The organism is Flavobacterium sp. UBA6135 (assembly GCF_002428305.1).
GTDB lineage: Bacteria > Bacteroidota > Bacteroidia > Flavobacteriales > Flavobacteriaceae > Flavobacterium.
The window spans coordinates 1-57,671 of record NZ_DIVJ01000034.1; the positions used below are offsets into that span (position 1 = coordinate 1).

Annotated in this window: 49 protein-coding genes, 1 tRNA gene and 1 pseudogene (1 of these 51 running past the window's edge); 30 read left to right on the plus strand and 21 right to left on the minus strand. The window is 34.5% G+C overall.

What is annotated here, in order from left to right:
* Positions 1-281 precede the first annotated feature (281 nt).
* From B3L86_RS08495 to qatD, 5 genes are all read left to right on the plus strand, one after another.
* Positions 282-3,188 (plus strand): Eco57I restriction-modification methylase domain-containing protein, encoded by a 2,907-nt coding sequence (locus tag B3L86_RS08495; RefSeq protein WP_291117649.1) that lies wholly within the window; start codon positions 282-284, stop codon positions 3,186-3,188.
* 583 nt (positions 3,189-3,771) lie between these two features.
* Entirely contained in the window at positions 3,772-5,670 is a 1,899-nt protein-coding gene (locus B3L86_RS08500; protein ID WP_291117652.1) for a KAP family P-loop NTPase fold protein, read from the plus strand.
* 2 nt (positions 5,671-5,672) lie between these two features.
* Positions 5,673-6,413 (plus strand): hypothetical protein, encoded by a 741-nt coding sequence (locus B3L86_RS08505; protein ID WP_291117655.1) that lies wholly within the window; start codon positions 5,673-5,675, stop codon positions 6,411-6,413.
* A gap of 2 nt (positions 6,414-6,415) precedes the next feature.
* Positions 6,416-7,774 carry a Qat anti-phage system QueC-like protein QatC gene (gene qatC, locus B3L86_RS08510; protein WP_291117658.1) on the plus strand — a complete coding sequence of 453 codons (1,359 nt, stop codon included), beginning with the start codon at positions 6,416-6,418 and terminating at the stop codon, positions 7,772-7,774.
* Positions 7,771-8,502, plus strand: a complete 732-nt coding sequence (gene qatD / locus B3L86_RS08515) for a Qat anti-phage system TatD family nuclease QatD (protein WP_291117661.1) — start codon at positions 7,771-7,773, stop codon at positions 8,500-8,502. The genes qatC and qatD overlap by 4 nt, the downstream gene beginning before the upstream one ends.
* A gap of 122 nt (positions 8,503-8,624) precedes the next feature.
* Here qatD and B3L86_RS08520 read toward each other — a convergent pair whose 3' ends face one another.
* From B3L86_RS08520 to B3L86_RS08535, 4 genes are read right to left on the minus strand one after another with little or no spacing between them, the layout of a single operon-like run.
* Complete coding sequence (locus B3L86_RS08520; protein WP_291117663.1) at positions 8,625-8,978, minus strand: hypothetical protein; 354 nt, start codon at positions 8,976-8,978, stop codon at positions 8,625-8,627.
* The gene (locus B3L86_RS08525) at positions 8,979-9,437 is read right to left on the minus strand and encodes a Panacea domain-containing protein (protein ID WP_291117666.1); all 459 of its coding nucleotides are present in this window, start codon (positions 9,435-9,437) and stop codon (positions 8,979-8,981) included. It abuts the gene before it with no gap.
* Between the two features lie 50 nt (positions 9,438-9,487).
* Positions 9,488-10,078 (minus strand): ImmA/IrrE family metallo-endopeptidase, encoded by a 591-nt coding sequence (locus B3L86_RS08530; protein ID WP_291117669.1) that lies wholly within the window; start codon positions 10,076-10,078, stop codon positions 9,488-9,490.
* Positions 10,079-10,085: 7 nt separating this feature from the next.
* On the minus strand, positions 10,086-10,421 hold the full coding sequence (locus B3L86_RS08535) for a helix-turn-helix domain-containing protein (protein WP_291117672.1): 336 nt from the start codon (positions 10,419-10,421) through the stop codon (positions 10,086-10,088).
* Positions 10,422-10,557: 136 nt separating this feature from the next.
* On the opposite strand from B3L86_RS08535, the gene B3L86_RS08540 reads away from it, so the two are divergent.
* The 6 genes from B3L86_RS08540 (at position 10,558) to B3L86_RS08565 (ending at position 15,371) form a co-directional block, all read left to right on the plus strand.
* On the plus strand, positions 10,558-10,782 hold the full coding sequence (locus B3L86_RS08540) for a DUF2188 domain-containing protein (RefSeq protein WP_291117675.1): 225 nt from the start codon (positions 10,558-10,560) through the stop codon (positions 10,780-10,782).
* A 5-nt stretch (positions 10,783-10,787) separates the two neighbouring features.
* A complete protein-coding gene (locus tag B3L86_RS08545) occupies positions 10,788-11,594 on the plus strand; it encodes a hypothetical protein (RefSeq protein WP_291117678.1) in 807 nt (268 codons plus the stop codon).
* A complete protein-coding gene (locus B3L86_RS08550; RefSeq protein WP_291117681.1) occupies positions 11,591-12,730 on the plus strand; it encodes a nucleotidyltransferase in 1,140 nt (379 codons plus the stop codon). Before B3L86_RS08545 ends, B3L86_RS08550 begins: the two co-directional genes overlap by 4 nt.
* Complete coding sequence (locus tag B3L86_RS08555) at positions 12,714-13,133, plus strand: hypothetical protein (protein WP_291117683.1); 420 nt, start codon at positions 12,714-12,716, stop codon at positions 13,131-13,133. Before B3L86_RS08550 ends, B3L86_RS08555 begins: the two co-directional genes overlap by 17 nt.
* Positions 13,134-13,143: 10 nt before the next feature.
* Positions 13,144-14,223: a hypothetical protein gene (locus tag B3L86_RS08560; protein WP_291117686.1), complete on the plus strand. Its 1,080-nt coding sequence runs from the start codon at positions 13,144-13,146 to the stop codon at positions 14,221-14,223.
* 104 nt (positions 14,224-14,327) lie between these two features.
* Positions 14,328-15,371, plus strand: a complete 1,044-nt coding sequence (locus B3L86_RS08565; RefSeq protein ID WP_291117689.1) for a hypothetical protein — start codon at positions 14,328-14,330, stop codon at positions 15,369-15,371.
* A gap of 137 nt (positions 15,372-15,508) precedes the next feature.
* On the opposite strand, the pseudogene B3L86_RS13700 reads toward B3L86_RS08565, so the two are convergent.
* Positions 15,509-15,664 (minus strand): annotated as a pseudogene (locus tag B3L86_RS13700) (IS982 family transposase); the annotation flags it as partial.
* 296 nt (positions 15,665-15,960) lie between these two features.
* On the opposite strand from B3L86_RS13700, the gene B3L86_RS08570 reads away from it, so the two are divergent.
* The 7 genes from B3L86_RS08570 (at position 15,961) to B3L86_RS08600 (ending at position 26,541) form a co-directional block, all read left to right on the plus strand.
* A complete protein-coding gene (locus B3L86_RS08570; protein ID WP_291117692.1) occupies positions 15,961-16,518 on the plus strand; it encodes an RNA polymerase sigma-70 factor in 558 nt (185 codons plus the stop codon).
* A gap of 69 nt (positions 16,519-16,587) precedes the next feature.
* Positions 16,588-17,748 carry a FecR family protein gene (locus B3L86_RS08575; RefSeq protein WP_291117695.1) on the plus strand — a complete coding sequence of 387 codons (1,161 nt, stop codon included), beginning with the start codon at positions 16,588-16,590 and terminating at the stop codon, positions 17,746-17,748.
* Positions 17,749-17,844: 96 nt separating this feature from the next.
* Positions 17,845-21,162, plus strand: coding sequence for a SusC/RagA family TonB-linked outer membrane protein (locus B3L86_RS08580; RefSeq protein WP_291117697.1), 3,318 nt, complete (start codon positions 17,845-17,847; stop codon positions 21,160-21,162).
* A 16-nt stretch (positions 21,163-21,178) separates the two neighbouring features.
* Positions 21,179-22,579 (plus strand): RagB/SusD family nutrient uptake outer membrane protein, encoded by a 1,401-nt coding sequence (locus B3L86_RS08585; protein WP_291117700.1) that lies wholly within the window; start codon positions 21,179-21,181, stop codon positions 22,577-22,579.
* A 60-nt stretch (positions 22,580-22,639) separates the two neighbouring features.
* Positions 22,640-25,228, plus strand: coding sequence for a S9 family peptidase (locus B3L86_RS08590; RefSeq protein ID WP_291117702.1), 2,589 nt, complete (start codon positions 22,640-22,642; stop codon positions 25,226-25,228).
* Between the two features lie 7 nt (positions 25,229-25,235).
* A complete protein-coding gene (locus B3L86_RS08595; protein WP_291117705.1) occupies positions 25,236-25,793 on the plus strand; it encodes a S24 family peptidase in 558 nt (185 codons plus the stop codon).
* A gap of 172 nt (positions 25,794-25,965) precedes the next feature.
* Positions 25,966-26,541 carry a hypothetical protein gene (locus B3L86_RS08600; protein ID WP_291117707.1) on the plus strand — a complete coding sequence of 192 codons (576 nt, stop codon included), beginning with the start codon at positions 25,966-25,968 and terminating at the stop codon, positions 26,539-26,541.
* Between the two features lie 628 nt (positions 26,542-27,169).
* On the opposite strand, the gene B3L86_RS08605 is transcribed toward B3L86_RS08600, so the two are convergent.
* Together B3L86_RS08605 and B3L86_RS08610 are read right to left on the minus strand one after the other, a co-directional pair.
* Complete coding sequence (locus B3L86_RS08605; protein WP_291117709.1) at positions 27,170-27,562, minus strand: hypothetical protein; 393 nt, start codon at positions 27,560-27,562, stop codon at positions 27,170-27,172.
* Between the two features lie 11 nt (positions 27,563-27,573).
* On the minus strand, positions 27,574-28,197 hold the full coding sequence (locus B3L86_RS08610) for an SOS response-associated peptidase (protein WP_291117712.1): 624 nt from the start codon (positions 28,195-28,197) through the stop codon (positions 27,574-27,576).
* Between the two features lie 32 nt (positions 28,198-28,229).
* Here B3L86_RS08610 and B3L86_RS08615 point away from each other — a divergent pair, with 32 nt between their 5' ends.
* Positions 28,230-28,979, plus strand: a complete 750-nt coding sequence (locus B3L86_RS08615) for a hypothetical protein (RefSeq protein WP_291117715.1) — start codon at positions 28,230-28,232, stop codon at positions 28,977-28,979.
* 75 nt (positions 28,980-29,054) lie between these two features.
* Here B3L86_RS08615 and B3L86_RS08620 read toward each other — a convergent pair whose 3' ends face one another.
* Positions 29,055-29,828 carry an XRE family transcriptional regulator gene (locus B3L86_RS08620; protein WP_291117718.1) on the minus strand — a complete coding sequence of 258 codons (774 nt, stop codon included), beginning with the start codon at positions 29,826-29,828 and terminating at the stop codon, positions 29,055-29,057.
* Positions 29,829-29,926: 98 nt separating this feature from the next.
* Here B3L86_RS08620 and dinB point away from each other — a divergent pair, with 98 nt between their 5' ends.
* From dinB to B3L86_RS08635, 3 genes are read left to right on the plus strand one after another with little or no spacing between them, the layout of a single operon-like run.
* Positions 29,927-31,141 (plus strand): DNA polymerase IV, encoded by a 1,215-nt coding sequence (dinB, locus tag B3L86_RS08625; RefSeq protein ID WP_291117721.1) that lies wholly within the window; start codon positions 29,927-29,929, stop codon positions 31,139-31,141.
* Positions 31,141-34,200, plus strand: coding sequence for a DNA polymerase III subunit alpha (locus B3L86_RS08630; RefSeq protein ID WP_291117723.1), 3,060 nt, complete (start codon positions 31,141-31,143; stop codon positions 34,198-34,200). The genes dinB and B3L86_RS08630 overlap by 1 nt, the downstream gene beginning before the upstream one ends.
* A gap of 3 nt (positions 34,201-34,203) precedes the next feature.
* The gene (locus tag B3L86_RS08635; protein ID WP_291117726.1) at positions 34,204-35,586 is read left to right on the plus strand and encodes an exonuclease domain-containing protein; all 1,383 of its coding nucleotides are present in this window, start codon (positions 34,204-34,206) and stop codon (positions 35,584-35,586) included.
* A 195-nt stretch (positions 35,587-35,781) separates the two neighbouring features.
* Here the strand turns inward: B3L86_RS08635 and B3L86_RS08640 are convergent, their stop codons facing one another.
* Together B3L86_RS08640 and B3L86_RS08645 are read right to left on the minus strand one after the other, a co-directional pair.
* Positions 35,782-35,985, minus strand: a complete 204-nt coding sequence (locus B3L86_RS08640) for a hypothetical protein (protein ID WP_291117729.1) — start codon at positions 35,983-35,985, stop codon at positions 35,782-35,784.
* A 322-nt stretch (positions 35,986-36,307) separates the two neighbouring features.
* Positions 36,308-37,222 (minus strand): IS110 family transposase, encoded by a 915-nt coding sequence (locus B3L86_RS08645; RefSeq protein WP_291117732.1) that lies wholly within the window; start codon positions 37,220-37,222, stop codon positions 36,308-36,310.
* A gap of 1,003 nt (positions 37,223-38,225) precedes the next feature.
* On the opposite strand from B3L86_RS08645, the gene B3L86_RS08650 reads away from it, so the two are divergent.
* From B3L86_RS08650 to B3L86_RS08670, 5 genes are all read left to right on the plus strand, one after another.
* Positions 38,226-38,789, plus strand: coding sequence for a hypothetical protein (locus B3L86_RS08650; RefSeq protein WP_349679487.1), 564 nt, complete (start codon positions 38,226-38,228; stop codon positions 38,787-38,789).
* A gap of 3 nt (positions 38,790-38,792) precedes the next feature.
* Positions 38,793-39,188, plus strand: a complete 396-nt coding sequence (locus tag B3L86_RS08655) for a DUF5675 family protein (RefSeq protein WP_291117738.1) — start codon at positions 38,793-38,795, stop codon at positions 39,186-39,188.
* 11 nt (positions 39,189-39,199) lie between these two features.
* Positions 39,200-39,421 carry a hypothetical protein gene (locus tag B3L86_RS08660; RefSeq protein WP_291117742.1) on the plus strand — a complete coding sequence of 74 codons (222 nt, stop codon included), beginning with the start codon at positions 39,200-39,202 and terminating at the stop codon, positions 39,419-39,421.
* An 880-nt stretch (positions 39,422-40,301) separates the two neighbouring features.
* The gene (locus tag B3L86_RS08665; protein WP_291117745.1) at positions 40,302-41,924 is read left to right on the plus strand and encodes a tetratricopeptide repeat protein; all 1,623 of its coding nucleotides are present in this window, start codon (positions 40,302-40,304) and stop codon (positions 41,922-41,924) included.
* Between the two features lie 115 nt (positions 41,925-42,039).
* Entirely contained in the window at positions 42,040-42,906 is an 867-nt protein-coding gene (locus B3L86_RS08670; protein ID WP_291117748.1) for a T9SS type A sorting domain-containing protein, read from the plus strand.
* 66 nt (positions 42,907-42,972) lie between these two features.
* On the opposite strand, the gene B3L86_RS08675 is transcribed toward B3L86_RS08670, so the two are convergent.
* Genes B3L86_RS08675 through B3L86_RS08705 form a run of 7 tightly spaced genes read right to left on the minus strand, consistent with a single transcriptional unit; the run spans position 42,973 to position 52,363 of the window.
* Positions 42,973-44,634 (minus strand): sodium/sugar symporter, encoded by a 1,662-nt coding sequence (locus tag B3L86_RS08675; protein WP_291117751.1) that lies wholly within the window; start codon positions 44,632-44,634, stop codon positions 42,973-42,975.
* A 16-nt stretch (positions 44,635-44,650) separates the two neighbouring features.
* Positions 44,651-45,700, minus strand: coding sequence for a UDP-glucose--hexose-1-phosphate uridylyltransferase (locus B3L86_RS08680; RefSeq protein ID WP_291117878.1), 1,050 nt, complete (start codon positions 45,698-45,700; stop codon positions 44,651-44,653).
* A 3-nt stretch (positions 45,701-45,703) separates the two neighbouring features.
* Positions 45,704-46,867: a galactokinase gene (galK, locus tag B3L86_RS08685; protein ID WP_291117753.1), complete on the minus strand. Its 1,164-nt coding sequence runs from the start codon at positions 46,865-46,867 to the stop codon at positions 45,704-45,706.
* Positions 46,864-49,191 carry a glycoside hydrolase family 2 TIM barrel-domain containing protein gene (locus tag B3L86_RS08690; RefSeq protein ID WP_291117756.1) on the minus strand — a complete coding sequence of 776 codons (2,328 nt, stop codon included), beginning with the start codon at positions 49,189-49,191 and terminating at the stop codon, positions 46,864-46,866. The genes galK and B3L86_RS08690 overlap by 4 nt, the downstream gene beginning before the upstream one ends.
* Before the next feature lie 18 nt (positions 49,192-49,209).
* Positions 49,210-50,217, minus strand: coding sequence for a glycoside hydrolase family 53 protein (locus tag B3L86_RS08695; protein WP_291117759.1), 1,008 nt, complete (start codon positions 50,215-50,217; stop codon positions 49,210-49,212).
* Positions 50,218-50,219: 2 nt separating this feature from the next.
* Positions 50,220-51,302 carry a glycoside hydrolase family 53 protein gene (locus B3L86_RS08700; protein WP_291117762.1) on the minus strand — a complete coding sequence of 361 codons (1,083 nt, stop codon included), beginning with the start codon at positions 51,300-51,302 and terminating at the stop codon, positions 50,220-50,222.
* A 5-nt stretch (positions 51,303-51,307) separates the two neighbouring features.
* Positions 51,308-52,363: an aldose epimerase family protein gene (locus tag B3L86_RS08705; RefSeq protein WP_291117765.1), complete on the minus strand. Its 1,056-nt coding sequence runs from the start codon at positions 52,361-52,363 to the stop codon at positions 51,308-51,310.
* A 101-nt stretch (positions 52,364-52,464) separates the two neighbouring features.
* Here B3L86_RS08705 and B3L86_RS08710 point away from each other — a divergent pair, with 101 nt between their 5' ends.
* Positions 52,465-53,463 (plus strand): GntR family transcriptional regulator, encoded by a 999-nt coding sequence (locus tag B3L86_RS08710; protein WP_291117768.1) that lies wholly within the window; start codon positions 52,465-52,467, stop codon positions 53,461-53,463.
* Between the two features lie 11 nt (positions 53,464-53,474).
* Here the strand turns inward: B3L86_RS08710 and B3L86_RS08715 are convergent, their stop codons facing one another.
* From B3L86_RS08715 to B3L86_RS08725, 3 genes are all read right to left on the minus strand, one after another.
* Positions 53,475-53,927 carry a KTSC domain-containing protein gene (locus B3L86_RS08715; RefSeq protein WP_291117771.1) on the minus strand — a complete coding sequence of 151 codons (453 nt, stop codon included), beginning with the start codon at positions 53,925-53,927 and terminating at the stop codon, positions 53,475-53,477.
* An 85-nt stretch (positions 53,928-54,012) separates the two neighbouring features.
* On the minus strand, positions 54,013-54,216 hold the full coding sequence (locus tag B3L86_RS08720; protein WP_291117774.1) for a DUF3185 family protein: 204 nt from the start codon (positions 54,214-54,216) through the stop codon (positions 54,013-54,015).
* Between the two features lie 325 nt (positions 54,217-54,541).
* A tRNA-Met gene (locus tag B3L86_RS08725) sits at positions 54,542-54,614 on the minus strand.
* Positions 54,615-54,720: 106 nt separating this feature from the next.
* Here B3L86_RS08725 and B3L86_RS08730 point away from each other — a divergent pair.
* Together B3L86_RS08730 and era are read left to right on the plus strand one after the other, a co-directional pair.
* Positions 54,721-56,082, plus strand: a complete 1,362-nt coding sequence (locus B3L86_RS08730; RefSeq protein ID WP_291117777.1) for an alanine/glycine:cation symporter family protein — start codon at positions 54,721-54,723, stop codon at positions 56,080-56,082.
* Positions 56,069-56,956, plus strand: a complete 888-nt coding sequence (gene era, locus B3L86_RS08735) for a GTPase Era (RefSeq protein WP_188360605.1) — start codon at positions 56,069-56,071, stop codon at positions 56,954-56,956. Before B3L86_RS08730 ends, era begins: the two co-directional genes overlap by 14 nt.
* A gap of 305 nt (positions 56,957-57,261) precedes the next feature.
* Here the strand turns inward: era and B3L86_RS08740 are convergent, their stop codons facing one another.
* Positions 57,262-57,671, minus strand: partial view of a hypothetical protein gene (locus tag B3L86_RS08740; RefSeq protein ID WP_291117782.1) — the 3' portion only. The gene runs 88 nt beyond the window's last position; the window shows 410 of its 498 coding nt (coding positions 89-498); its start codon lies off the right edge, out of view; its stop codon occupies positions 57,262-57,264.

Consider the following 57,671-nt stretch of genomic DNA (forward strand, 5'->3'; position numbering starts at 1 on the left):
TACAAACCGAAGAAATGAGTACCAAAAATCAAAATTATTAACAAATCAAAAAAATCATTTATCTTTGAATTATTCACGAAATACTCTCTTAGATAACGTCCAATTTAGTTTGAAGATATACATATTATCCTGAAAAGGAAAAAACAATTAACACAGAGAGACACGTATCTAAGGGAAGAATTGATAGTAAAGTAGGTGCATTAGTAATAGAATTTAAGCATACTTCAAAATTAATAAAAAGTTTAGATAAGGAAAAAGCATCTTCACAGCTAATTGATTATTTGAAAGGTTTAGCCGTCAAAGATAATTTAGATTATTATGGTATTGTAACTGATGGCACTAAGTGTAAATTAATAAACGTCGAGAATGGAATAATCAATGAAGGAGCTTTTGAAAAACTAGATTCTAAACATTTAAATAGTATAATTAAAGATATTGTACTACTTGATAAAGTCGCTTTAACACCTGAAAATTTAGTAAAAGATTTTTGTGATTCAGAAAATAGTCTTTCAAAAAAATTAACATTGTGTCTTTTTAATACTTTAAAGAATGATGCAACTGGTCGTTCTCTGATGCTATTTAATGAATGGAAAGAATTATTTCGTTTAGCACACGATGATAATTCTAAACAAAAAGCGATAGAAGAAAGAAAACAATCATTAGAAGACATTATTGGCTCAAAGTTAAAAAACAATAATGATGAATATCTAGCTTTATATGCTATTCAAACTACATATGCCATAATTGTAAAAATTATAGCTTACAAAGTAATTAGTAAAATTCGATTTAATAAAAGTTTGATCGACTTTAATAAACTTTCAGAATCCGATTTTGAAACTTTACGACATCAAATGAACTCACTTGAAGAGGGAGCAATTTTTAGAAGTCTTGGTATAGGAAATTTATTAGAAGGAGACTTCTTTGCTTGGTACTGTTCTCTGAATCAATGGAATAATGAAATAGGTGGATTAGTTCAACAGATATTTCAAATTCTAACACAATATGAGGATAAAGCTCTTTTTCAGAAAGGTGAGAATGTACAAGATTTGTTTAGGGATTTATTTATGAAGATAATACCTGATAAAGTGAGACATAGCCTCGGAGAATTCTACACGCCCTCTTGGCTTGCAGATAATTTAATAAAAGAATCAATTAATTTAAGTAGCATAAAAAAAAATTGGACAGCATTAGATCCTTGTGCAGGTTCTGGAACATTTGTCACGGTTCTTATCAAACACGTTTTAATAGAAAATAAAGAAAAAACAAATAGAGAAAGATTACTTGATGTTTTGAAAAGAGTAAAAGCAATAGACTTAAATCCTCTTGCTGTACTGACATCAAGAATTAACTATTTTATAAATATTTCACATTTAATTACAAATGAAGATGAATTTGAAATTCCAGTTTATTTAGGTGATGCGTCGTATGTTCCTAATCAAATAATAATTGAAGGTGTTCAATGTCTTAATTACCAAATAAGGACCATTAAAGGCTTTATTAATATTGACTTGCCAAAAAGTGCAGTAGCTAATCCTATTTTATTTTCAAAAACAATGACAAGTATTGAAGAGGATATTCATAATCTTGATATAGAAACTATTAAGTTTAAATTATTTAGTTTAGTTTCAACGAAAGAACTAAAAAAATCTATAAAAGAAAGTATAAGTTCTTTAGCTGAGCAATTTGTCGAATTGGAAAGAAACGAATGGAATGGAATTTGGGCTAGAATTGTGACAAACTTCTTGACTACAGCTAATTTGGGTAAGTTTGACTTCATCGTTGGTAACCCTCCTTGGATAGATTGGAAAAATCTACCCGCAGGTTATAGAGAGCGTGTAAAGTCAATATGTATTGAACGACATCTTTTTTCAGGCGATAGTGTAACTGGAGGAATTAATTTGAATATTTGTGCATTAATTTCAAATGTTGCTGCAGTAAATTGGTTAAAAAAAGATGGTGTAATTGCTTTTCTTATGCCGCAAACAATAATCTTTCAACAGACTTATGAAGGTTTTAGAGAATTTAAATTGGATAAAAATTCAAATCTATATTTTCAACAATTATTTGATTGGACAAATGCCGGCCATCCTTTTGCCCCAGTAACACATAAATTTTTAACTTATTTTTTCTCGAGTAAAAAAGTAGATTATAAAAAAGGTATTCCAGTTAAATATTACTATAAAGTGAAGGGAGTAAATTTAGCACAATATCAAAATGAAACAAACTTTGATGTTTTAGAGAGTGTTTTTACAGAAAAAACTTCATTAGTAGGGCAGGCAAATAACGACAATACTATTTTTTCTTATGCAAAAAATAAAATGGAATTAGACTCTTTTAGCAAAATTTCTGGCAAACCGGAGTATAAAGGACGTGAAGGGATTGAATTCTATCCTCAAGAACTATATTTACTTGAAGTAGATAATGAAATGCCGCAATCCAAAAATACTGTTATTGTAAAGAACTATCAAAATAAGAAGTCAAAATATAAAATTCCTTTAGAATCTTTCCCTTTGGAGAAAAAATATCTCCATCCATTAGTTAAAGGTGTAGATATACAAAGATTTCATCTTAAACCGTCCTGTTATATTGTACCATTTCCTTACGAAATAAGTAATACTAGAAGTCCAATTTCCATAAAAGAATTAACAAAAAGTTCTAAATTATTAGCTACATATTTTAATAAATTTAAAAAAGTAATTGAGTCTCAAACTCAGTACAATGACAAAATAATTGGAGAAAAAAATAAAACTGAATTCTATGCTTTAGCTAGGGTTGGTGAATATAGCTTTGCAGATCATTATGTTGCTTTTAGAGATAATTCAAAATGGCAGGCCACAGTAGTGAGTTCAATAATGATGCCTTGGGGCGAATTGAAAAGACCTCAATTTCAAAATCATGCGGTAACAATTTCACAAAATTCAAATGGAGATTTCATTACTTTGGAAGAAGCTCATTACATTTGTGCTATTTTAAATGCACCAATAACTAAATCTTTTATATTAAACTCATCCGATTCAAGGTCATTTAAAATAAATCCGCCAATTCATATACCAAAATTTGATAAAAAAAATAAAATTCATGTTAGACTTTCTTTATTATCTGTAGATGCACATAAAAGATGGGATAATAAAGAGGTAATCGATAAAATAGATAAAGAACTTAATGAATTAATAATTAATTTGAAATAACATCATAAATTCTTAAATTTAAGCAGAATGAGAAGTAATAAGAAAAGATGCAGAGGCATCTTTTTTATTAAAACTAATTAGTTCATTGTTACTTTTTTGCGTAGTTAAATTTTGGAATTGCATATTGTAATAAAAATTTGGTTTATAATTTAACCTGATTTTAATATTCACGGTATGGAATGGTGGGAAATAATTGGTCTAGTTGCTGCTTGGTTTTTGGGACTTTATTTAAGGGGAAAGATTTATGAGGGGAAGAATGGGTATAAACGAAATAAAAGTTGGAGCAGGAAGAAATAGATGCTGACGCATTTTCTTTTTATTTTATAGAAAATAAAAAACAGGTATTTATACGTAGTAAATAATTAATTCAAATTACTACCTAGGTCTTTTTATAAAATATTTTATGTGATTACGGAAATCCGTAAAATGTTTATCTATTTAGTTTGTTATTTTGTTTATAATTGGTTAGAAAATATAATTAGTTTTTGTTAATATTTTCGTTAGGTTTGGCATAGTAAACTAAAATTAACTTTTTTTAATCAATTGAAGTATAATCCCTTAAAAAAATAAAATCAAAGTTATTATGTGGGCAGATAATGAAACTTCAGAAGACTTATTAGGATTCAAAGTACACGCAGATTTGTTAATTAACATTCTTAATGATGAGTCAGTATTGCCCATCACAATTGGAGTTTTTGGCGATTGGGGAAGTGGAAAATCTAGTGTTTTACAAATAGTAAAAGATGAATTTGAGAAAGAAGATGATAAGGATTCACTCTGTATTTATTTTAATGGGTGGACTTTTGAAGGATATGATGATGCTAAAGCAGCATTGCTTAATTCGATTCTCAAAGAATTGGAAGACAATAAAAAAATTTCTGCTGAATTAAAAGATGCAGTAAAAGAGAAAGCAAAGAAACTTTGGAAATCTATTGATTGGATGCGTGGGGCAGGTATGGTAATGAAAAATGTAGCACTACCTGCTGTTTCCGCATATTTTACAGGAGGACTTAGTTTAGTTCCTTTTGCATATCAGAAAATGGCTAAATGGGGGGATGATCCAGAAAAAATAATTGAAAAGCTTCAATCAGACGAAGGAAAAGAAATATTTAAAGCCTTTGTGAAAGAAGGAAAAGAAGTAGATAAAAATTCTACAAATGCCGTAGCAGAATTTAGAAAAGATTTTTCAGACTTGTTAGCAGCAACAAACTTTAAAAGATTAGTTGTTATAATAGATGATTTGGATAGATGCAGTCCAGAAAGGATTATTGAAAATCTTGAAGCAATAAAACTGTTTCTAAACGTACCAAAAACAGCATTCCTTATTGGAGCTGACCCTCGAATTGTGAAATATGCTATTGAACATAAGTACAAAAACAACAAAGAAATTGAGGAAGATAACAGCCGAATTGTAATTGATTACTTAGAAAAATTAATACAGCTTCCATACTCTTTACCAAGGCTTTCTGAATCAGAAGTCGAAACTTATATATCGATGCTTATCTGTAAAAAAGAGATATGCGATACTAAGTTTAAAAATGTACTTGATGAATTTAAAAAGTATAGATTAACGAACAAGTATTCTGCATTTGGATTATCAAACTTTGAAAAGATTTTAGAATCAGAGGAGTTCGGAAAAGTTAAAGATAATGTAATTACAATTCCTTCATTAGTTCCTTTAATTACAAATAGTTTATATGGAAATCCCAGACAAATTAAAAGGTTTTTAAATACTTATACGATTAGAAAAAGACTTGCAGAAGTTGCATCGTTGCAAAGCTTTAATGATGCTGTACTTGCAAAAATGATGATACTTGAATATTCTGAACCTAAACTATTCAAGAAGTTATTTGAATGGCAAATAGTTCAAGATGGAGTACCAAAAGAAATAACCGATATAGAAGTTCTATGTAAAGATAAAGGAGTTGATGATATCTCTTCAGAAATAAAAGATACAGATTTCAAAGAATGGAGTAAACCCAAAATAATAAAATGGTTTCAAATAGAGCCTTTGTTATCAGGAGTTGATTTACGAGATTATTATTGGATTGCCCGTGATAAGTTAGAAAATTCTATCACTGCAACGAGTATGATTCCACCAGTAGTAAGGGCATTGTTTAATGAGTTATTACCCGATAATATGACGGCAACGGTTACCAAATCTTTACTTACTGAAAAGTTTCAGCCTTTTAGCGATATCGAAAAAGATGCATTTTTTAACTTATTATCTTCAAATTTAAAAAGGAATTCTCAGCAAAAACGACTCTATGACATTTTTAATGTAATGACAGAAGATAAAATTGAAAACACAGCCTATCATTACATAGAAGCTCTTAAAATAATTAGTGTATCAGATATTGAACCAGCAGTTGCAACGAGATTAGCGGATTTTAAATCAGAACCTGAGATAGGAGAATTTTTAAACGATTATTTCAAAGATGGAAAATCAAAAGCAAGTAAAGCATTTAATTTAAAAAAATAGATATGGGAACATCTAAATCATTTTCTGATGTAAAACACTCAATGGTTCCGAATTGGGGTACGCTTAGTTCTTCGCTCACCTCAAATTGTGACTCTTCTGCTCTTCCAGCTCAGAAGCTGCAAAACATTATGGGGAATTTTGTTTCGGCCTTAGGTGGAGCCTTAACAGGAGGTCGTGGTGGTTCAAAAGCAGGTGGACGAAGTAGCATTAGAACCGCTAAAAAAATTGGAGGGGTCTTTTCAACGTTTATTAGTTCGGGTAACAATATTAGACAAACGCTAGAATCTACAGGTTTAACTGATATTGATAATAAAACTGTTGGCGATGTAATTAATCATTTGATTGAGTATTGTTCCGGTAGTACAACTTCTATTGATGATAATGCTGCGAAAGAAGCTACAAGATTATTATTAGAAGAACTAATGGGACAAGCTGAATCCATTGAAGAAGTACAAACTTTATTGGAAGAAACCTTTACAACTAATACATTGGAAGATGTAATAATAAAGTATTTCGGATATTATATTAATGAGCTTTTATCAAAGTGGTTCTATGAAAATTTAATAAAAAAGAAGAGTGAAAATGATTGTAATAACCTTTTCAACCAGATAAAAAATTTCATAGTTGGAAGAGTTGGAGATATGCACAAAAGAAATCCACTGCAAAACATTGATTGGAGTTCTGATGAAGCCGACAGGCTTGTTAAAAATATTCAGCAAGATGTATTAACCGTATTTGAATAGTTATGAGAGTAGATATAGTTATTGACAACGCAGATTATGGCAAATTTTCAGACTTACAGCTTTGTTATACAGATAACGGAGTGAATAGAAAAGTTCCATTATCTTTCTTAGGTTATGAAAGAGTTTTTGATTTCACGACTGATTTTACTTCTGTAAAATTTGATTTCTTTTTTGTATCAGCAATAGTTTATGGTGTAGATAACCTGCTTAGTCGGGATATTTATTCAAATGATGGTTGGACAAGAGATATAGAAGTAGAGTTTCCTGTGAATAACTTAGCTGTTTGGAGTGGTAAAGAAGCAAAATTGAAACAGATTTTAGACTTCTTAACAGGAGATAATTGGCAGATTTCCTTCCGAGAAATAGAAGATGTTGATTTGTTTCAACCACGTACAAACAGAAGGAAAATTCCACGATATGAAAGAGACTCTATCAAATCAGTAAGTTTGTTTTCGGGTGGTTTAGATTCTTTAATAGGCGTCATAGATGAATTAGAAAAACTTAGTAATGATGAAAGAATACTTTTGGTTTCTCACTTTGATTCAAAATCACCAGGGCCAAATGGAGACCAAAGAACATTACTGAGGCATTTAATGACTCAATATCCAAATAAAATATATTGGGTGCAATCAAAGTTAGCACTATCAAGAAAAGATGCTGATGGCAATAGAGTAACTATAGAAAGTAACTACCGAAGTCGCTCTCTATTTTTCATTGGTTTAGGTTGCTATTTATCTACAATTAATGAATTAATAATACCTGAGAATGGTACAATCTCAATCAATTATCCCCTTACACCCTCAAGAGTAAGTTCTTTAAGCACAAGAACAACTCATCCATATGTTTTAAAAAATACGCAAGAATTACTTGTAGATTTAAGATTATCTATAACAATAAATAATCCTTATACATTGAAAACTAAAGGAGAAATGTTTATTGAATGTACAAACCAAACATTTATACAAGGTATTTTTCAAAATTCGGTTTCTTGTGGTAAAAGAGGTAGAAAACAAAATTGGGAAGTAAAAGCCGGTATTCAGGAGTGTGGAATTTGTATGCCTTGTATTTATAGACGAGCTGCTTTGAATAAAGCAGGATTAGATAACGAAAATCAATATGGTAACTTTATTACTAGGGCTAATTCACGAAACTACAGTAAAGATTTACCAGCATTAATCAATTATCTTAGAAGAGATATTTCTTTGGAAAAAATGAAAAGAGATCTTTTGGTTAATGGAAATATTGAAATTGATAAACTTGAAGAATATGCTGAAATGGTGTTAAGGTCTAAAGAAGAAGTTTTACAATTATTTAGAGAAAAAGGAAATAGATTTGTCAAATCTGAGTTGGGTTTAAGATGATTATTGATACACACTGCCATATAGATTTATATCCAAATCCAAGAAAAGTTTTGCAGGATTGTGTAAAAGCAGATATCACTGTGTTAGCTATGACTAATCTTCCAAGCCATTTTGAGATGGGATATGTTCATTTTCAATCATTAAAAAAAGTAAGATTGGCTCTAGGAATGCATCCTTTGATGGCTAATTCACACAAAAAGGAATTTAATTTATTTTTAAAAAACATAAATAAAACATCATATATCGGTGAAGTTGGTTTGGACTTTTCTCAAGAGGGTATATCTACAAAAGAGATTCAGATTGATACATTTACTAAAATTCTAAATGTTATTTCCGGGCAAAAGAAGATACTAAGTATTCATTCCAGAAGAGCTGAAAAAGAAGTCTTAATACATTTAATGGAGAATAAAATACAATTTGCGATTTTTCATTGGTATTCAGGTCCATTAAATTTGATTGATAAGATTGTTCAAGCAGGCTTTTACTTTTCAATAAATCCTGCTATGATTAAATCTGAAAATGGAAAAAAAATAATTTCTAAGATTCCCTTAGATAGAGTATTAACTGAAAGTGATGGTCCTTTTATTGAAGTTGAAAAAAGAACTATTTTTCCCAGTGACGTGACCATGGTCTTGCTTTATTTTGCAAAAATTCACATGATGACATCTCTAGAAGTGGAAAGAAAAATTTATTCAAATTTTAAAAACTTATTGTTAGGGATTAAATAACCCAGATAAGGCGGATTTGCAATCGGTGCTTAGTTAAAAAAGATAACCAAACTCATCATTATTAAAAATAATCACTAAAGGTTTTATTATCATTATGCTCTTATAGTCAAAGCAATTAATATCTAACTATGTGGATTTTCTTTATTAAATAAATACTCGGTGACTAATTTAAAGAATATAAAAACATTAATTGTGGTAGAGCCAATAAATGTTGTAATCACTATATTAGAAAGTTCCAATTTTCCCAAACCGCAACCAAATAAAATAATAAATAAGCCTAAGCACCATAGAGATGTGAATTGAAATATCCAAGAAGCATATACTTTACGCTCCATCATATTCTGTTTTGAATGCTCAATATCATGCTGATGTTTCTCATAAGAAATGCATTCAGCGACATATTCTTGTATTGAAATTGAATTCATTGGTGCAGAGCTTGCAGCTTTAACAAAAATATTATTATCGAATATTGCCATTTATTCTTTTTTAATGAATTGTTTAAAATATTCCTGCATTACTTTATTTGGTATGATCGAGTGTCCACACTCTTTTGCTTTTGACCAAGGCGTGTCAGGCAAATGTGTCCAATTTGATAGTTGTAAAGCATCAAGTTCACTGGCTATTTTTACAACAAACTCTATTGCTTCATTTGCAGTTTCATCAATAGTTTTATCAGTTGCTTCTGTATATGCAAGTGGAAAACCTTTTATATCTGTGTTCCCGTAATCTTTAAATTCGTGATATGCAGTTCTGATTACTGGTCCATACTGCCATACCTCTACAGGCTCGTTTATTAATGTATTTCCAGTTTTTGCTAAATACGCTCCATTCGCTATGAACAATAATTTTTGCATTGACATATTTGAAATTGTCAATCCTAGTTCCTTAGCACGTTTAAGAATTTCGCCCGCTATAAATAACGCTGATTTTGGCATAATTTATTATTTTATTACATTTAGGTAAATTATGTTGTAATTAAAAACCTCTATACTATTTTCTTTTTAAAATATTGTTTATTTACCCCTGTGCCAGAAATTCTAAAATTTACCATTTCTAGACTAGCATTAAAATGATTTGCAATTTCTGAATTACTCATGTTTCTCTTTTTTGCCCATAAAAGGCATGGTCTTGATAGCTGCAATGTGGCACCTAAATAAATAGCTTCATCTTCTTGTTCTTTATCAAAGTCTCGCATTCCAAATGGCAAGTTAATTCCTTCTGGAAGTGGTTTTTTTTTATGCTCACATAAAATATGGGCTATTTCGTGCATTATGTTACTTTGTTGTCTAGCAGCTGTATGAAATGGGTTATGTATAATTAATCGTTTTCCATCTTTATTAGTCATAGTAAGTGCACTCCATCCACAGTCATTTCCATTTAAACCAGCTAACTTATTTTTTTCATAAAGCTCTGAAAGAAAATATGTAGCATCATATATTACTATTCCTAAAAACTTAGCTAATGCGAAAGCACATAATGGTGCACAAGGATGAATGCCAAGTTTTTCGCGACATTCGGTCGCAATTCTTTCAGCCTTTGCTTTAAATCCTCTCTTTAATGAAGTTTTTGTCGCCAATCAATTACTATTTAGTTTCATAAGCCATATCAATCATTTTGATAAGCATATTGACTGTGTCTGGACTTAACTCCTTTTCTGCTCGTAAGTGTGCGACAACATGTTCTTTATTAGAAACCGTTTTGTTTTGATTTTCTCCTAAAATGAAAGTATCAGTTGTAACTTGAAGCCAATCGCAAATACTAATGAAAGTGTCAACATCAGGAATCTTTCCCTGTTCTATTCTGGATAATGTAGCAGCACTGATATTACCAATTTCTTCTGCTATTGTTCTTAAACCTTTGCCAGCTCTTTTACTTTTTAACATCCCTGCCAAAAGGTCTGTATTAAGTGTTGATTGCATGTTGATAAGTTTTATTAATTAAACAGTGTTTCATTTGTGCAACAGCATAAATTTTTGATTAACTTTGTTGCAACAGAATAGATGTTTGTATTATATATGAAACAAAAGTAGTACTAATATAATAAATAAAATCATTATGAGCAAAAAAAATCAACATGTTGTTCCTAAAGGAGACGACTGGGCAGTAAGAGGGGCGGGTAACGAAAAGGTTACAAAAATAGTTTCAACACAAAAAGAAGCTATAAAGATTGCAAGGGATATTGCAATCAATCAAGGTTCAGAAATGTTTATTCATGGTGAAAATGGGCAAATACGAGAGCGAAATACCTATGGTAAAGATAATTTTCCACCTAAAGGCTAGAGCAAATGAATGTTAAAGGAAAAATAAGTTTTATTCTTGGCTCTATAGGTTTGCTTTCTTGTTTGTTTCTCTCTAGTGGGGAAGTGCAAAGTACAATTTTTAAAGTTGCTCTAGGTCTTGTTATTGCAAGTGCAATTGAACTTATAGTATTCATTTATGAAAACAAAAAAAGGTGGAAACTATTAGTAACGAAAATATGGAAGTACAATAAGCCCGTTCGTGTCACTGTAGCATATCTGTTCAGGATTGAAGACAATGGAAAGTACATGCTTATAAAACGACATAAGAAAGATTTTATAGGTTTTCAACCTGTAGGCGGTGCTTATAAATACTTTAAAGAAGAAAATCGAGAGCTGTTTGACAGCCTGGGAATAACACCTTGCAATAATGTTCCTCGTGATAATGATACTGAGAACGATTTAAGAATAATAGTTAATAAACGTAAAAAACTAGTTGAGTTCTTCAAATGGTTTAATAGCAGAAAGAACAGAGAGATTGATCCTTGGCGAGAGTTTTGTGAAGAGTTAATAGAACCTGGCTTGTTACCGGCAGAACATTTTAGGCATATCAAATACGCATATATCTGTGGACACCAAGAAGGCATACTCAAGACAGATGACTATCCTATTGATCAATTTAGACATGCAGACATATTTGAATTACGCTTAGAAACTGATGCTCAAAAAAAGGCGATAAAAGATTTAATTACTAACGAAAGTATAGCCTTTGTAACAGCAGAAGAAATTAAAAAGGGAGCAACAAATTCAGGAGTTAGAATATTACCTCACACATTTAAAATATTACCAAAATGATACCATTTCAAAACAAATACGTGCAGTTGGACGACTTACTCGACAGGATGGCTGAATCTATGCAACTGGATAAAACGCGTTATGAATTAATGATTCAGCATTATGAAGCAATAAAAAAATGGATAGAAGCAGATGAACTGTTTTTTAAACCATTTAAATACGAACTATATCCACATGGTTCAGTTAGGATCAAGACAACTGTAAAACCAATAGGCAAAGATGAGTTTGATTTGGATATTGCTTTACATTTGAAAATACAATGGAGCAACCATACTCCAGAAAAAATATATTCTGAACTAAAAAGACGACTTTCTGAACATTCTGTTTATAAAGAAAAAATGGAATTGAAGAACAGATGTATCCGCTTGAACTATTCAGGAGATTTTCATATGGATATCCTCCCCGGCATTCAAGAAAATGAATGGGATGAAGATAAATTGCGAATTCCAGACAGACTGTTAGGTTGTTGGGTAAGTTCTAATCCTAGGGGGTATGCCAAATGGTTTTTGGAAAAATCCAATACAGTTAAGATTAGCTTATTGGAAAAAGCATTACGAGCTGAAAATTTACCATCCAATGACTATGAGGATAAAAAACCTCTTCAACGTGCCGTGCAATTGATTAAAAGGTATAGAGATATTTATTATCAGGAGAATGATACTTTTAAAACTTCAAGTATTGTTTTAACAACTATTGCTGGTCTCAATTACAATGGAGAGGAAAGTATTTTTCTAGCCGTTGAAAATATTATAAATCAGATTCGTCAGCATACATTTTATAATTCAACGAGAATTAAAGTTTTAAATCCTGTAAATTCTGAAGAAGACTTTACAGATAAATGGGAAAAAGAACCGAGATATTATGAAGCATTCCGAGCATTTTGCGAGCATTTATATGAGCAGTGGCAGGAACTCAAAAAGGATAACGGAATTATTTCTGAAGGGTACATACTTAAAGGTTTATTTGGTGATGATTTGTATTCAAGGGCACAAATTTCGCAAGCAGATATTATTGAGAAAGCCAGAAATTCAAATCAATTAGGAATCAATAGAAGTTCAGGAATAATTGGCGGAATTGGAGCAGCTACAACCACAGCGGTTAAATCAAATACTTTTTTTGGTGATGATGCGGATTAAAAACCTAAACAGAAACAAAACTATTGTACAACAGGTAAATGCTATAAGAGTAAAATATCCTGATTGGAAAGTAAGTTTTGATTCTTATCAACTCAAGGCAGTAGGGACATTACAGCCTACACCTCGAAGTGAAACATACACTATTGAGATTAAGTTCCATATTTTGAAACCAATTCAAATCCGGGTACTTAATCCAGTTTTGGTAAAAAATGAAAAAGGTGAGAAAATACCACATATGTATTCGCAGGAAACATTATGCTTATTTATGCCTAAATATTCAGAATTTACAAGGAAAATGTATATTAGCGATACAATTATTCCATGGACTTCTTTATGGCTGTACTACTATGAAGTCTGGCATGCTACTGATAAATGGTTAGGTGGTGGTGAACATCCTGAATAAAATTGTAATTATGAGAAAACAAGACAAATATATTTTTACTGGAGTTGCTGTAGCAGCAGGAATTGTTGGGCTTATTGATTATTTTCAACAAAAAGAAAAGCTTAAGCGAATTGGCCAAAAGATGACTTGGGAAAATTATAATGGACTTCAGGCATTCAAGAAAATAACCGTTTTTGGAATAGTAGGAGGAATTGCGGGTAATGAATTTTATAAATGGGAGTTTAGAGAAGAAAGTAAGAAGGAATTTTCAAGCGATAATTTTCTTAGAAATTTGTTAAGGGAAGAAAATCCAAATTTAAACCCTGTGAAATTGCAGGAATTAAAATCAATAACTAAAGAAGTTAAAGACAAGCTTTACAATGAATTTTCAGATCAACTTGTATGCTATCCTGAAACTGTTGGTTCATTGAGTAAAAAGATAGCTATTACCAATACCTATGACTCTGATATAGTCATGCCTGTTAAAAAAGATAACCATTTCGGTAATATGCGAAATTTATCAAATGAAATTCATAATACAATAGAAGATTTATTTGAAGGAGAAGCTGAAGTGATAAAAAGAACTAAAGCTACAAGTTTGATATTTCAAGGAAATGAAGGCATTCATAAAGTTGATGTAGTGTATGGTAAAGAAATTGGAAACTATAAAGACGATAAAAACCTAAATTTATACATTCGACGTCCATTTTTTTGGCAAAAAGGAACAACTTTTAAAACAAACATTAATATTCAGAAAAATCTACTAATAAACAAGCCTAAAATTAGGGAATTAATAAAGTTATTAAGGTCTTACCGAGACAAGAATAGTTTACTTATTGAGAACACACTTCTAGAACAGTTAGCTCTTGAATCTCTTTCTATTTATAATTATGGTAAAGAATTTTCCGTTACCGAAAATTTCGTAGAATGCATGGAATATATTGTGGAAAGATTATCTGGTACACGAATTTTAGATTATGCTAATTCAAATAATAATCTATTAAATAGAATACACCTAACGGACAGGCAAATAGCTATTCAACAGATTAATAGTGACCTAATAAAGATAAATTCTAATCCCTATTACATTAAAGAAATGTTTCATAAGTGATAGAGGTACTATTTTCGCACTTTAAGAATATCTCATTTTTTAGTTGCTGATTGCGATAGGGGCGTAATTTCAGATAAATATTGTAATTTAATATAAAACCACCAATGAAAGAAATTGAAAACATTAAGTATTTTGCTTTACTGGAAGAGTTTGAAACATCTGATAGACTTTTAAAGTTAGGTTTTGGAGAGTTGCAAAATATTAATTTAAGTAATGATTTTTACTTTCTACCTTTTCAGCTTCTGTCACAAGGTTTTGAAAGATTTATGAAGGCATACATCTGTATTGGTCACTTCAATAAACATGGAAAACTGCCTGATTTTAGATATTTAAAAAATTTAGGTCATGATTTAGAAAAGTTACTTGATGAAATAATGAGTAATTATTTTACAAATTATGAGCATCCACAATTTTATATTGATAAAGACTTTATTGAAACAAATTCAGACATAAAAGAACTTCTTTTTATATTATCAGAATTTGGTAAGCTATCGAGGTATCACAATTTTGATTTGATTACAGGGAATACTAAAATTGGTATAAATGCTAAAAAGTTATGGGAAAAATTTGAAAATAGACTTCTTGATAATGATGATTATGAAAAGTTGATGGATGTTAATTTATGTAATGAGGTTTTTCATAAAATTTCAAATCATATCATTATTTTATTTGAAAAATTTGTTTCTTCTCTTTCAAGACAATTTATATTCAAATGTTTGGGACAAAAGGGCTTGCAACTGTCCACTGCAACAGTTTTTGATTTTGGAATGTTGTATGACAATGACTATGGTATAGAAGATTATAGAAAACAAACAACAAAATATAAAGAGACTCCTAAAAAAGTTCATAAAAGAACTGTAATAGACGAAATTGAAAGGAAGTTGAATCCTCAGTTTAAATCAAAGAAGATTCGAAAAAATGATTATGAAGGAGATTGGCCATTTTATGCAGATGAAGTAATTGTAGAATGTAGGCAGAAACATTGGTGTATTGTATCAATTGATGGTTATGACTATGCTTTAAATGGTTCTGCGAAAGGAAGGTACAAATTAGAAAATCCGCATGATGCCGGAATGGCAATATTAGGTAAGAATACTTCTGATTTTACAACGATAGCTTTAGATTTGAATGAGAATGAAAAGTGTTGAGGATATTTTAATTATTTGTAATGACATATCAATAACCATGTATGAATAAAGTTACTGATTTTCCAATGAAATTAAATAAGGAGCATGTTGGCAAGTCAATTGATGCATATAAGGGTCTTTTAATAAACACTTCATTAAACACTTCGATATATTTTAGTCTCATTTGCTAAACCTTTGATTACTCTAAAAAGTTCAAGCTCTTTGTCGATCGATTTAAACTCTGCTAAAACAATTAAGTTAATCAATTGTAAATCCTATATTTTTGATTTATGGGTTTGATAAAATTTTTCTATATCTGAATTTTACTAGATTCTTTTGGAAATTAATTTTCAATTTTCTCTAAGTTTGTTTTCAGTTGTAATTAGCTGATGGTTAACACTATGTGCTAATGTTTGTTATTTTGAGAGTTTTTTTTATAATGCATTGCGAGTAAACTATATATATTTGTGTAAACAAAAATTCTATTATTACAAGAAGTATACTTTATTTTTTAGCCTCAAAAAAAATGATTTACTTAAAAATTTAATTTTCAAATTGATTACAAAAGACTCTGGCAAAATATTCTTGACTTTCAAATTTTATTATTTTTATGCTGAGTACAGATAAATACGAATTAAATCTAAAAGAATATAAAATTCTTTTTGACAAGCATTATACCTCGTTATGCCTGTTTGCCAATAAGTATGTTGAAAATTTAGATGCCTCCAAAGATATAGTTCAGGAGGTATTCATAAAAATTTGGGAGAAAAAGATAGAGTTTCAAACTGAAACTACTGTAAAGGCATATTTATATACATCTATTAAAAATAAATCCCTTGATTATTTAAAAAGCAAGCATGTTAAAAAAATTGATAAGTACGCTACAAAAGAATTAGAAAAGTTAGAAAAAGAAGTTGCTTTTTTAAGTGAAGTTGTAATTTCTGAATCATCAAGTATAATTGAAAATGCAATTAATACACTTCCAAATAAATGTGCCCAAATAATCCGACTAAGTATTAAAAGTTTTTCAAACATTGAAATAGCAGAAGAACTTTCTATTTCTGTTAATACAGTAAAGGCACAAAAGAAAATTGCCTACAAGCGTTTAAAACCTATCTTAAAGGACTATTTTTCCATTATTGCTTTTGTCTTTGATTCAACGAATTAAATTTTTTTAAAAAATTTTAACCCTCTTTTAACTTTTTGTCGTCCTAGCTATAACTTACAATTTTATCGCATGGATGTTTTTAAAGAAATTATTAAATTATCTAAAAGTATTGCTGTTTCACTTTTAAGAGATAAAGCTCCGGAAGACCTAGAAAATTCTCATTTATTTAGCGAAGAGGAAAAAAAATACATACTTGATAATTTAACCGATGAAAGGCTAATAAAAAACCGACTTAATTTATCGAATCAAATTAACAAAAAAGAAGACTGGAATAAAATTAAAGAGAAAATTACTGTTCCTGTCTTTAAATTAAATTTCAAAAAGTATGCAGCAGTTGCCGCATTATTCACGCTATTTATTTCAATATCATATTTATATCTTCGAGATGAAAGTGATAAAAACAACAATATACCAACAGTAGTAAATGCTGTTGAACCGGGTTCAAACAAAGCTATTTTAACCTTAGAAGATGGATCTGAGGTTGTTCTTGAAAAAGGGAGTTTATACCAAAATAGTACTACAACAAGTAACGGTGAAGAATTAGTTTATAATAAAGACCCTAAAAACTCTGAAATCAAGTACAATCATTTAACTGTTCCTAGAGGTGGTCAATTTTTTATAAAATTATCAGATGGCACCAAAGTATGGTTAAATTCAGATAGTAAATTAATATATCAAGTAAGCTTTATCGAAGGTGAAATACGCCAAGTTGAGTTAGTTTATGGTGAGGCTTACTTTGATGTATCTCCAAGTTCAGAAAACAAAGGTTCTAGGTTTAAAGTCATCCATAAAAAACAAGAAATTCAAGTATTAGGAACCCAATTTAATATCAAAGCTTACAACGATGAAGATAATATCTATACCACTTTAGTTGAAGGTAAAATCGCATTAACAGCACAAAAACACAAACACATTTTAAAACCTAATCAAAAAGCAAATCTGAATCTTAATGACAATTCTTTTACTTTATCACAGGTGGATGTTTATAACGAAATATCATGGAAAGATGGAGTATTTAGTTTTGAAGATAAATCGTTAAAAGAAATAATGACTGTTCTTTCCAGATGGTATGATGTGGATATTGAATTCCAAAATAAATCGATTGAAAAAGAAGAATTCATAGGAGTTTTAGGGAAGAATCAAAATCTTGAAAGCATTTTACTGAATATCAAAAGCTTTGGGATTATTAAAGATTTTAAAATACAGAACAAAAAAGTAATACTATATTAAAAAAAAGGGAACGAAGTTTATCATTTGGCGATGCGTCTACTCCGTCCCTCTAGAGTGAATTAATTAAACTAATGTCTAACCAAAACATGCAAATTTATGAAATTAAAATTTATTAAAATCCGTTATTTCAACCAAAAACGGTTATTGTTAATGATTATGAAAACCTTTATTTTCCTTTTCTGTACTGCAGTATTTAGCTTTAACTCCGGAACAGCTTTTTCTCAGAAAAAGGTAGTTATTCACGAAGATCAAGTAGTCTCAGTTGATCAAGTGTTTAAAATTATTAAACTTCAAACGGACTACAAGTTTATTTACCCTAAAAAGTTGTTTAAAAATTCCCAAAAAGTGCAACTTAAAAAAGGCGAAATATTGGTTTCTGAATTATTACAACTAAGTCTATCTAACAACAATCTAAATTTTGAATTAGTTGATGACAGTACAATAATTATAAAAGCTAAATCTTCAATTCCAGAGCCTACACCATCTAAATCAATCAGTCAGCAAACAATTTCAGGTGTTGTAAGCGATGCAAACGGCCCATTAGCTGGTGTAACGGTTCTGGTTAAAGGAAAATCAATAGGAACTATTACTGATGAAAATGGTCGATTTAGTATTCTGGCCATAGAAAATGATATTATACTATTTTCATACATAGGATATAAAACTTTGGAGGTTTCAGTATCAAACCAATTAACATTTAATATACAACTAGAAGAGGACACCACTAATCTTAAAGAAGTAATTCTAAATGCTGGCTATTATACCGTAAAAGATAAAGAGCGTACGGGGAGTATTAATACTGTAAAAGATGATGTGATAGAAAAGCAACCTGTAGCGAATATTTTAGGTGCATTACAAGGACGAATGACAGGTGTAAATATTGTTCAATCTACAGGAGTTCCGGGTGGTGGTTTTTCTATAGAAATTAGAGGAAGAAACAGTATTCGACCAGAAGGGAATCAACCATTGTATATTGTGGATGGTATGCCTTTCTCTTCGGAGAGTTTAGGTAATATATCTATTTCAGGACCAATATTACCTGGCTCTGGAGTTAATCCTTTAAATGCTATTCATCCGACCGATATTGAGAGTGTAACTGTATTGAAAGATGCTGACGCTACGGCTATTTATGGTTCGCGAGGTGCTAATGGAGTGGTTTTGATTACTACCAAAAAAGGTAATGCTAAGAAAACCCAGTTTACTTTGAATACTTATACAGGAGGAGGGACTATAACACGTAAATTGGATTTGTTGAATACGCAGCAGTATTTGGAAATGCGAGAAGAAGCTTTTGCCAATGATGGTATAACTACATTACCCTTTTGGGCGTATGATGTTAATGGCACTTGGGATAAAAATAAGTATACCGATTGGCAGAAAGAGTTGATAGGAGGTACTGCTAATATACGCTCTGTACAGTTAGGAGCATCAGGAGGTTCTTCTACTACACAGTTTATGGTAAGTGGAACTCATTATAATGAAACAACGGTTTTTCCGGGTGATTTTGGTTATAAAAAATCTTCTTTTCATTTTTCTGTTTCCCATGCTTCCCCTAGTGATAAGTTGCGTTTACAACTTTCTGGAATCTATGTAGCTGATGAAAATGATTTATTGCCTATAGATTTGACGCGAACAGCCATAACTTTAGCTCCCAATGCACCTTCTTTGTATGATGTAGAGGGCAATTTGAATTGGGAGAACTCTACGTGGGAAAATCCTTTACGTATGTTAAATGGGAAATATTTGTCTAGAACAAAAGGGCTGAATTTAGGAGGTCGCATAGGATATATTTTAGCTAAAGACTTGGAACTTTCTACTTTGATAGGTTATAATGATACACGAGTAAGTGAATTAAGTACAGCCCCGCATACTATTTATAATCCTGCTTTTGGTTTGACTAGTGCTATATCATCTGCTATGTTTAATAATTCGTTTCAGCATTCATGGAATGTAGAACCACAATTGGAATGGAAAAAAACAATTTCCAATTCTAGACTTAGTTTCCTATTAGGTAGTACTTTTCAGGAACGCGAAGCTTCACAACTTTCTAATTATGCGATTGGATTTGCCAGTAATAGTTTAATTACCAATTTGAATGCTGCTACCACTACTCAAGTGATGAATCATGGTGAAAATATATATCGTTATGCTGCAGTTTTTGGAAGAGTAAATTACATTTATAAGGACACTTATATATTAAATTTTACTGGTCGAAGGGATGGTTCAAGTAGATTTGGACCGGGTAAACAGTTTGCCACATTTGGTGCTGTTGGTGCTGCGTGGCTATTTAGTACTTATGACGGTGTGCGTGAGCGTCTCCCTTTTTTAAGTTTTGGAAAATTAAGAAGTAGTTATGGAACAACAGGTAGTGATCAGATTGGTGATTATCAGTTTTTGAATACTTACATGCCTACAGGTATTCCTTATGCAGGAGCAATTGGTTTACAACCTACTCGTTTATTTAACGCTGATTTTAGTTGGGAAATCAACAAAAAGTTTGAAGTTGCTCTAGAAACTGGATTTTTGAATGATCGAATCTTTTTAACTTCTGGATATTTTTCCAATCGTTCCTCGAATCAATTGGTAGGTATTCCATTACCTGGCACTACTGGTTTTACCTCTGTGCAGTCTAATTTAGATGCAGTAGTAGCAAATAGAGGGCTAGAATTTGAATTGCGAACTGTTAATCTCTCAAAGTCAAATTTTGAATGGACTACTTCTTTTAATATTACTAGTTTGCGAAATAAGTTGTTATCATTTCCTGAATTAGAAGGTTCTGTTTATGCCAATCAGCTGGTTATAGGACAGCCCTTAGGAATTAGAAAAGTCTATTCGTTTACAGGTGTAGATCCCAATACTGGGTTATTTACTTTTGAAGATTATAACGGTGATGGGCTTTTGACTCCGACAGAGGACCGACAAAAACTAGTGGATATAACTCCTGATTTTTATGGAGGAATTCAAAACAGTATCACCTACAAGAATTGGAATTTGGATTTCTTGTTTCAATTTGTTAAGCAATTGGGTTTGAATAGTGTTTCTACTTCTGATTTACCAGGTTCTGCAAGTAATATGCCGGTAAGTGTTTTAGATCGTTGGCAGGTAATAGGAGACACTAATACAGGTCAACTTTTTACTGCTGGATTTAATGGTGATGCAGTGAATAATTTTTACAGTTATTACATCAATAGTAATGCGGCTTACACGGATGCTACTTATGTACGATTGAAAAATTTATCTCTTTCTTATACTTTGCCAAAGACATTGATAAAAGATGGGAGTTGCAAGTTATATTTTCAAGGGCAAAATTTATTGACGTTTACCAAATTTCAAGGAGCTGATCCTGAAAATCAATCTCAAGGTAGGTTGCCAACTTTGCGTATGTTAACCTTTGGTGTACAAATGAGTTTTTAATTTTAAAATGTTAATTATGAATACTTTTTTATTTAGAATACTAAACCCCTTACCACGTTTTATTTTAGTAATTTTTTCGATAGCTACCTTAAGTAGTTGTGATGAATTTGTTACAGTAGATTTACCTACTTCCCAATTGAATGGGCCGACTGTTTTTGATGATGTGGCAACCGCTGATGCCGCCTTAGGTTATATTTACGCTAAACTTCGAGACGATGTGTTATTGCAAGGTAATTCTTCAGGAATTGGTTGTTTGATGGGGCATTATGCTGATGAATTGGATTATTATAGTTCCGGGAATTTGGCACCCCAATTTTTTTATCAGAATAATGTTTTGCCCACGAATGTAACTATCAGAACATTATGGAACGGCTCTTACCAATTGATCTATTCGGCTAATGCTGTAATTGAAGGCGTTCAACAATCTCCTTCCTTATCAGAAGCAGACAAGGACCGTTTACTAGGAGAAGCTTTGTTTTTACGTGCCTATTTGCATTTTTATTTGGTTAATTTGTTTGGTGAGGTACCATATGTAGTTTCGACGGATTATGTAACAAATGCCAGTATTTCCAAGAGTTCTGTACTTGATATTTATTCCTATATAACAACCGATTTACAACAATCAGCTACTATAATTCCTTCAGCTTATATTAGTTTTGAACGTACGCGTCCTAATAAAAGTACTGTTTACGCTTTGTTAGCCAGAGTGAAGTTGTACTCAGAAGAATGGTTGCAAGCTATACAATATGCCGACTTGGTTATAGACGATAGTTCAATGTATCAATTAGTACCTGTATCTGATGTTTTTTTGAAGGAAAGCATGGGGACACTATGGCAATTACGGCCTCAATTTTCAGGGGCTAATACCTTAGAAGCCCAGAATTATACATTTACGAGTGCACCACCACCTACTTTTGCTTTAACTCCAGCGTTAGTTTCTTCATTTGAAGTTGGAGATACTAGAAGAATTAACTGGATACAAACAATTTCAAATGGTGTGGATTCTTGGTATCATGCATTTAAATATAAAGCAGTTGGAAATACAGGAAGTTCGGTTGAATATTCTATCTTATTTCGATTGGAGGAATTGTATTTGATTCGAGCGGAGGCTAAGGTTCAATTGTTAGATTTAGCAGGAGGCACTGTGGATTTGAATATAATACGGAACCGTTCTGGTTTGGATGATACTCCATTTTCTAATCAAGCTGATTTGCTATATGCGATTCATCAGGAGCGACGCCATGAATTTTTTACTGAGTTGGGTCACCGTTGGTTTGATTTGAAGCGTAGTGGGACTGCATCTAATATATTGGGTAGCGTTAAGCCTGGTTGGGATACTAAGGATTTGTTATTGCCTTTGCCAGAATCTGAATTGTTGTTGAATCCAAATTTATTACCTCAAAATCCAGGTTATTAATTAGATAGGGTAGTTTAGGATTAATTTTTCTTAAGCTACCTGTTTTAAATTTTTTAAAAAATGTATAGAGAGCTATTATTACTAATAGGATTATTTGGGATTAACTTTTCACCAATAGCTTATGCTCAAAAGTTGCCATTGACTGTTGAAGTTTATTCGCAATGGAATGATTTTAAAGCAATTGCTATGAGTGGCGACGGTGCTTGGGTGAGCTATGTACTAGGTAATCACACTTCAGATACACTTTATTTGCAAAAAGTAATGAACAACCAAAAACACATTTTCCCCAAATGTAAAGGGGGGATGTTTTCGTCGGATACTAGTTTTTTTGTGTTTTTGAGGAATGATAGTTTGCAATTATTTGATTTGAAAAAAGTGGAATTGCACCTGATAGGAGATTCAGTTTTGACTTATCATTTTTCAAAATATGGGAAACAATTGGTTGTTGTAAGTAATTCAGGGAGCAATAATCAGTTAACGGTGTTAAAACTAAACACTTTAGAAAGGAAAGTAATGAGTGCTGTTACTGAATTTAGCTTCAGTAAAGATAAACGTTTCATTATTGCAGTAGTTACTACGGAAAAGTCACAAAAAATTATGCTATATGATTTGGAAACTAATGAAGAGCAAGTAGTGGCTGTTTTTCCAAATTCTTCTGTATTAACTGATTTTACTTGGGATGATAAAGGTCAGCAGTTTGCTTTTTTTTTGGAAGATACTAAAAATCTCTCTTTACATTTGTATTATTATTATATAAATACAATAAAAGGTAAAAAGTCAAATTTACAAGTATTACCTATTTCGAGATTTCCGAAAAATTTTATTTTAAATCGTCAATCTCTTTATTTGACAAATGAAGGCTCTAAAGTGTTTTTTTCATTGGAGTCACTTCCTTCCAAAAGTCAAAACATTTGTGAGAGTTGTGTCCAAGTATGGCATAGTGATTCAGTTGATTTGCCGTCAGTAAAGAAAAATACTCAAGTGAATAAGCACTTGTATTGGCATTATTGGGATGTAAGAACACAGCAAGTAGGTTCAGTTGAAGACTCTAATTATGAGGATGCTATTTTAAATGGAAATGCAGAATATGCTTTATTAGTTGAAAAGAAAAGATTTGATTTGGGATTTAAAAAAAATACTTCGAATGATTTGTATTTGAAGCATTTAGAAAGACAAGAATATTTTGCTTTAGACCCTATTCGCAAAAGTTTTCCAAATACTTTAATGTTCTCACCGAAAGGAAACTTTATAGCTTATTATATACAAAAGCAATGGTGGATTTATACTATACAAACACAATTACATACTTGTGTTACTTGTTTGATTTCAACAAATTTTCATAATGAGCAATACGATAAGCCAGGTGGTTTTCCACCTGCAGCTCCAGCTTGGTGGGCTTCTGATGATAGTAGTTTATTTTTGAGTGATACTCATGATGTTTGGCAGTTTACTACAGGCGAAACTCTTTCAAAGCGAATTACAAAAGGAAAGGAGGAAGGAAAGGTTTACAGAATTTATGAATCTCCTTTGCGTACGCCACCTAAAGCTTCGTATTACGGTTTTCAAACTCGGGTTGTACCAGTTAAGAGTCAACAGTTATTATATGTGAAAGATTTATCGACTTTAGGAACTGGATTTGCACTAATGAATAGTGACTTGCAAGTGACTTCAGTACTAGAGAGAGAAAGTACTTTGCATTTGATTCAGGCTTCCGATGCTTTTGATGCTTTTTTGTTTGTTGAGCAGCATTTTAGTTTACCACCGAGGTTACTATTTGTAAATGAAATTGGAAACGTAACTGAAATCGCTCAAACCAATAAACAGCAAGCTAAATATGAATGGGGGAAATCAAAATTGATACAATACAATTCACCTAATATAAGCAAGGAATTGAAAGGGGCTTTGTTTTATCCTGAGTCGTATGATGAAAAGAAAGAATATCCCTTGCTAGTGGTTATTTATGAAAGGAAGTCGAGTGAAATTATGGAGTATGTATCACCAACTGATAAAAGTACGTGGGGATTTAACTTGAGTACATATGTCTCTGATGGTTATTTTGTGTTGTATCCGGACATTGTTTATGGTGTTGATAGTCCTGGTGCAGATGCTTTGGCTTGTGTAAAAGCAGCTGTAACATTAGTTTTGAAAGAATATTCTATCTCAAAAAATAGAATTGCATTAATGGGACATTCTTTTGGGGGTTATGAAACGGCTTATATAATGGGAAATACGAATCTATTTCGAACTGCTGTAATTGGATCACCAATGATCGATTTGACAAGTGCTTATTTGACGAGTGATGGTCACGGAAAATCGAATATGTGGCGTTTTGAGCGTGACCAAATGCGTATTACAGCTCCTTTTTACAGTGAAAGATTTTTAGCAAATTCTCCTTTGCAATATGTTCCTTCAATCACATCGCCTATATTAACTTGGACAGGAACTAAAGACTTACAATTGGATTGGCTCCATAGTGTTAAATTTCATAATGCATTATGGCGTTTAGATAAATTAAGTACACTATTGGTTTATCCTGATGAAGGTCATGTTTTGATGCAAGAATCTAATCAATTAGATTTGACTAAGCGAGTTAAGGATTGGTTTGATCATTATTTAAAAGATAAAAGTAAAACTAGTTGGATGATGTAAAAGATATTTGACAAGACTTGACTTTATAATTACCGTTAAGGAAAAACTCGGTATTAGTTTCGAAACCCTTCTTGAAAGTACTACCGGAAATGAGTTAATGCAGGTAAATGAATCAGCTCCAACCAACGAGTATGCAAAACAAGAAATTATTCCCGTGTTTGATATAGAAAAATCAGGTGGTCTAAAAAAACTATTGACGTCTACTAAAAAAAGCCGTCATAAAATTGGCTACCTCTCTTTTCCAAATGCCCCTACCTGCGATGGTGCTGTAATAGCTACCGGGGAAGGCATGTACCCGCTTATCAAAAGTGGTGATTTTTTAGCTTATAAAAAGGTGGAGGCAAACAGCAATCAGATTTTTTATGGTGAAATGTATCTTATTAGTCTCACTATTGATAATGAAGAATATGTTACTTTTAAATACCTTCAAAAATCCAACACAAACCCGGATAATGTGCTATTAGTCTCCTACAATCAGAATTTCCAAACCAAAGAAATTCCCTTTGCAAGCATAACGGCTTTGGCTCTTATCAAAGCAACGGTTACCAGTGCTTCTATGATGTAACCTTTTCCATCCGTAGTCGGTGTCAGGTTAAGACACAGGAGTGGCAAGCAGGGGGCTTAAAGTAGGGTTGAAGTACAGGCTATCTATAGTGTCCGGTGTGAATACTATATAAATTTGCATGAATTTTCAATGAAACTCTATGCGTTTCATTTATATTTTGTAGTTTTGTTTTATGAACAAGCTACAAGAATTAAAAAAACATTTACGAAGAGGTAAGGTTTACCGCCGGGCAGATTTGTCGAAGTGGTCTAAATCTGTAGACCGTCACCTTGATGAACTGGTGAGTGAAGGGACATTGCAAAAGCTTTCGCAGGGTCTTTACTTTTATCCGGAGGTTACTGCCTTTGGCGAAGCACCGCCAGAGGAAGAAGTTTTGGTGCGTTCGTTTTTGAAGGACTCTCGTTTTTTACTTACTTCGTTTAATGCTTATAATTCTCTTGGTGTTGGGACTACACAACTTTATAACCAAAAAATTATTTACAATCATAAACGTCATGGTGATTTTGATTTGGGTGGGAAAACCTTTTCTTTTAGAGTGAAACCCCATTTTCCGACTAAAGTTACTAAAGAGTTTTTGTTGGTTGATTTATTGAACAACTTGGAGCAACTTGCTGAAGACCCCAAAGACGTGGTTTCTAACGTTCGTTTTAGAGCCAAGACAATGGATCAAAAAAAGTTGAAAAAGGTGTTACTGGATTACGGGAGTAGTAAAGCCAAACGGATTTTGGAACCTATTTTGATTAGTTGATATGGCTGATTATTTGCATAAGCATTTGAATTTTGCTTCTCTTTCTTTTTAAGATCAGACACCTCATTCCAGCCCTCTTCATCCGCCTGCAGACGGAAGAAGAAGGAGAGGGAGACGTTGTGGATTTGGAGGGCGTGGTATTCTAGCGTAGCAATGAAATCCTTTTTAATTACTATATTTTGTTTGCTATCTACTACACAATGCGTAGTGTTATGCGAAAAGAATATTTACGTTTTGAAAGTTAAACGATACTAACGAGAATGGATCATGTACTTTTGCTAGATTTACTTTTATAAGTTACCCTATAATAAATTGTTCACTTTTATTTACTGTTCGCGGAAACGTGAACAAGCACAATTTGTGAACATTGAGGAATGTGTTGGATTTGGGGAATTTTTTAAATATTGAGGTTAAGATGTTTGCATACGAATTTGCTAGGCTTGTTATTGAGAGGTTTTGTGAATAGTTGAAGTGGTTGGGTAAATTTATGTTATTGTATTGGAAGGTTCCTGGATTGACATTATGTTGATGGTGCAATTTGCCAATTTGATTTGTACCGGGAAGCAATTTGTTTTTTGAGGAGTTTGGGTCGTATTAGGGTCGAAAAATTGGTTTACTCGTATTCTACTTAAAAAACATCCTGATACAATAGCTCAATCGTAACTTCTTTTTTGGTAGCTCCTTCTTCCACAATAATAGTACTCCAAAACGGTTTGTAGTTTTCTGCTAGATAGGCGAATGCTTTTTTTATTTCTTCGTGAGAACTATCGAAATCAACCCCTAAATTTTTCTCGTAGCCAATAATGCGATAAAAAATACCATTAGTCAATAATTCGTCTTGTGCATCTGCTGTATTATCGGGAGCATAGCCGAAATGTACTACTTCAGTAGATGGATCGTTTAATTTATTCAAAACATCTTGCCTCACTTGCAAAAATAATAGTTCATCCAAACTGCCGTAAGGTACTTCTATGTTTCCGGCAGCAATAGTTAGGGCAAAATCATCAAAATGGAGTTGCATAGGTAATAGGGTTAAACTTTAAAAGCAAGTAGGTCTGCACTATACGGAAAAGCAAAATCCTGTACGCTAGTCCTACCATACAACCAAGCCATTTCATCACCTTGCTTAAGCATAATCGGCATACGTTTTTTATGATTATGAATATACTCCATTTGCTTATTGGCTGCGGTAGTTACAATCGAGAAAGAATTATAATTTGTTCCTGTAGCTGGATTAAGCCAAGTTTCATAAATACCGGCAAAAGCAAATAGTTCCGATTCACTGGAAGATACGCGATACTTGTCTTTCGATTTGCCCTTTTCATCATTCCAATGCCATTCAAAAAATGCGGAAGCAATCACCAAACAGCGATTCGATGTACTATTTCTAAAACTAGGCTTTTCGTCGATTGTTTCTATTCGTGCATTCAACGTATTTTTCCTAAAGTCGATATCTTTTGACCACGAGGGTACAAGTCCCCAATGATAATTAGTAGCAATAATTTCAGGAGAAGTATTCAAAATAACCGGAACATTCAAATACTCAAACCCAACAATAAAATCAGATTGTAAAAACAAAGCAGGTTGGTCCACTTTTGCGTTAAAACGTTTTTCAACTTTTAGTAGCGGTTCGCTTTGTTCAGAGTAATAACACATATCTTTGTACTTTAAATCAAAAGTACAGAATTATGATTAAACCGGTAATCCTAAGCTTAAAATTTAAAGCTCCGTTTGAATCCGTATATGAGACGGAGGATCCAACCTATTATGATGACGGCTATTATTCAGACTACTTAAGAAAACACTTAAAGGATGCTGAAGTAGTAGCTATGATTGATTACGAAGGTGTACCTGTAAATCCAAGCGAGCCTGAACCAAATACAAGTTTAGACACAGAAAATTACTATGTTGATTTGCTTGTTTACAACTATAAAAATCTAACAAAAGAGGAATTATTTAGAGAACAATTACATTATATGTATGAAACTAGTTCAAATATGGATGTACAGTGTGAATACATTTGTCGTGTTGCCAACTGTCATTTTATAATGTTGGGATTAGATTCCTTTTACGATCAACAGTTTCATGATGACTTGTTACGATTTATACCGGTATTTTCTTTTGAAACGGCAATTGAGCCTAATTTAATAAATGAAAATTTAGAAGTAATGCGATCCAAGGTCATCAAATTAATGGAATCAGGAAAAGCAAAATATGTATACCTCTATGAAGTTGATAAGGATGAGCCCTTTAATGAAATGTGGGATACGAAAGAATTTGTAACTTACATCGCTTTCTATTTTAAAGAAAGACATCATTTGAATCTTTTATCACAAATTGAAGTTTATGAAAAATGTCTGGAAAAGATTAAGAATGATGATGTGGAGCTCTTCGGCACCTACTTAAATGGTGACACTATTCAAATTTGCTTTATTTAATGGTACATCATAAAGTCATTTCAAAGTAAAAATTATACAAATCTCAAAAAACATAAAATTCATAGCCTCCTTTCATCACCCCATTCTCTCCTTAATCTCCATTACATCCCCCTGCAATTTCCTTATAATCCCCTCCAAACTATCTGCAGAAAAATGTTCCGGTTTAAAGTTTTCTCTTTCAAGACTTCCTGCATATTCCCATATTTCAGCAATTTCAGAAAATTTGACTTCATACGGTTTATAGAAAGTGTTGTCGGAATTTAATGTGAAAGTGTTTTTTCCGTTTTTATTTAATCGCTTATAGACCATTTCATTGTTGGTCGTAATCACGATATAGGTTTTGCCGTCTACCACGTCGCCCAATTTTTCCACATATTTCGCGATGATGTACGACTTACTGTTATGCGGCGGCATGGAATCACCATCCACGGGAAAGGTGCGGTACTTTTCGTTTTTATTGAGCCAAGGAAGGGAAATGTGATCGAGTTGTGACATAAACGTAAAATCGGCATAACCGCCTGAGGCATAACCGGCTTTGGCTTTGTGGGTGATAATTTCCACCAAGTTCTGTCCCTCGTTGTTCACGGTTATGGGTAACACAATGCGGTTGTCTTCCAATTGTAGTAAGTTATCAATGGGTGTTTTTCGTAAATCGACGGTTAACAATAAATCGATACTGATGTGGTAATACCTCGAAATAATGAGTAAGGTTTCTGCGGGTGGCGTATTTTTTCCGTATTCATATTTCTTGTAGCGATCAAGCGGTAATTTCATACCGTCGGCAGCTTCTTGTTGGGACAAGTTTCGTTTACTTCTCAACCATTTTAAATTGTCTGCAATATACAACATATGTTAAAGGGATTTTAAGTCACTACAAAAATACTAAATAAAGGGATTAAACGTCCTAATTTTGTAAACTAATTTCAATTCCAAAAATTTAGAACACTATGTCACGAGCGATTGTACATATGGATTTAGACACTTTTTTTGTCTCTTGCGTCCGATTAGAAAACCCACAATTGATTGGGATTCCTCTAATAGTGGGCGGCGGCGAAAGGGGCGTGGTGGCATCTTGTTCGTATGAAGCACGCTATTTTGGGGTGCGTTCTGCTATGCCTATTCGAATGGCGATGCAATTGTGTCCGCAAGCCAAAATTGTAAAAGGGGATATGGAATTGTTTTCCAAAAAATCGCATGAGGTTACCCAAATTATTGAAGAGCATTCCCCATTGGTTGAAAAAGCAAGCATTGATGAATTTTACCTCGATATTACCGGAATGGATAAATTTTACGGTTGCTATAAATGGACCAATGAATTAACACAAACCATCACCAAAGAAACCGGATTGCCCATCAGTTTTGCGTTATCCGTTAACAAAACCGTCTCTAAAATTGCTACCGGAGAAGGCAAACCCAAAGGCAATTTGGAAATTTCGGAAAGCATGGTCAAGCCGTTTTTGAATCCGTTATCCATTCGTAAAATACCAATGTTGGGAGAAGTGACTTTTAATCTGCTTTCAAGATTGGGCATCCGAAACATAGAAAAATTAGCGGAAACGCCTGCTGAAGTGTTGCAAAGTATGATTGGCAAAAACGGATTAGAAATCTGGAAAAAAGCCAATGGCATTGATAATGCACCGGTGGAACCTTACCGAGAAAGAAAATCACTTTCGACGGAGCATACCTATTTGCAAGATACAATTGACATAAAAAAAGTAGAATCTCTGATTTTGGGTATGGTGGAAAAATTAGCTTATCAGGCTCGTAAGGAACAATGGTTGGTTTCGACATTAGTGATTAAAATACGTTATGCCAATTTTGATACGGAGAATTTGCAACGAAAGATAGCCTATACTTCGTGCGATCATATTTTAAGTAAAATAGCTCTTGAATTGTTCAACAAACTTTACAACCGACGTATGCGAATTCGGTTGGTTGGGGTATCGTTTGCCGGTTTGGTTCGTGGTACTTATCAAATCAATATGTTTGAAGACACCGAAGAAATGATTGCCTTGTATCAGGCGATGGACAAAATCAAAAACCGTTTTGGCTATGATGCTGTAACCCGTTGTGGTGGAAGAAACATTACCTCCAAAGCAGGAAATATCGTTAGCAATCCCAGAAGTCAATCAGTAGTACCTAACTCCATAAACCCTGAATAATGTATCTCAATTGCCATTCCTTTCATTCGCTACGTTACGGCACGATTCCGCTACAGGATTTAGTGGAACAGGCAGTATTGTTTGGTGTGACGGCTATGGCATTGACCGATATTAATACCGTTACGGGTATTTACGATTTTTATAAAGCGTGCAAAGCTGTAAACATAAAGCCATTGGTTGGTATTGACTTTCGCAATGAGGGCAAGCAATTGTATATTGGTTTAGCCAAAAATCGAAAAGGCATCGCTGAAATGAACCGTTTATTGACCAAGCATAATTTTGAAAATACACCGCTTCCCACTCAAGCACCTAATTTTGAAAATACGATTATCCTATATCCGTTTGATAACATCCCGGAATCGTTGAATGATAATGAATTTATTGGCATAGCACCGGAGCAACTACCCAAGTTGTATAATTATGTTTGGAAACGCAAGATGGATAAAATGGTGATTTTGCAAACGGTGACGTATCGGACCAAAAAAGAATATAATCTGCATAAGATACTTCGAGCCATTGACCTTAATATTTTAGGCTCAAAACTTACTGACACCGATTATTGCAAAGTTTCGCACGTTATGATTCCGATGGAAAAACTGATTGAAAAGTATAGTGATTATCCGCAAATTATAGAAAACACAAAATCTATACTTGAAGTTTGTCATTTTGACTATGATTTTAATACACCAAAAAATAAGAAACATTATACGACCAATCAAAAAGACGATAGTGCCTTATTGACTAAACTAGCCTATGAAGGGATGATTCGGCGGTATGGTTCAAACAATCCTGAAGCCAAAGCCAGAGTGGAAAAAGAATTAAAAGTCATCAATGAATTGGAATTTAGCGGTTATTTTCTCATTACTTGGGATATTGTGCGATACAGCATCAGTCAAGGGTTTTTGCACATCGGGCGTGGGAGTGGAGCCAACAGCATCATTGCTTATTGTTTGGATATTACCAACATTTGTCCGTTGGAACTCGACTTATATTTTGAGCGTTTTTTGAATGTGAATCGAAAGTCACCTCCTGATTTTGATATTGACTGGTCGTGGCGGGAAAGGGATACTATCTTAGACTACATTTTTACAAAATATGGTACAGATCATGTGGCTTTTTGTGGGACGAATGTAGAATTTAAGTACCGTTCCATTTTCCGTGAAGTAGGGAAGGTATTTGGTTTACCGAAAGAAGAGTTGGATGAATTAGCCAAAAACCCCATGAAAACCCATCATAAAAATGAAGTGGTAAAAATGGTGCAAGATTACGGTATGTTACTTGAAAAATATCCTAACCAACGCAGTATGCATTCCTGTGGAATAATTATTTCAGAAGAACCAATTACCAATTTTACAGCATTGGAAATGCCTCCCAAAGGCTATCCCATCGTGCAGTTTGATATGCATGTAGCCGAAGACATCGGGTTTGATAAATTTGATATTTTAAGTCAGCGTGGCATCGGGCATATCGATGATACAGTAAAACTGATTAAGCAAAATCAAGGCATTGAAGTAGATATCCGTGACACTTCGTTATCCAAAGATGAGAAAATCTGTAATCAACTATTGAGTGAAGGCAAAACCATTGGCTGTTTTTATATCGAAAGTCCTGCGATGCGGGGATTACTTCGACGATTAAAATGTGATACTTATAAAGTACTGGTGGCTGCTTCCTCCATTATCCGACCGGGAGTTGCCCAATCGGGGATGATGAAAGAGTATATTTTTAGGCACAATTATCCTGATCGTTTTGACTACTTTCATGAGGTGTTTAAAGAACAATTAGGTGAAACCTATGGCATTATGGTGTATCAAGAAGATGTAATCAAAATTGCCTTGCATTATGGCGGACTTCCCGCAGCTGATGGTGATATCCTTCGTCGTGCGATGAGTGGAAAAGGACGTTCTAAAGCCGCTTTACAAAAAGTAAAAGACAACTTCTTTACTTCCTGTAAAAAACAAGGGCATCCCGAACAGTTGAGTCAGGAGATTTATCGCCAAATAGAATCGTTTGCCGGTTATTCCTTTTGCAAAGCCCATTCGGCGTCGTATGCGGTGGAAAGTTATCAGAGTTTGTATTTGAAAACCTATTATCCTATTGAGTTTATGACCGCTGTTATTAATAATTTTGGAGGTTTTTACAGAACGGAAGTGTATGTGCATGAAGCACGAATGTCCGGTGCTAAAATCCATAATCCTTGTATTAATAGAAGTGCCTATCAAACCACGGTGTATGGAAAAAATGTGTACTTAGGTTTTCAGCATTTAAAAAGCTTGGATGTAAAAACAGCCGAACTCATGGTAACTGAACGACAAGAAAACGGGAAGTATGCCTCCTTAGAAGATTTTATCAATCGGGTTCCCATTGGCATTGAAGGCATTCAAATCTTGATTTTTATTGGAGCCTTTCGATTTACGGGAAAACCGAAAAATGAACTACTCATTCTGGCACGATTGATTCTCATCAACTTTAAACCGGAGCACCGTCACCTGACGTTATTACAAGAACCGGTGAAAGAATATAAATTACCTGTTATTGAGCGTTCTCCATTTGAAGATGCGTTTGATGAAATTGAACTGTTGGATTTTCCGGTTTCGGTCACTCCTTTTAATTTATTACAGACTAACTACCGTGGAGACGTAATGGCACGGGATTTGACCAAACATCACAAGAAAACCGTTCGGATGTTGGCGTATTTAATTTCCCGAAAACAAGTTCCAACCAAACGAGGCGATATGTATTTTGGCACTTGGATCGATGCGGAAGGCGAATTTTTTGATACGGCACATTTTGCTGATTGCCTTCAAAAGTATCCTTTTAAAGGAGGAGGATGTTATTTGTTGCTCGGTCAAGTGGAGGTGGATTATCATTTTCCTACTATTACCATTTCAAAAATGGAAAAAATGCCATTTATTCCTGATCCCCGTTATTCCGCTACGGATGAAAAACGTTTTCAAACACAGCAACAAATTCGCGAAGATGTGAGTATGACGCACCGAGCACCGTATCCACAGGAACATGAAATTAATTTGCCACGGCAAAAGATGAAGCAGGACTAAACAATGAAAAAACAAGAATTTGCCATAGTAGATATCGAAACCACCGGTGGTTATGCCGGTGGCAGTCGCATTACAGAAATTGCCATTCGAATTCACGATGGTGTCAGTGTCATTGAAAGTTGGGAATCATTGGTAAATCCGCAACAACATATTCCGCCTGCTATTTTTGCTTTAACCGGTATAGATAATGAAATGGTCAAAGATGCACCTATTTTTGATGCCATTTCAGAAACGGTTTTAGAACTACTCACGGATCGAATTTTTGTGGCTCATAACGTCAACTTCGACTATTCGTTTGTTCGCCATCAATTAGAAGAGGCCGGGTTTAAGTGGACGGCTAAGAAATTGTGTACGGTACGAGCGGCACGAAAAATAAAACCCGGGTTGCCTTCGTATAGCTTGGGTAAACTTTGTCATTCGCTCGACATTCCGTTACTTAATGCACACCGTGCCGGAGGTGATGCTGATGCTACGGCGATATTATTTTCACAATTAGTAGCCTGGGATAGTGAAGGTGAAATTTCAAAAATGATAAAGAAGACGGCGGTAGACCAGCGATTACCACCCAATTTACCACCTACCGACTTTGAACAATTACCTGAAAAGCCGGGGATTTATTATTTCTATAACATTGATAAAAAGGTGATTTATGTGGGGAAGGCCGTCAATATAAAAAAACGGGTGGCTTCGCATTTTAGTGGCCACACTATTTCGCCGCAACGACAACATTTTATGCGGGATATTTATAGTATTTCGTTTGAAGTTTGTGCTACCGAGTTAATGGCGTTGGTTTTGGAATGTACTGAAATAAAGAAATTATGGCCTATGTACAACAAGGCCCTTAAACGTTTTGAACCTAAATTTGGATTGTATAGCTACGAAGCCCGCAACGGTTACTGTTATTTAGCCGTTGGCAAATTACCTAAATTTCATTCCTGTATTGAAACCTTCAGCAATCTATATGATGGCATCAACGTACTTCGGAAATTGGCAACTCAGTTTGAAATCGATCATCGTTTTTGTAATTACGGTGCGATTAATGATGGCGAGGTTCATTCCAAATTCAGCACTACTGATTTACCTGAATTAGAAACTCACAATGCCCAAATTGAAAATGCTTTGGAATTTTTAGTCAGCAACCGACCCACTTTTGCTATTATTGACAAAGGTCGCACGAACGAAGAGCGAAGCTGTATATGGGTGGAAAAAGGGCACTTTTACGGCATGGGATATATCAGTGCTGAGGTGGGAGTAACCGAATTAGCTGAGGTAAAAGGGTATGTGATGCAGTATAAAAGTAATAGTTATATCATGCAGTTGCTTTATGGATATGCAGAGAAATATCCGGGGAAAGTGCGGCGAGTTACTGACTACAGTGAAGCGTAATAACAATAATTATTAGTATACCGCTGTTTACATAAATAATTTAAAATAATGTCTTTATAGTTTACAACACCAATATAAAATTTATCTGCAATTATTGTGATGCAATTTCATTGAATGGATTTTCAAAGTTTAAAAAATGAACCGGTTGGGATTGTTTTTGCGGGTAGGTTTTGGTTAATTGGGTTTTAGGAGGTATTAACCAAAGATCAGATGGGCAATCTGATCGTATTTAATTCCGGTGTAGTTACAGAATTCGTCAATGGTGAGGAATTCTTTGTCGAGTTTGCCGTACTCATCTTTGATTTTCCGCATTAACCGAGTGCTTTGCCGGTAGCTTTTACCGGTGATAAGCTGAATGTCTTTCGGGTAGATGCAGACTCTTTTTGGTCCGGGTTTCATCTTTTTTTTGCGTATCCGATTGTTTTTGATAATGGAGTGTATTCGATTTCATTTACTACTGTTCTGTTTTTTTCTCTCGCAAAGATTCTGTGTTGATTTCCTAAAAAATCTTAATTTTATTTTTATCAGGCTTGTTGTTTTATATTTTTATATGATTAAATTTGTATTCTAAGTCAGCCATTGAGCTAGACTGTATAGCGTGCTTATGCCTTTTGTGCTAGCACGCTATTTTTTGATTCATAATCCCGATCATATACTGTTTTATTTTTGTAAATAACGTAAACCAGTTCCAATAATTTTCTCTGAACCGCTACGCATCCTTTCATTTTATTCCGTGTTTTGCTACAATTCTTGCGTACTGATTTCGAAAGTTCTCGTCCCATTTTATAGTGCTAAGTGCCGGTAAATGGAGGCAGCTTCTTAAATGTCGATTTCCTTTTTTGGATATTGATGGTTTACCTTTTACGGAGGTTCCCGATAGTTTTTCTTTTACATCTAATCCAGCATAACTTGCCAGTTGCTTTTTACTTCGTATTAGCTCAAATCCATTGGTCTCTCCAATTATTGTTGCTGCTGTCAATATTGATATCCCTGGAATTGTACAAATGTTATTTATATCTACCATAAGCTCTTTGTTTTCTTTTACACTAATTTCAATCTCATTTTTAATTTCTTTTTCAAGGGTGTTTAAGAACATTATTCTTCTTTTTAAACGTTCAATACTTGAAAAATGAGGCATTGCTTCTGTTTCTTCAGCATGTAATTGATTTTTTACTATTGTTCTCTCATCTGTTATTTGACGACGTTCACGAGTGAGTTGTTTTAATAATCTATAAATTTCTTTTGGCTTTTTCCAATTGTCTAATTTTCTTTCCAATCCAAATCTGGCAATTCCTTCTGAACACGTTTTATCTGTGATTGTTTTGGTGTCTAAAGTTCTCATGTAATTACTGATTTTATTAGGCAAAACAATACTTATATCTTCTTCTTTTTCATCAAGATAATAGGCAAACTTTTGATGATAAACACCCGTGGCTTCCATAACATATCGAACTTTAATCTCTTTATCTGTGAGCTTATTTACCCATTCTGTAAGTTTTAAAAACCCTTTTTCGGTATTTTTAAAAATATTATAAGCGTACAATTCGATTGTTAAATCATCATGCATTCTTCCTAAAGTAACCACTAATTCTTTTTGTGCCACATCAATTCCTAATACTTGTTTCAATAGTTTCATAACTTCTTAATTTTAAATATGTTATTATAAAGTGATGAATCTCCCTTCGTCTTTTCTCCTGGTTGGATATTCTGGATAATACGACATGCGTAGTTCCTTACATTCTGTTCAGACTCTAAAAGATAAAAAAGAATGAGGTCATATCTTTGCGTCAATGTACTTCTTGAGTCATTTAGTCGCGAATCGACTCTCACTCTCTTTCACTTTATAAATCCAAATATATATATCTTTGAAACAAGATTTTATAACTATGCAAACATAGGAGTCGCTAAGACTAGGGTTCGCTATGGTTCACGCATTAGAAACGCAAAGATATGGCGTTCGCTTAGGTTTCTCGCGAGGTCAAAGTATACTTTTTTTTCTCTCGCAAAGCCGCAAAGCCGCAATGATATGGCGTTCGCTTATGTTTCTCGCAAAGTCGCAGTGACTAGCATTCTCTAGGTTTACGCATAGGAGACGCAAAGGCATAGCTTTCGCTATGGATTACTGAACGTAGCAAGTTTTAAATTTAAGAACGTTTACTGTGTTTCTTTTCTAGAGGTTCAGCTCTGTGAAATCGAAATTTATCCTTATCTCAACATTGGATAACTATTATACGGGTGCAATTTACAACTTTTTTCTTACGAAAATACTAGGACACCCCTGTCACTTTGTGTCGTATTGTGTCGTATTAGGACATCCGGTACACTGCCTTTTTGTATTGCGGGTACTTCTCTGCTGAACTTTGTCTCAGTCTTTTAGAGATACGTTGCAACGAAAAATAAAAAAGACCGAGTTTTTAAAACAAAGTTTCATTTAAAATTTTAAGATCATGGCCAGACAAAAAGGCATTATCAAGTTGAAAGGTACTATCGGAGATATTACTTTTTTAAAGACCCAAGATGGGTATATAGCGAAGGAGCGTACTTCGCTGGACGGTAACAGAATTAAAAACGATGCTGCTTTTCAGCGTACTCGGGAGAACAATTCTGAATTTGGACGAGGCGGCAAGGCCGGGCGTAAGTTGCGAACAGCTATTCGTCCGTTGTTATTGAGTGCTTCCGATTCCAGAATGGTGAGTAGGCTCACACAAAGTATGATTCAAGTGTTGCAGACCGACACGATTAGCGACCGAGGTATGCGTGATGTTATCAATGGTGATTTAGGACTACTTACCGGTTTTGAGTTTAACCTTAAAGGTAAGTTAAGCGGTAGTTTGTTTGTCCCTTTTGAGGGTGTAATAGACCGAGTAGCCGGAACGTTATCGGTGGATATCGCTTCCTTTGTACCTTCGCAAATGCTAGCAGTACCACAAGGTACGACTCATTTCAAGATTGTCTCCGGTGGGGTTGATTTAGATTTTGAGACCGGTGTATTTGTTACGGAAACGTCGGAGACTGCGATTTTACCGTGGGATATTACACCTACTGCAGTAATTAATCACGTGAATAGTGTGCCCGCTAACAGTGCTCATCCGTTGTTTTTGGTTTTGGGTATTGTCTTCTACCAAGAAGTTAACGGCAGTATGTATCCGTTGAAAAATGGTGCGTTTAATCCGTTGTCGATTGTAGGAGTTGACACTCTTTAATTGATGGATTTAGTACTGGAACGTATTTACTTCCCTGAGGGTACTAATGGGATGCTAACCGTCAATGGTACGCTTATATGCTACACTATTGAGTTGCCTGACCAAGGCAATCAACGCGGTATTTCCTGTGTGCCTGAGGGGAAGTATTTACTACGGAGGCGTTATAGTACGCGATTTCAGCATCATTTGGAACTGGTAGATGTTCCGGAAAGGAATTTTATTTTGATTCATTCCGCCAATGATGCCTTGCGAGAATTGCGTGGTTGTATTGCACCTGTGACCACACTCACAGCACCGGGCAATGGCGTTCAATTCCGAAAAGCTTTTGAAAAGCTCATGGAGTATGTAGGACTTGCTATGGATTCGGGCGTATTGGTTTATTTAGAAATCACCACTTAAAATTAGAATTTATGAATAAGATTGTAGAGCGAGCTTCGGCTCCGACCCCCAAGTTTTTTAGAGTTCTTCGCACGGTCGGTTTTGCTTTAGCGGCCGTTGGCGGTGCGATTTTAACTGCTCCCATTGCCTTACCTGCTGCATTGGTTACGATAGGCGGTTATATGGTTGTTGGCGGCGGTGTAGCCTCAGCGGTTAGTCAGTTGACTATTTCTGATGATGCATCAGACGAGTAGTCCGCTGTTTATGGGCACAGCAGGTGGTACACTATTCAGTGTGATTCCCTTATTGAGCCGCAGTGATTTGTTACAGACGGCTGTCTTGGCAGCTGTTGGAGCTGTTGTCAGTTTTGGGGTTTCTTTATTGTTGAAGTACCTGTGTCGCAAGCGATGTAGGAGGACGCGAGAGCGTTGAAGGAAAGCCGGGTGAAAGCCCGGTTTTTTTTTTGGAGGCAAGAGGCAAGAGGCAGGAGGCAAGAGGCAGGAGGCAAAAGGCAAGAGGCAAGAGGCAGGTGGCAATACATCAGATTTTAGGTAGTCCTGAGATGCTATTGTCTCACAATATCTATGATGAACTGAGGTAGCTTGTTGTTAAAAATGTTGGAGGAACTGATGTCTCTACCTTCAATGGTCTACAGAAAGTAAACCACAAGTATAACCCCCGATAATTATGGTTTTGCCAAATTAAATTTTTTCTATCTTTGAAAGATGAGTAGAAAATACAAATTTGGAGAAGCAACCTGAATTTTTTTCATATTCACTAAATTCGAAATATATCAGTGCTAGAAATCACGGGAATGATGATCAAACTATTTTAGGATTAAGTTAAATATGTAAACTTATTTTAGGAGGAGACAGCATAACACTTCCTGTTTTTTCAATACGAATCATAACGATGTAAATTATTCAAAATTCATTACATTAACAATCGGATTATCTGCTTTTTCTATAATAAAAATTGGAACTGTATATTTGCTGCGAAGTCAGAGACATTTCTTTAGATTTGTTTAAGTGAGTTATTAAATTAGAAGCTGTACTAGATAAAAAATTGTCACTAAAAATAGTAACTAGGCAATCTATAAATTTTTATCTTTATCCTTTGCTAAAATAAGCTTTGATGAAAATTTCTTTACTGAAACAATACTTGCGTTTGTCACTGTTTTTGCTCTATTTCACTACTGTACATGAGACTATTGCACAAGATTCTATTGTTTGTCATGCGTTATTAAAAAAAGGTGTAGATGATATGATGAATGTACGCTACGCATCTGCCCTTGAAAACTTATCAAAATCCAAAGCGTTAGCTCAATCCGCAAAATTATCAAATCCCCTATTTTTAGCCACCAATAATTTGGGGTTAACCTATTTTAAAATGATGGATTATGGCCAGGCACTTACCTATTATTTGGAGGCCTATGAACTTGCGATAGCTCAAAAGAATCCGGTAAATGAAATGACGGTACTCAATAATATTGCTATTGTTTACATCAAAGAAAAGAAATTGGAACAAGCAGAATCCTATTTCTTGAAGTCCTTTGCAATTGCAAAAGAACAAAAGTTGGATACCCGTATTGGTTATTATGCCACCAATTTGGCTCAACTGAATTTAGAAATGAATAATTTGGCGAAGGCAACAACTTATATTGCTACCGCTGTTCCCAAGCTACAATCAGAGCCTCGTATTTTAATGAGTGCTTTGCTTGTTCAAAACGCCATTTTATTGGAAAAGGGTTTTTCAAAAGAAGTTTTAAAGAACGGACTTCCGTTACTGGAAAAAGCTCAAAAAAGCAATTTTGCGGAAGAACAGACCGAATTACTTCTTTTGATAGCAAAGGCTTATTTCAAGGATCGTCAGTTTGACAAAGCCATGCACTATGTTGAACGCGGGCTTTCTTCTACACAACATCATGAAGTGAAAATTCAACTTTTTGAACTTCATTCGCAAATCGCCTTTCAATTGCAGCTTCTTGAAAAATCACTAGCTTCAAAGGATTCCATTATCCAATTAACCCAACTACTCAGTGATACCAAAAACAGTGAATTACTTGAAAACACTACCCTGCGTTTTGAGCTCTCCGAATCAAAGTATGCTTTAGCTATTTCAAAAGCCCAATCCGAAAACCAACGAAAGGTCTATTTACTATCTATTATTTTATTGTTTTTGCTCCTCTTTATCTTACTTGTTGTGTTTTATAAACGAAATCAATTGACTAAGCAAAAGCGAATTATTGAAGCCAATACATTACAAATTAAGCATTTGGAACTTGAAAAAGAAAAGAATCAACGAAAGCTTTTGGAACATGAAGTTGAATTGAAAAATAAAATGATTTCGGACAAGGTACTTTTTCAATCGACGCGAAATGAATTGATTGAATCCCTTATTCAAACCATTACCCGAGCTACTAACTTTACAAGTGATGTCACATTACTACAATCTGTCAAAGAATTAAAGAGTCATTTAAAGGAGGATGTGAAATGGGAAGATTTTACTGCCCATTTTGAGCATGTCAATACTGATTTTATCCATGCATTAAAGCTAAAGCATCCGGATTTAAACGCCAATGATATTCGGTTTTTGTCTTTTATCTATTTGAATATCAGTCTGAAGGAAATTGCTTCTTTGTTACATATTTCACCAGAGAGTTGTAGAAAAAGAAAAGAGCGACTTATTAAAAAGTTGGGTATTGGGATTACTACACCTCTTTATACTTACTTGACTCAGGTGGCTAAAACCAAGTAATGTCACAAAATGTCACGCTCGATGTCACGTCTTGTAGCATTATTTTAACCTTATTTACTATTTCTATTTGTTTACTTTGTTTGAGAAATTAAATAACCAAATAAATAAACAAGCTATGAAAAAAAATTTACTTTTCCTTTTTGTATTCCTTTTGAACTTTAACATGCAGGCACAGGCCCCGCAAATTGAAGGCGACATTTTGATGTGTCCATGGACAGATGGCACAGCTTCGATAACTACTAGTCAAACCTATGATAGTTATCAATGGTATTTTAAATATTGGTTTCTACCGGGTGAGTATGAAGCCATCAGTGGAGCCACCGGTGCAAGTTTAACTTATGATTGGTATACGTATGACCAAGCCTTATTGAAGGTTGTTGTAACACTTGATGGATCGACATTTGAATCCAATGTGATTCAAGTAGACAGTTGGAATTGGGTTGGGTTGGTTGTTTTTAATGAAATGAATGATAATGTCACTTTTGATCCGGATACTGAAACTTTTTTATTATGTGAAGGCACTACCTTTGAATTGTCAATCAATAATCCTCCTTATGATACGAATATTGTTTGGTATAAAAATGACACGCCAATAGCAGGAGCCACCCAATCTAATTATATGGTGACTGAACCCGGCTATTATTATGTAATTGCAGCCCCTTCTTTTTGCCCGGACAATTCCAGCAATTCCTTAGGATTTGCTGTTGCTTGGAATCCGGATTGTAGTTTAAGTGTTACTAATCCGAATGGTAACCCTGTTGTGCAGGTATATCCCAATCCCGCAAAAGATAAAATTAGAATAAGCTCACAAAACTTTCAACCTGAAAGCTATTCCATTTTGGACGTAATGGGTAAAGTAATACAATCGGGATTTTTAGCTGATGATGGGTTTTTGGATATTTCCAAACTATCAAGCGGTATGTATCTCTTACAAATCAATAGCGATATGCAATTGACCACCCATAAAATCATTAAAGAATAATCAATCAATAAATCAATAGTTTTTTTAGAAGTGCTCAATTTACACTAGTGGATTGGGCCTTTTTATTTACCAAAAGAAGGCATACAAGAACACCAAAACAATCATAATTGCAAAAGCACTAATGTTAAATACCGCGTTAGTTTTGAACGTTTCTCTTTGCAATTCAAATCCTTTTGCATCATCAGCCCCTTTGTTTTGCTTCCAACTTAATACAGCGATGATGGCCATAGTGATTAAAGTGGTATAACCCATTTGGTCTAAGAAAGGGACACTAGGGAAAACAGTTTCTAAACCGGTACCTTCAGCCCAACCTTTCGGTCCCACTTTAAAAAACATCGCAATAGGTATGGATACTAATGCTCCCCAAATGGCGGCTTTGTTTGTGGTTTTTTTCCAAAACAAACCTAATAAGAAAATAGCTAAAATACCCGGACTTACAACCCCCGTATATTCCTGAATGAATTGAAATGCTTGGTTAATACCACCCAAAAGAGGTGCTATAATTGCTCCAATAGTAAGTGCAACGGCAGAAGTCATTCTTCCCACTCTAACCGTAGCTTTATCATCAGCGTTTTTGTTGATGTATTGTTTGTAGATATCCATTGTAAAAATAGTAGAAGTAGAATTCAACATCGATGCTAAAGAAGAAACAATCGCCGCTGTTAACGCTACAAATGCTAATCCTTTTAAACCAGTTGGTAAAAATTGAATTAACCACGGATAGGCTTTGTCTGCGGCACCATTACTTGGTATGTTGATTAAGCCTTCTGCTCCCAAACGGGCTAACATTTCAGGATCATTTACAATCACAAAAGCTGCAATTCCCGGAATTACTACGATGAACGGGATTAATAATTTCAAGAAAGCCGCCAGTAGAATTCCTTTTTGAGCTTCTTTCAATGATTTGGCAGCCAATGCTCGTTGAATGATGTATTGATTGAATCCCCAATAATATAAATTGGCCACCCATAATCCACCAATTAAAACGCCTATACCCGGTAAATTCAAATACTCCGGATTGGATTCGTCTAATATCATAGAGAATTTTGTGGGAGCTTTGTCATAAATAATGCCCAATCCCTCCACCATTCCTTCTCCACCTGAAACAGTGTTTAATGCCAAATAGGTTGTGGCTAATCCACCAAAAACCAAGAATACCACCTGAATAGAATCCGTCCAAGCAATAGACGCTAATCCACCATAAATGGAGTAGGCTGCTGCAAAAAGAGATAAACCGATAATGGCCCACATCATATCAACCCCCATAATAGTGTTCATGGCTAAGGCTCCTAAATATAACACCGAAGTAATGTTTACAAACACATATAAGGCAACCCAAAACACCGCCAAAATCGTTTTTAAATTGGTAGAAAATCTTTTTTCAACGAATTCCGGAATGGTATAAATTCCTTTTTCAATAAAAATCGGAAGAAAGTATTTTCCAACAATGATTAGCGTAATGGCTGCCATCCACTCATAAGAAGAAATCGCTAAACCAACGGCAAATCCGGAACCCGACATGCCAATAAATTGTTCGGCAGAAATATTTGCAGCAATCAAGGAAGTTCCAATAGCCCACCAAGGCAATGATTTGCTGGCTAAAAAGTAATCTTCAGCATTTTTTTGATGTCCTTTTTTGGTTCGCGACATGTATAAGCCAACGCCTAAAATCATCAACGCGTAAGCCACAAAAATTACATAATCCAGCGTTTCAAAACTTGTGTTCATTTGGAAATAAGTTTGGTTAGTTTTTTAATTTATAATGCAAGGTAGGCAAGTCTCTCAAAATGGCTGCACTTTTTTCAGGCGAACTATCACGTTGGGCTTCTCCCATCATTTCATAACCTACCATGAATTTTTTTACGGTCGCACTTCGCAATAAAGGCGGATAAAAATGCATATGAAAATGCCATTCAGGATGAGCGGTTCTATCCGTTGGAGCTTGATGGATTCCGGACGAGTAGGGGAATGAGGTTTCAAAAAGATTATCATATTTAACCGTGATTCCTTTTAAAATTTCGGCAAATGCTGTCGTTTCTTCTTTCGTCATGGCGATAATGGTACCAAAATGTCTTTTGCTGATAATCATGGTTTCATACGGCCATGTTGCCCAAAAAGGGACAACTACCGCAAAATGTTCGTTTTCCAAAACGACACGTTCTTTGTTTTCTAATTCGGCATCCAAATAGTCTTTTAATAAACTTCTTTTATTGTTGGAATAATATTTTTCAAGGCTTTTTTGTGTTTTCTCCACTTGCGTAGGTAACGACGATTGTGCCCAAATTTGTCCGTGTGGATGTGGATTACTGCAACCCATCACAGCTCCTTTGTTTTCAAAAATTTGAACGTGGTTGATAAAATCTTTGCTGCCCAATTCAATGTATTGTTCCTTCCATGTTTGAACTACTTTTTCAATGTCTGAAACCTCCATTTCAGGAATTGTTAGGTTATGCTTTGGCGAAAAACACACTACTTTATTAATGCCGCGTTCCGGTTTTAATTGAAACATCGGATTTAAAGTAGGTTCATGCACTACTTCTTCTTCTAATAAAGCGGCAAAATCATTCTCAAACACAAAACAATCGGTATAGTTGGGATTTTTAATTCCATTGGAACGTTCGTTGCCGGGACACAAATAACAATTGGCATCATATTCGGGTAATGCCTCCGAATTATTTTTTTCATTTTGCCCTTGCCATGGTCTTTTGGTGCGATGTGGCGAAACCAAAACCCATTCGTCTATTAATGGATTATAGCGACGATGTGGGTGTTCGTTGGGGTTGAATGTTTGCATCATTTATACTTTTGTTGTTCCTTTTGAAATTTTGATTTTATAGGCGGATAGTTCAATACCAAAAGCATTTCTATACGTTTCGGATACTTTAGCTATTAGCTCATTTTCGGTTCCTTTTTCTACCAGATTAATGGAGCAACCACCAAAACCACCACCCATCATTCGGGCTCCTAAAACTGATTTTTCAGAGCGAACAGCGTTCACTAAAAAATCAATTTCAGTACAACTTACTTCATAGTCTTGTGATAAACCTTCATGGGTTTCATACATCAATTGTCCTAGTTTTTCAAAATCATTTTTGTCTAATGTTGCCACGGCTTCATTTACTCTTCGGATTTCATTGATTACAAAATGACATCGTTTAAAAAGCAATTCGCCCAATTCATTTTTTAAAGTTGCTAATTGACTTTCGGTGCAATCTCTAAAGCTTTTCACTTGCGGAAAATGACTTTTGATGATGGACAAACCTTGCTCCACTTCATTTCTACGGTCATTGTATCCGGAAGTTAAATGGGTGTGTTTCACATTACTATCCAGTAAAAGTAATGCATATTTTTTAAAATTGGCGTTGTGGTATTCATATTCAAGCGAGGTGCAATCTAATTTTATTGCTTTGTTTTTCTTTCCAAATACACTCGCAAATTGGTCCATGATGCCACATTTTACGCCTACAAAAGTGTGTTCAGATTTTTGGCCGATTAAAGCAATTTCTTCTTTGCTTAAGCCTAAATCAAACAACTTGTTCATTGCATAGCCAAATCCACATTCTAACGCCGCTGAAGAAGACAAACCGGCTCCCATTGGAATGGTGCTGCTGAAAACCATGTCAAACCCTTTTTCAGGAAACCCTTTTAATTTTAATTGGTGTAAAACTCCTAAAATATAATTCACCCACATTTTGTCAACGGGCACTAATGCATCATTGCTATGAAATTTATAAGCGTCATTTAAATCTTTTGCCACAAGGGTACAATCGCCAGTATCGTTTGTTGAAACGGCAAAGCAAATGTATTTGTTGATGGCTGCCGGGAGTACAAATCCGTCGTTGTAATCTACGTGTTCACCAATAATGTTGATACGTCCCGGAGATAAAAAAACAGCTTCGGGTTTGTTGTGGAACTGCTTTTCAAAATGTTTAGTTGTTTCTTTGATTAACTTCTTTTTCATGGCTTTAATTCAAGTGTTGCTTCTTTCAGTCCTTTGGCTTTGGCTTTGATTTTAATTGCTTTTTTAAAAGTAGTTGTTCGCACTAAAATTGTAGCCATACCGGCTTCTGCCGGAAATGGATTTTGACCAACTAATTCAACATCTGTACCTTCAATACTAAATGTAATCTCGGTTGTTGCATCCGAAACCAAATTTCTATTTGCATCAGTTATTGTAGCATACACAAAAACAACATCGGGAAAATCAGGATTTATTTTTACTGTTGATTCATCATAGCTTACAACTATTTTTGAAGGTTCATTGGCTGATTTTACACTATGTTCCGCTACTTTTTTTCCATTTATAAATCCTTCAGCTCGTAGTGTTCCTTTTTCAAATTTTGGAATAGAAAAAACAAATGGCGGATGGGGTAATTCATTGGAAAAAGGAGAAATTGTTGGTTTTTTTCGGCTGATTAAAACGTCATTCACATAAAATGCGACTTCCTCACAATTGCTGAAAACAGTCACGTCCAAAGGCGATTTTTCATTCCAATAGGAAGCAATATGAATCACGGGACCCGAAACTAATTTTTGGTTCAACTTCACTTTTGGTGAACGCTGACTTTGGTAAAAATAATGAGCAAATTTCGGGATACGGAAAATATCGCTGATGCCGGAACTTTCGATATCATCGGCATATCCGCGATTGTAATCAAACATCAACCAATTGGCTTGACCAATAGTGTGTTTTCCTTTCAAATTTGAATTGAATGCTTCTTGATAATTAAATGCTTGTTGCAGCAATCGTTTTTCGCCGTAAGCACGCAATTGTCTGCTGGAGCGTTCTTCTTCTTTTAAATTGGAATAAGAAGTTTGATTAAAACCGGCGTTTTGAGCGTAATATTCCCAATCGCCATATTCAGCGATGAAGATTTTTCGGTTTTCTTTTTCGTAGTTGTTCCAATACTCCGGTGCTTTTCCGTGTTGACGAGCGGGAATATAAAGGTCGTAATTCGGATTATCAATCCAACCGGCGGTATATATGTTGGCATAAGGCAATTCACCCCGTAAGATTTCATTCGCCTTTTTCATGTAGGGTTCCTTCATGTCGCTTTCGTTTAAAGAAACTTCCCAAAAAACGACACTAGGATGATTTCGGTCTCTTCGGGCTAAATCCCGAATTTCCTGATAGGAGTTTTCTATAAATTTTTCGTCACCCGTAAATTGCCAACCTGAAATACAATTCATCACTAAAAGTCCCAATTCATCACAAGCTTTCATGAAAGATTCGGTTTGCGGATAATGAGACAATCGCACAAAATCAAAACCTGCATTTTTAATTTTCACTGCATCGCGGTAATTGGCTTCGTCGGAAAGTGCATAGCCAATGTATGGATATTCCTGATGGCGATTGGTTCCGTTGATGAATACTTTTTCATCATTCAAATAAAAGCCATCAGCTTTGAGCTCTGCTTTTCTGATTCCGGTTTGAATAGTTTGAGAATCAATGGTTTTTGAATCAGCAATCAAATGTACTTCTACTTCGTATAAATTCGGGTTTTCAATTCCCCATAATTTTGGATTTAAAATTTCAACACTTTGCGAAAGTGATGCATTCGAATTGGGCTCCATCGTGACTTCATTGGTTGTAAAAGAAATCGCTTCTGAACCATTTTTAAATGTGATGGATGCTTTTACTTTTTTCGATTGATTAGCTTCATTCTTTACATGAATTTTTACACTACCGCTCGCTTTTTCTTTAGCAATAGTGTTGAAATTCACTAAAATTCCGCCACTATTTACTTTATTAGCATGAACGGCATCTGTGATATACGTTTTGTTTGTTTGGATTAAATAGACATTGCGATAAATACCGCCGTAATAATTAAAATCTAATGTTTTTAATGTTTTCCCCGGAGGAATTTGTGGATTGTCCTGATTGTTTACTTTTACAATAATCGTGTTGTCATGTGGTAAAACGATGTCAGTTATGTCAACGGTAAACGGCAAATAACCCCCTTGATGGTGTGTCATTAATTCGCCATTCACCCAAACCCAAGCTTCGTGCATGACACCTTCAAAGTAGAGAAAAACTTTGTCATCCGTTTTTGGGTGGTCAAACTTTTTCTGATACCAACAATCGCCTTGCCATTGATTGTTGACAATCAAAGGTTCCAGATGAGCCGTGTGTGGAAGTTGTACTTTTTCCCAATTGAGAGCAGTGGAGTCTTTCATAAAAGTCCAATCGGAGCCAAAATTAACTTTAGTGCGGTTGGAAGTAGTTTCTTTTCCACAAGAAATAAAAAGCAGCGAGGTTAAGAAGAGTAAAATTGAGTGTTTCATTGTAAATTTTTAAGCAAATTAATCTTTAAAAGCATCCAAAGCCGGTGAGGGTTGTCCGTTTTCCAGCCAAGCACTTAAACTGTAACCACTCCAGCTTTTTTCACCTTGGGGTTCCCAGTATAAAACACCTAAACCTTTGTTGTTAGGAACATTCTTGACTGCTTTGATGGTGGCTTCTAAAAGTTCTTTGGTGTTTTCAACTTTGTCGTATTCGCCTCCCACTTCCACCACCATCACTTCGGTGTTGTAACGAGTTACTAAATCATTCAAGTTGAATTCTAAATTGGCAATAGTTTCTGTGTAATCTTTTTTCACCCAAAACGGATAATAGGAAAGTCCGATGACATCATATTTTACATTTTGAGCTTTGGCATTGTCAAAGAAAGTTCTGAATTTCTCGATGTTATCACCTTCGTCTAAATGGACGATTACTTTTATAGACTTATCAACGGCTTTTACAGCATCGTAGCCTTTGTTTAATAGAATTCCCAATTGGTTCCAATTGTCGGTGCTTCCTTCGGGCCAAAGCATGCCGCCGGGAATTTCGTTACCCACTTGTACCCATTCGGTTTTTACTTTGGCTTTTTTTAAAGCCGTCATTACATCAAAGGTGTGGTTGTAGACTTCCTGAGCTAGCTTTTCAAACGGAAGGTCTTTCCAAGCGGCGGGTTTGTTTTGTTTTCCGGGATCGGCCCATGAATCACTGTAATGAAAATTAATCATGATGCGAAAACCCATTTTTTGAGCCCGTTGAGCTAGAGCAACCGTTTCCTCTTTGCTGCAATGGCCACTTCTCGGGTCATCAGACGGATTGACAAACACCCGCAAACGAACCGTGTTCATGCCTCGGTCTTTCAATAATTGCAAGCCATCTTTTTTGGATCCGTCGGTATCGTAAAACTGATAACCAGTTGCTTCCATTTGTGGTAACCAAGTGATATCGGCACCTTTTGAAAATTCAACATTGTTTTGAGCAAAAGAGAGTTGCATGGTTACAACCAACAGGAGTACTTGAATTTTTTTCATCATTATTCTTTATTAAATACCTGAATTGCAGGTAAGGCGTTGTTTTCAAAATTCCAAAGAGCTTGATTCTCCCAAGACGAACCATTGGTGGCTTGGCTTCCTCTGAAAGAAATCCACTCGGTTCCCCAATAGGCAAAACCTAATCCGTGGGGACTCTGTTTTAAACGGTTTTTAATTTCAAGTAAAAAGTTTTTTTGTCCTTCGGGGGTGGCAGGATAAGCCGGAATCAATTGGTCTTCTAAGCCAACGATGTTGTTTGTCCAGTCGTTCCATTGCAAGGTGAACGGATAGGCTGTTTCAGCCAAAAGCACTTTTTTATTGTGGGTTTGTCCCAATGTATTCATGGTTGAAGAAAGTGTTTCTAAATTTTTTCCATGCCAAATGGGATAATAAGATAAACCGATGTAGTCATAATCAACTGTAGTCATTTTGTTGAAAAACCAATCGGAAGCATTTAATCCGGCAAAATGGATCATAATTTTTGTTTGCGGACGAACCGAGCGAACGGTGGCACTTGCCGTTTGAAGTAATTGAATACATTGGGCTTCATTGTTAATCAAATGGCCATCAGGGAAAAGTAATCCCACATTAATTTCATTGCCAATTTGGATGATGTCCGGTTGGATTTCATTCAGAAGTGATGTGGTATAGGTGGCTACTGCCGCTTTTAATTCTGTAAAATTTAACCCTTGCCACTCGGCAGGTTTTGCTTGATGACCCGGATCGGCCCAAGTATCGGAATAATGAACCGTAAGCCAAACTTTCATACCTGCTTGTTTCGCACGTTGGGAAAGAATTTTTGCTTCCACCAAACTAGAATGAATAGAAGATGGATTTTTCCAAACACGAATACGAACCGTGTTGCAACCCGCATTTTTTAATGTGGTTAAAACGGCTTCGTTTTGTCCGTTATTTTTATAAACAGCTCCTGCACTTTCCGCTTCGGGTAGAAATGAAAGATCAGCAGCTCTGATAAAATTATCTTCAACGACCGGTATTTCTTCTTCGGGAGTTTTTTCATCACTTGAACAATGGATGAAAAGCAATAAGATTGGGAGGCACACTAATGTGATTAACTTTTTCATAGTTCTTATTTTATTGTTTCAAAAGCAAAAATAGTTTGGTGGTGATACCGTTCTCCTTTTTTTAAAACAGCAGAAGGAAAATGAGCATGATTTGGTGCATCAGGGAAATTTTGTGTTTCAAAACAGATGCCGCTTTTTGTATGATAGGCGGCGTTTTCTTTTCCCTTAATCATTCCAAAACAATTACCGCCCACATAAATATGTACTGCCGGTTGGTTGGTTGCCACTTTCATATTAATTTTAGTTTTGTCACTGAATAGTGAAGCAGCAATTTTTGCCTTTTGATCAATAACGAATGTGGTATCAATTGAAGTAGGACATTTTTTTTGTTCTGTGAAATCAAAAGGACAGTTTGCAGTATGTAAAAGATTTCCGGTTGGAATATTGAGTGTGTCAGTTTCAAGAACTTTAGCCGCATTCACAAGCAAAGATTGCTTTTCGATACTATTTTGATGCCCTTCTAAATTGAAATAACTGTGTTGTGTTACATTTAAAATGGTATCCTCGGTTGCATGAGCATGGTATTCTACCACTACCTGATTGTTTTCCGTCAATAGGTACGTAACTTCAACCGTCAAAATTCCAGGATAATTTTCTTCTTCGTTTTTACTTATATATTGTAAAGTAATAGATGGAGATTCGCCTTCACTTCTATTTTTTAAACTCCAAAATTGTTTACTTAAGCCGTCATTTCCACCATGAAGGTGATGCTTACCATGATTTTTATGTAATTGAATTGTTTTTCCGTTTAAAATAAAAGAGCCTTCATTTATTCTTCCGGCATACCTGCCCACTACAGCTCCAAAATAAGGGGCGTTTGGCAAATTGAACGAGTCTACATAAGCTTGTAAAGTATCAAAGCCTAAAACTACATCGATTTTTTCTTGATTTGCATTAGGTGCTTTTATAGATGTAATGGTTGCTCCATAATTGATTACAGCCAATTCCATCCCGTTTTTATTGGTCAAAGTATAACAAAAAACTTCTTTTCCGTCAGGAAGCAAACCGAAGGATTTCGTGTTTATAGGGGAGGCAAATTGTGAATAATTATTTTTTTGCATGCTATTTTTATAGATATGCTAACAAAATTAGAAAAGTTTTGTTGTTTATCATACCAGTACCTACCAGTTTTTGTAACTTGCCCACCAGTTAATTACTTTTTATGAAACTAATAAACTTAGAGGCTCAGTCAGGTATTCCTAAATACAAACAAATTATTTCGTCTGTAGAAATTGCTATAGCAGAAAATCGTTTAAAAAGAGGAGATCAATTGCCATCCGTTAATAAATTGTGTTTGGAATTCTCCATTTCAAGAGATACGGTTTTGTTAGCCTATGATGAGCTCAAAAAGCGAGGCATTGTATTTGCCATTCTTGGGAAAGGATATTACATAAAAAGCACCGAATTTAGCTTTGAGCACCGCTATTTTGTTTTGTTTGATGAATTGAATGCCTTTAAAGAAAATTTATATAATTCTTTTTTAGAAGCAATTGATAATCGGGCACAAATTGATATTTTCTTTCATCATTTTAATTTGGACATGTTTCGAAAGTTAATTAATGAAAGTAATGGAAATTATTCCAAATATATTATCATGCCCACTAATTTAAAAGGAGCGGCTGCCATTATAAAAACATTGCCTAAAAATGATGTTTATATTTTGGATCAAACCAATGATGATTTGAGTGGATATCCTTCGGTGCATCAAAATTTTGTGAAAGACGTTTTTTCCGCTTTAGTGAAAGCCAAACTTTTGTTGAAAAAGTATGAACGCTTGGTTTTGATTTTTCCGGGATTTAAAGAACCATTGGGAATGGTGGAAGGGTTTGAGAAATTTGGTGCTGATTTTTTATTTGAAAATACAATTATTCCAAATTTTGAGCATCAAATTATAAAAAAAGGGACTGTTTATATTATTCCCAATGATCGGCATTTGGTAGAAGTAATTGAACAAGCTAAAAAGCAAGAGTTGCTGATTGGTTTGGATTATGGGATTATTTCCTATAATGATACGCCTTTAAAAAAGGTAGTAGAAAATGGAATTACTACGATTTCAACTGATTTTACAGCAATGGGATTGCTGTTGGCTGACATGATTTTGAACAACAAAAAAGATAAAATAGAAAATCAAAGCGACTTACTAATCAGAAAGTCGCTTTAATGTTTTTATATTTATTCTGCTGCTACTAGTTTGCTGGCACTACGGTATACAAATTCATTGTAGATATGTCTGCGTGCAAAACGAGCAGGCGATTCCGCATTCACCAATTTGATATAAGTAACTTTAGGTACGCCAAAATATTCAAACGAATTTCCGTCTAAAAAGTTGATGTATAAAACTCCGTTTTCGAAATAAAAATCAAGAATTCCAGAAGTTGTCGTCGTCTTGATATACTCTTCTTTTACTTTCTCTTGAGTTTCAGGTGCGATACTTACTAAAAAGTGGTAGGCTTCAATAATTTCTTTACTGCGTTCTTCAGCGGCATGGCGTTCCTCAGCATCAGCAATGGTGTCAGGATGAATGTCTTTCATGCTGTTGCGGTAAATAGTTTTTAATTCCTTAAGGGTTGCTGTTTTAGTAACATCAAGCAATTTTCGGTATCCTGAGATTTTTTTTGAATTCATAAGTTTCTTGACTACGTGTGGTGCACGTTTTTAAATTTTTTGCAAAAGTAGTCTTTTATATCCAAGAAACCTATTGTTGAGTGATTTACGCTTTTTTTGACAAAAATGTAACTAATCCTGCTACAGCCAAAACACCACCAATAATCATGCTAATCATGCCTTTATTATCTGTTTTACCAAACAATTCACCAATTTGAGAACTAGCGGAATCCATGTGATTCATGCCATAAATAAGTAAAGCTACACCAATGCCTAATACGACCAGACTAATAATTTTTTTAGAATCCATGATTGAAGTTTTAGAAGTTATTAGTTAGCAAGGTAGGGCATTATTTAATAGGGGAATGATTTAATTTCTTTTTTGTAACTTTTTAAATAAAAAAAGAACCAATTTCTTGATTCTCTTTGCTTGATAGTGTGAGTTTGAATCTTACCTGTGACCGCCGAGGCGGATAATGAGCCTTCCGATTTATGTAATAAAAAAAGCTTCATATTTCTATGAAGCTTAACTCTAGTAGCGGGAACAGGACTCGAACCTGTGTCCGCCGAGGCGGATATGAGCCCTCCGATTTATGCAATAAAAAAACCCTCTCATTTCTGAAAGGGTTACTTAGTAGCGGGAACAGGACTCGAACCTGTGACCTTCGGGTTATGAGCCCGACGAGCTACCTACTGCTCTATCCCGCGATGTTTCGGGTGCAAATATACAACCTTTTTATACAATTGCAATATTTTTTTTAATTATTGTGTTTTTTGATCGTTGTAATTTGGGTATATTTGAGAAACAAATCACATGATTTATCTCACCGATCTTATTTCAAAATGGACTAACTCTTTGGAGTGGATGATGTTAGTTATGGTAATTGGTGGTGGTTTATTTTTGATAAGTTATGCGAAGTTTAAGCCCTATTTTTATTTTAAACACGCTCTTCAAATTGTTGCAGGAAAGTTTGATAAAACCGAAGATGTTGGTCAGGTAAGTCATTTCCAAGCTTTATCGGCTGTAATTGCAGCAACGGTTGGATTGGGCAATATTTCCGGAGTGGCTGTTGCTATTTACAGTGGTGGTCCCGGAGTTGTTTTTTGGATGTGGGTTACTGCTTTTATCGGCATGGGAATCAAATTTTATTCTTGTACGTTGGCAGTATTACTGCGTGAAGTGGATGCAAATGGCATTGTCAGAGCCGGTCCGATGTATTATATGTCAAAAGGTTTAGGGAAAATAGGGAAGCCTCTGGCGGTTTTCTTTGCATCGGTCACTCTATTAGGCGTATTGCCGGTTTTTACAGCCAATCAGTTGACGCAATCGTTGATGGAAGTTTTGCAACCCAATACTTTTTGGGCGATTGGAGATTTTAATTGGAAACTACTTTTTGGTTCACTATTGATTGTGATTACCGCCACAATTATTTTTGGCGGTTTAAAGAAAATTGTTCGCGTCACTTCGGCTTTGGTTCCTTTTATGGTTGTGATTTATTTGTTGGTAGCACTATTTATTTTGGTAACAAATGGCACTAAAATCTTACCCACTTTTCAATTGATTTTTACAGAAGCTTTCAATTGGGAGACTTCCGTCATTGGTGGTTTGTCGGGTTTAATCATCATTGGTATGCGAAGGGCTGTTTTTTCTAATGAAAGCGGATTGGGAACAGCTCCCATTTATCATGGTCAATCCAAAACTAACGAACCTGTTCAAGAAGGTTTGGTTGCCATGCTCGGACCGTTTATTGACACAATTATAGTTTGTACGATTACGGCGTTACTGATTTTGATAAGCGGTGTTTATTTGGAAGGCGATAAAAACGGTATTGTTTTAACCATGGCTGCTTTTGATCAATTATTGTTTGGATTTGGCAAACCCTTGTTGTTAATTTTGGTGTTGGTTTTTGCTTTATCTACGTTGTTTACCTATTCTTTTTATGGTACACAATGTTTAACTTTTCTCGGAGGAATAAAAATTGGCAAGTATTACAACCCAATTTACTTATTGAGTATTATCTTTGCAGCAATTGCTTCTCTTGAATTTGTAATCGGATTGATAGATTTGGCATTTGCTCTAATGAGTATCAGTAATATGATTGCATTAGTGCTTTTGGCACCCAAAGTAAAAGAAGCGACCTATCATTATTTTAAAAATCAGTATGGAAAATCATAAAGCCGGATTCGTCAATATCATTGGAAATCCAAATGTGGGAAAATCAACTTTGATGAATGCGTTCATTGGAGAAAAATTGTCCATTATTACTTCAAAGGCACAAACAACGCGTCACAGAATTTTAGGAATTGTAAACGGAGATGATTTTCAAGTGGTTTTATCAGACACTCCCGGAATTATAAAACCGGCTTATGAAATGCAGGAATCCATGATGCAGTTTGTAAAATCAGCTTTTGAAGATGCCGATGTATTGATTTATATGGTTGAAATAGGAGAGAAGGAGTTAAAAGACGAAGCTTTTTTTAATAAAATCATTCACACTTCCATTCCGGTTTTGTTGTTGTTGAATAAGATTGATAAATCCAATCAAGAACAATTGGAAGAACAGATTGCTTTGTGGAAAGAAAAAGTGCCCAATGCCGAAATTTTTGCCATTTCAGCCTTAGAAAATTTCAATGTTAAAGAAGTGTTCAATAGAATTTTAGAATTGTTGCCACTTTCACCGCCCTACTATCCAAAAGATACCTTAACCGATAAACCGGAGCGTTTTTTTGTGAACGAAACTATTCGTGAAAAGATTTTAATGCATTATGATAAAGAAATTCCTTATGCAGTTGAGGTAGAAACGGAAGAGTTTATCGAAGATGAAAACATCATCCGAATTCGTTCCATAATCATGGTGGAACGCGATACACAAAAAGGAATTATTATCGGGCACAAAGGTGCTGCTCTAAAAAGAGTGGGCGTTCAATCTCGTGAAGATTTAGAAAAATTCTTCGGTAAACAAATTCACATTGAACTTTTTGTGAAAGTAAGTAAAGATTGGCGAAGCAATGCGTTTCAGTTAAGACGATTGGGGTATAATCAGAAGTAGGTGATTGGAGTAATTTAGTATAGAGTATGGAGTTTAAAATTTCAGCAATTCAAATTCTGTGTTTTCTGTGCTTTCTGTGAGCTACACTTTTCTTAATGAAAGTCGCAACCTTTGCGTAACCTTTGCGGTTAAAACTTTAATTTCCTTAATGAAATAAAGCGAAGCGTCTTAAAAACCTTTATGTTAAAAAAACTTTATTTTTAATATTGATTCCATTTTACCAATTATTCAGATTTTATCAATCAGTGTTTAAAAAAGGTGATGGGTGATTGGTAATGGATTATTACGTTTTAAGAAATAAAAAGTTATTCTTCCAAAATTTTATCCATCAAAACTTCCAATTCTTTGGCTTGCTTCAAACCTTTTTTTCGGTTAAGACGAGCAATAAAATAGAGCAAAAACCAAATGTTTACCATGGCAAACATCACAACCAAATCAAATCCATAGGCTTGATTTAATGACCATTTGGAAAAAGCTATCATTGAAAAAATGACAAATATTCCTGCTACTACAAAGTGAAGAAACATAAATAATGTCCACAAAACAGGATCCGGGCCATACAAACCTCTTATAAAAGTATTACCATCTTCCATTTTTTCAATTTCTAAATGCAAATGAGGTGAATGTTTCTCTCGATGTAACATACCAATGTTTAGCCAAATATGATGTCCTAATACCTTTATTTTATAATCAGGTTCAACTTTTTCTTTCAGTT

Excerpts from the sequence above, each read along its gene's own strand:
- B3L86_RS08500 (WP_291117652.1), top strand. The coding sequence starts at position 3,772 with ATGTGGGCAGATAATGAAACTTCAGAAGACTTATTAGGATTCAAAGTA.
- B3L86_RS08505 (WP_291117655.1), top strand. The coding sequence starts at position 5,673 with ATGGGAACATCTAAATCATTTTCTGATGTAAAACACTCAATGGTTCCG.
- qatC (WP_291117658.1), top strand. The coding sequence starts at position 6,416 with ATGAGAGTAGATATAGTTATTGACAACGCAGATTATGGCAAATTTTCA.
- qatD (WP_291117661.1), top strand. The coding sequence starts at position 7,771 with ATGATTATTGATACACACTGCCATATAGATTTATATCCAAATCCAAGA.
- B3L86_RS08520 (WP_291117663.1), bottom strand. The coding sequence starts at position 8,978 with ATGGCAATATTCGATAATAATATTTTTGTTAAAGCTGCAAGCTCTGCA.
- B3L86_RS08525 (WP_291117666.1), bottom strand. The coding sequence starts at position 9,437 with ATGCCAAAATCAGCGTTATTTATAGCGGGCGAAATTCTTAAACGTGCT.
- B3L86_RS08535 (WP_291117672.1), bottom strand. The coding sequence starts at position 10,421 with ATGCAATCAACACTTAATACAGACCTTTTGGCAGGGATGTTAAAAAGT.
- B3L86_RS08540 (WP_291117675.1), top strand. The coding sequence starts at position 10,558 with ATGAGCAAAAAAAATCAACATGTTGTTCCTAAAGGAGACGACTGGGCA.
- B3L86_RS08545 (WP_291117678.1), top strand. The coding sequence starts at position 10,788 with ATGAATGTTAAAGGAAAAATAAGTTTTATTCTTGGCTCTATAGGTTTG.
- B3L86_RS08550 (WP_291117681.1), top strand. The coding sequence starts at position 11,591 with ATGATACCATTTCAAAACAAATACGTGCAGTTGGACGACTTACTCGAC.
- B3L86_RS08560 (WP_291117686.1), top strand. The coding sequence starts at position 13,144 with ATGAGAAAACAAGACAAATATATTTTTACTGGAGTTGCTGTAGCAGCA.
- B3L86_RS08565 (WP_291117689.1), top strand. The coding sequence starts at position 14,328 with ATGAAAGAAATTGAAAACATTAAGTATTTTGCTTTACTGGAAGAGTTT.
- B3L86_RS08570 (WP_291117692.1), top strand. The coding sequence starts at position 15,961 with ATGCTGAGTACAGATAAATACGAATTAAATCTAAAAGAATATAAAATT.
- B3L86_RS08575 (WP_291117695.1), top strand. The coding sequence starts at position 16,588 with ATGGATGTTTTTAAAGAAATTATTAAATTATCTAAAAGTATTGCTGTT.
- B3L86_RS08580 (WP_291117697.1), top strand. The coding sequence starts at position 17,845 with ATGAAATTAAAATTTATTAAAATCCGTTATTTCAACCAAAAACGGTTA.
- B3L86_RS08585 (WP_291117700.1), top strand. The coding sequence starts at position 21,179 with ATGAATACTTTTTTATTTAGAATACTAAACCCCTTACCACGTTTTATT.
- B3L86_RS08590 (WP_291117702.1), top strand. The coding sequence starts at position 22,640 with ATGTATAGAGAGCTATTATTACTAATAGGATTATTTGGGATTAACTTT.
- B3L86_RS08600 (WP_291117707.1), top strand. The coding sequence starts at position 25,966 with ATGAACAAGCTACAAGAATTAAAAAAACATTTACGAAGAGGTAAGGTT.
- B3L86_RS08605 (WP_291117709.1), bottom strand. The coding sequence starts at position 27,562 with ATGCAACTCCATTTTGATGATTTTGCCCTAACTATTGCTGCCGGAAAC.
- B3L86_RS08610 (WP_291117712.1), bottom strand. The coding sequence starts at position 28,197 with ATGTGTTATTACTCTGAACAAAGCGAACCGCTACTAAAAGTTGAAAAA.
- B3L86_RS08615 (WP_291117715.1), top strand. The coding sequence starts at position 28,230 with ATGATTAAACCGGTAATCCTAAGCTTAAAATTTAAAGCTCCGTTTGAA.
- B3L86_RS08620 (WP_291117718.1), bottom strand. The coding sequence starts at position 29,828 with ATGTTGTATATTGCAGACAATTTAAAATGGTTGAGAAGTAAACGAAAC.
- dinB (WP_291117721.1), top strand. The coding sequence starts at position 29,927 with ATGTCACGAGCGATTGTACATATGGATTTAGACACTTTTTTTGTCTCT.
- B3L86_RS08630 (WP_291117723.1), top strand. The coding sequence starts at position 31,141 with ATGTATCTCAATTGCCATTCCTTTCATTCGCTACGTTACGGCACGATT.
- B3L86_RS08635 (WP_291117726.1), top strand. The coding sequence starts at position 34,204 with ATGAAAAAACAAGAATTTGCCATAGTAGATATCGAAACCACCGGTGGT.
- B3L86_RS08640 (WP_291117729.1), bottom strand. The coding sequence starts at position 35,985 with ATGAAACCCGGACCAAAAAGAGTCTGCATCTACCCGAAAGACATTCAG.
- B3L86_RS08645 (WP_291117732.1), bottom strand. The coding sequence starts at position 37,222 with ATGAAACTATTGAAACAAGTATTAGGAATTGATGTGGCACAAAAAGAA.
- B3L86_RS08655 (WP_291117738.1), top strand. The coding sequence starts at position 38,793 with ATGGATTTAGTACTGGAACGTATTTACTTCCCTGAGGGTACTAATGGG.
- B3L86_RS08660 (WP_291117742.1), top strand. The coding sequence starts at position 39,200 with ATGAATAAGATTGTAGAGCGAGCTTCGGCTCCGACCCCCAAGTTTTTT.
- B3L86_RS08665 (WP_291117745.1), top strand. The coding sequence starts at position 40,302 with ATGAAAATTTCTTTACTGAAACAATACTTGCGTTTGTCACTGTTTTTG.
- B3L86_RS08670 (WP_291117748.1), top strand. The coding sequence starts at position 42,040 with ATGAAAAAAAATTTACTTTTCCTTTTTGTATTCCTTTTGAACTTTAAC.
- B3L86_RS08675 (WP_291117751.1), bottom strand. The coding sequence starts at position 44,634 with ATGAACACAAGTTTTGAAACGCTGGATTATGTAATTTTTGTGGCTTAC.
- B3L86_RS08680 (WP_291117878.1), bottom strand. The coding sequence starts at position 45,700 with ATGCAAACATTCAACCCCAACGAACACCCACATCGTCGCTATAATCCA.
- galK (WP_291117753.1), bottom strand. The coding sequence starts at position 46,867 with ATGAAAAAGAAGTTAATCAAAGAAACAACTAAACATTTTGAAAAGCAG.
- B3L86_RS08690 (WP_291117756.1), bottom strand. The coding sequence starts at position 49,191 with ATGAAACACTCAATTTTACTCTTCTTAACCTCGCTGCTTTTTATTTCT.
- B3L86_RS08695 (WP_291117759.1), bottom strand. The coding sequence starts at position 50,217 with ATGAAAAAAATTCAAGTACTCCTGTTGGTTGTAACCATGCAACTCTCT.
- B3L86_RS08700 (WP_291117762.1), bottom strand. The coding sequence starts at position 51,302 with ATGAAAAAGTTAATCACATTAGTGTGCCTCCCAATCTTATTGCTTTTC.
- B3L86_RS08705 (WP_291117765.1), bottom strand. The coding sequence starts at position 52,363 with ATGCAAAAAAATAATTATTCACAATTTGCCTCCCCTATAAACACGAAA.
- B3L86_RS08710 (WP_291117768.1), top strand. The coding sequence starts at position 52,465 with ATGAAACTAATAAACTTAGAGGCTCAGTCAGGTATTCCTAAATACAAA.
- B3L86_RS08715 (WP_291117771.1), bottom strand. The coding sequence starts at position 53,927 with ATGAATTCAAAAAAAATCTCAGGATACCGAAAATTGCTTGATGTTACT.
- B3L86_RS08720 (WP_291117774.1), bottom strand. The coding sequence starts at position 54,216 with ATGGATTCTAAAAAAATTATTAGTCTGGTCGTATTAGGCATTGGTGTA.
- B3L86_RS08730 (WP_291117777.1), top strand. The coding sequence starts at position 54,721 with ATGATTTATCTCACCGATCTTATTTCAAAATGGACTAACTCTTTGGAG.
- era (WP_188360605.1), top strand. The coding sequence starts at position 56,069 with ATGGAAAATCATAAAGCCGGATTCGTCAATATCATTGGAAATCCAAAT.